The sequence below is a fragment of the Candidatus Mycalebacterium zealandia genome, assembly GCA_014075295.1.
GTDB lineage: Bacteria > Desulfobacterota_D > UBA1144 > Nemesobacterales > Mycalebacteriaceae > Mycalebacterium > Mycalebacterium zealandia.
Window position 1 is genome coordinate 806391 of sequence record CP046180.1, and the last position, 57671, is coordinate 864061.

At 48.4% G+C, this 57671-nt stretch carries 54 protein-coding genes and 5 tRNA genes (2 of these 59 cut by a window edge); 20 read left to right on the forward strand and 39 right to left on the reverse strand.

Annotated elements, in window-relative coordinates; translation table 11 throughout:
- The 28 genes from rpoC to GKS04_04130 all read right to left on the reverse strand — a co-directional run.
- A protein-coding gene (gene rpoC / locus GKS04_03995) for a DNA-directed RNA polymerase subunit beta' (GenBank protein ID QMU56315.1) crosses the window boundary here: on the reverse strand, positions 1-2069 show its start. Its footprint begins 2917 nt before the window's first position; 2069 of the gene's 4986 nt are visible here — the first part of the coding sequence; the start codon lies at positions 2067-2069; its stop codon lies beyond the left edge, outside the window.
- Entirely contained in the window at positions 2026-6459 is a 4434-nt protein-coding gene (gene rpoB, locus GKS04_04000) for a DNA-directed RNA polymerase subunit beta (GenBank protein ID QMU56697.1), read from the reverse strand. Before rpoB ends, rpoC begins: the two co-directional genes overlap by 44 nt.
- Before the next feature lie 91 nt (positions 6460-6550).
- A complete protein-coding gene (gene rplL, locus GKS04_04005; GenBank protein ID QMU56316.1) occupies positions 6551-6940 on the reverse strand; it encodes a 50S ribosomal protein L7/L12 in 390 nt (129 codons plus the stop codon).
- Positions 6933-7712 (reverse strand): 50S ribosomal protein L10, encoded by a 780-nt coding sequence (gene rplJ / locus GKS04_04010; protein ID QMU56317.1) that lies wholly within the window; start codon positions 7710-7712, stop codon positions 6933-6935. The genes rplL and rplJ overlap by 8 nt, the downstream gene beginning before the upstream one ends.
- On the reverse strand, positions 7712-8437 hold the full coding sequence (locus tag GKS04_04015; protein QMU56318.1) for a 50S ribosomal protein L1: 726 nt from the start codon (positions 8435-8437) through the stop codon (positions 7712-7714). The genes rplJ and GKS04_04015 overlap by 1 nt, the downstream gene beginning before the upstream one ends.
- Positions 8438-8443: 6 nt before the next feature.
- Positions 8444-8860 (reverse strand): 50S ribosomal protein L11, encoded by a 417-nt coding sequence (rplK, locus tag GKS04_04020; protein ID QMU56319.1) that lies wholly within the window; start codon positions 8858-8860, stop codon positions 8444-8446.
- A gap of 1 nt (position 8861) precedes the next feature.
- A complete protein-coding gene (nusG, locus tag GKS04_04025) occupies positions 8862-9428 on the reverse strand; it encodes a transcription termination/antitermination factor NusG (GenBank protein ID QMU56320.1) in 567 nt (188 codons plus the stop codon).
- 22 nt (positions 9429-9450) lie between these two features.
- On the reverse strand, positions 9451-9645 hold the full coding sequence (secE, locus tag GKS04_04030; GenBank protein ID QMU56321.1) for a preprotein translocase subunit SecE: 195 nt from the start codon (positions 9643-9645) through the stop codon (positions 9451-9453).
- 35 nt (positions 9646-9680) lie between these two features.
- A tRNA-Trp gene (locus tag GKS04_04035) sits at positions 9681-9753 on the reverse strand.
- Positions 9754-9766: 13 nt separating this feature from the next.
- Entirely contained in the window at positions 9767-10942 is a 1176-nt protein-coding gene (tuf, locus tag GKS04_04040; GenBank protein ID QMU56322.1) for an elongation factor Tu, read from the reverse strand.
- Positions 10943-10993: 51 nt separating this feature from the next.
- Positions 10994-11066: transfer RNA gene (locus GKS04_04045), tRNA-Thr, on the reverse strand.
- Between the two features lie 13 nt (positions 11067-11079).
- A tRNA-Gly gene (locus tag GKS04_04050) sits at positions 11080-11153 on the reverse strand.
- A 16-nt stretch (positions 11154-11169) separates the two neighbouring features.
- Positions 11170-11252: transfer RNA gene (locus GKS04_04055), tRNA-Tyr, on the reverse strand.
- 50 nt (positions 11253-11302) lie between these two features.
- Positions 11303-11375, reverse strand: a tRNA-Thr gene (locus GKS04_04060).
- Between the two features lie 62 nt (positions 11376-11437).
- Entirely contained in the window at positions 11438-11881 is a 444-nt protein-coding gene (fabZ, locus tag GKS04_04065; GenBank protein QMU56323.1) for a 3-hydroxyacyl-ACP dehydratase FabZ, read from the reverse strand.
- A gap of 3 nt (positions 11882-11884) precedes the next feature.
- On the reverse strand, positions 11885-12442 hold the full coding sequence (locus tag GKS04_04070; GenBank protein ID QMU56324.1) for a hypothetical protein: 558 nt from the start codon (positions 12440-12442) through the stop codon (positions 11885-11887).
- A 26-nt stretch (positions 12443-12468) separates the two neighbouring features.
- Positions 12469-14766, reverse strand: a complete 2298-nt coding sequence (bamA, locus tag GKS04_04075; GenBank protein QMU56325.1) for an outer membrane protein assembly factor BamA — start codon at positions 14764-14766, stop codon at positions 12469-12471.
- The gene (locus tag GKS04_04080; protein QMU56326.1) at positions 14759-15433 is read right to left on the reverse strand and encodes an ATP-binding cassette domain-containing protein; all 675 of its coding nucleotides are present in this window, start codon (positions 15431-15433) and stop codon (positions 14759-14761) included. The genes bamA and GKS04_04080 overlap by 8 nt, the downstream gene beginning before the upstream one ends.
- Positions 15433-16662 (reverse strand): FtsX-like permease family protein, encoded by a 1230-nt coding sequence (locus tag GKS04_04085; GenBank protein ID QMU56327.1) that lies wholly within the window; start codon positions 16660-16662, stop codon positions 15433-15435. Before GKS04_04085 ends, GKS04_04080 begins: the two co-directional genes overlap by 1 nt.
- Positions 16663-16664: 2 nt before the next feature.
- On the reverse strand, positions 16665-18152 hold the full coding sequence (lysS, locus tag GKS04_04090; protein QMU56328.1) for a lysine--tRNA ligase: 1488 nt from the start codon (positions 18150-18152) through the stop codon (positions 16665-16667).
- Positions 18153-18190: 38 nt separating this feature from the next.
- A complete protein-coding gene (locus GKS04_04095; GenBank protein ID QMU56329.1) occupies positions 18191-19375 on the reverse strand; it encodes an MFS transporter in 1185 nt (394 codons plus the stop codon).
- A gap of 4 nt (positions 19376-19379) precedes the next feature.
- Positions 19380-20657, reverse strand: a complete 1278-nt coding sequence (locus GKS04_04100) for an amidohydrolase family protein (GenBank protein QMU56330.1) — start codon at positions 20655-20657, stop codon at positions 19380-19382.
- On the reverse strand, positions 20654-21595 hold the full coding sequence (locus GKS04_04105) for an aspartate carbamoyltransferase catalytic subunit (protein QMU56331.1): 942 nt from the start codon (positions 21593-21595) through the stop codon (positions 20654-20656). Before GKS04_04105 ends, GKS04_04100 begins: the two co-directional genes overlap by 4 nt.
- 3 nt (positions 21596-21598) lie before the next feature.
- Positions 21599-22174, reverse strand: coding sequence for a bifunctional pyr operon transcriptional regulator/uracil phosphoribosyltransferase PyrR (pyrR, locus tag GKS04_04110; GenBank protein QMU56332.1), 576 nt, complete (start codon positions 22172-22174; stop codon positions 21599-21601).
- Positions 22171-22884 carry a signal peptidase I gene (lepB, locus tag GKS04_04115; protein ID QMU56333.1) on the reverse strand — a complete coding sequence of 238 codons (714 nt, stop codon included), beginning with the start codon at positions 22882-22884 and terminating at the stop codon, positions 22171-22173. Before lepB ends, pyrR begins: the two co-directional genes overlap by 4 nt.
- A 47-nt stretch (positions 22885-22931) precedes the next feature.
- Positions 22932-25085, reverse strand: coding sequence for a RelA/SpoT family protein (locus GKS04_04120; GenBank protein QMU56334.1), 2154 nt, complete (start codon positions 25083-25085; stop codon positions 22932-22934).
- Between the two features lie 26 nt (positions 25086-25111).
- Positions 25112-25714: a guanylate kinase gene (locus GKS04_04125; GenBank protein ID QMU56335.1), complete on the reverse strand. Its 603-nt coding sequence runs from the start codon at positions 25712-25714 to the stop codon at positions 25112-25114.
- A gap of 33 nt (positions 25715-25747) precedes the next feature.
- Positions 25748-26425: an HAD-IA family hydrolase gene (locus GKS04_04130; protein ID QMU56336.1), complete on the reverse strand. Its 678-nt coding sequence runs from the start codon at positions 26423-26425 to the stop codon at positions 25748-25750.
- 52 nt (positions 26426-26477) lie between these two features.
- Between GKS04_04130 and GKS04_04135 the strand changes: the two genes are divergently transcribed.
- The 8 genes from GKS04_04135 (at position 26478) to GKS04_04170 (ending at position 33091) form a co-directional block, all read left to right on the forward strand.
- On the forward strand, positions 26478-26813 hold the full coding sequence (locus tag GKS04_04135; protein QMU56337.1) for a 4-carboxymuconolactone decarboxylase: 336 nt from the start codon (positions 26478-26480) through the stop codon (positions 26811-26813).
- Positions 26814-26827: 14 nt separating this feature from the next.
- Entirely contained in the window at positions 26828-27823 is a 996-nt protein-coding gene (locus tag GKS04_04140) for a radical SAM/Cys-rich domain protein (GenBank protein QMU56338.1), read from the forward strand.
- Complete coding sequence (locus GKS04_04145) at positions 27824-28441, forward strand: DUF2064 domain-containing protein (GenBank protein QMU56339.1); 618 nt, start codon at positions 27824-27826, stop codon at positions 28439-28441.
- Positions 28438-29184, forward strand: a complete 747-nt coding sequence (locus GKS04_04150) for a cytochrome c biogenesis protein CcdA (protein ID QMU56340.1) — start codon at positions 28438-28440, stop codon at positions 29182-29184. Before GKS04_04145 ends, GKS04_04150 begins: the two co-directional genes overlap by 4 nt.
- Before the next feature lie 78 nt (positions 29185-29262).
- Positions 29263-29520: a zinc ribbon domain-containing protein gene (locus tag GKS04_04155; protein QMU56341.1), complete on the forward strand. Its 258-nt coding sequence runs from the start codon at positions 29263-29265 to the stop codon at positions 29518-29520.
- A gap of 25 nt (positions 29521-29545) precedes the next feature.
- Entirely contained in the window at positions 29546-30835 is a 1290-nt protein-coding gene (locus GKS04_04160) for a hypothetical protein (protein ID QMU56342.1), read from the forward strand.
- On the forward strand, positions 30832-31479 hold the full coding sequence (locus GKS04_04165) for an HAD-IA family hydrolase (protein QMU56343.1): 648 nt from the start codon (positions 30832-30834) through the stop codon (positions 31477-31479). Before GKS04_04160 ends, GKS04_04165 begins: the two co-directional genes overlap by 4 nt.
- 175 nt (positions 31480-31654) lie before the next feature.
- Positions 31655-33091, forward strand: a complete 1437-nt coding sequence (locus GKS04_04170) for a hypothetical protein (GenBank protein ID QMU56344.1) — start codon at positions 31655-31657, stop codon at positions 33089-33091.
- Positions 33092-33104: 13 nt separating this feature from the next.
- Here GKS04_04170 and GKS04_04175 read toward each other — a convergent pair whose 3' ends face one another.
- Positions 33105-33596, reverse strand: a complete 492-nt coding sequence (locus GKS04_04175) for a hypothetical protein (GenBank protein ID QMU56345.1) — start codon at positions 33594-33596, stop codon at positions 33105-33107.
- Entirely contained in the window at positions 33593-35779 is a 2187-nt protein-coding gene (locus tag GKS04_04180; protein QMU56346.1) for a bifunctional alpha,alpha-trehalose-phosphate synthase (UDP-forming)/trehalose-phosphatase, read from the reverse strand. Before GKS04_04180 ends, GKS04_04175 begins: the two co-directional genes overlap by 4 nt.
- 51 nt (positions 35780-35830) lie before the next feature.
- On the opposite strand from GKS04_04180, the gene GKS04_04185 reads away from it, so the two are divergent.
- From GKS04_04185 to GKS04_04195, 3 genes are read left to right on the forward strand one after another with little or no spacing between them, the layout of a single operon-like run.
- Complete coding sequence (locus tag GKS04_04185; protein QMU56347.1) at positions 35831-36370, forward strand: redoxin domain-containing protein; 540 nt, start codon at positions 35831-35833, stop codon at positions 36368-36370.
- 47 nt (positions 36371-36417) lie between these two features.
- Positions 36418-37899, forward strand: coding sequence for an NADH-quinone oxidoreductase subunit NuoN (gene nuoN, locus GKS04_04190; GenBank protein QMU56348.1), 1482 nt, complete (start codon positions 36418-36420; stop codon positions 37897-37899).
- Entirely contained in the window at positions 37896-40142 is a 2247-nt protein-coding gene (locus GKS04_04195; GenBank protein QMU56349.1) for a DUF87 domain-containing protein, read from the forward strand. The genes nuoN and GKS04_04195 overlap by 4 nt, the downstream gene beginning before the upstream one ends.
- A 4-nt stretch (positions 40143-40146) precedes the next feature.
- Here the strand turns inward: GKS04_04195 and nuoD are convergent, their stop codons facing one another.
- Genes nuoD through GKS04_04215 form a run of 4 tightly spaced genes read right to left on the reverse strand, consistent with a single transcriptional unit; the run spans position 40147 to position 42695 of the window.
- The gene (nuoD, locus tag GKS04_04200; GenBank protein ID QMU56350.1) at positions 40147-41355 is read right to left on the reverse strand and encodes an NADH dehydrogenase (quinone) subunit D; all 1209 of its coding nucleotides are present in this window, start codon (positions 41353-41355) and stop codon (positions 40147-40149) included.
- Position 41356: 1 nt separating this feature from the next.
- On the reverse strand, positions 41357-41866 hold the full coding sequence (locus tag GKS04_04205; GenBank protein ID QMU56351.1) for an NADH-quinone oxidoreductase subunit C: 510 nt from the start codon (positions 41864-41866) through the stop codon (positions 41357-41359).
- Positions 41863-42342 (reverse strand): NADH-quinone oxidoreductase subunit B, encoded by a 480-nt coding sequence (locus GKS04_04210; protein ID QMU56352.1) that lies wholly within the window; start codon positions 42340-42342, stop codon positions 41863-41865. Before GKS04_04210 ends, GKS04_04205 begins: the two co-directional genes overlap by 4 nt.
- Positions 42339-42695 (reverse strand): NADH-quinone oxidoreductase subunit A, encoded by a 357-nt coding sequence (locus GKS04_04215; GenBank protein QMU56353.1) that lies wholly within the window; start codon positions 42693-42695, stop codon positions 42339-42341. Before GKS04_04215 ends, GKS04_04210 begins: the two co-directional genes overlap by 4 nt.
- 78 nt (positions 42696-42773) lie before the next feature.
- Here GKS04_04215 and GKS04_04220 point away from each other — a divergent pair, with 78 nt between their 5' ends.
- Positions 42774-43481, forward strand: a complete 708-nt coding sequence (locus GKS04_04220) for a glycosyltransferase (GenBank protein QMU56354.1) — start codon at positions 42774-42776, stop codon at positions 43479-43481.
- Here GKS04_04220 and pdxA read toward each other — a convergent pair.
- Genes pdxA through GKS04_04240 form a run of 4 tightly spaced genes read right to left on the reverse strand, consistent with a single transcriptional unit; the run spans position 43474 to position 46917 of the window.
- Positions 43474-44421, reverse strand: coding sequence for a 4-hydroxythreonine-4-phosphate dehydrogenase PdxA (pdxA, locus tag GKS04_04225; protein QMU56355.1), 948 nt, complete (start codon positions 44419-44421; stop codon positions 43474-43476). The genes GKS04_04220 and pdxA overlap by 8 nt on opposite strands.
- 4 nt (positions 44422-44425) lie before the next feature.
- A complete protein-coding gene (locus GKS04_04230) occupies positions 44426-45190 on the reverse strand; it encodes a YchF/TatD family DNA exonuclease (protein QMU56356.1) in 765 nt (254 codons plus the stop codon).
- Positions 45191-45193: 3 nt separating this feature from the next.
- Positions 45194-45673, reverse strand: coding sequence for a transcriptional repressor NrdR (gene nrdR / locus GKS04_04235; protein ID QMU56357.1), 480 nt, complete (start codon positions 45671-45673; stop codon positions 45194-45196).
- Entirely contained in the window at positions 45670-46917 is a 1248-nt protein-coding gene (locus GKS04_04240; GenBank protein QMU56358.1) for an aminotransferase class I/II-fold pyridoxal phosphate-dependent enzyme, read from the reverse strand. Before GKS04_04240 ends, nrdR begins: the two co-directional genes overlap by 4 nt.
- 119 nt (positions 46918-47036) lie before the next feature.
- Here GKS04_04240 and uvrA point away from each other — a divergent pair, with 119 nt between their 5' ends.
- From uvrA to GKS04_04270, 6 genes are read left to right on the forward strand one after another with little or no spacing between them, the layout of a single operon-like run.
- Positions 47037-49811 carry an excinuclease ABC subunit A gene (uvrA, locus tag GKS04_04245; GenBank protein QMU56359.1) on the forward strand — a complete coding sequence of 925 codons (2775 nt, stop codon included), beginning with the start codon at positions 47037-47039 and terminating at the stop codon, positions 49809-49811.
- Positions 49808-50644 (forward strand): 4-hydroxybenzoate octaprenyltransferase, encoded by an 837-nt coding sequence (locus GKS04_04250; protein ID QMU56360.1) that lies wholly within the window; start codon positions 49808-49810, stop codon positions 50642-50644. The genes uvrA and GKS04_04250 overlap by 4 nt, the downstream gene beginning before the upstream one ends.
- A 13-nt stretch (positions 50645-50657) precedes the next feature.
- Complete coding sequence (locus GKS04_04255; GenBank protein QMU56361.1) at positions 50658-51209, forward strand: UbiX family flavin prenyltransferase; 552 nt, start codon at positions 50658-50660, stop codon at positions 51207-51209.
- A complete protein-coding gene (locus GKS04_04260; GenBank protein QMU56362.1) occupies positions 51206-52975 on the forward strand; it encodes a menaquinone biosynthesis decarboxylase in 1770 nt (589 codons plus the stop codon). The genes GKS04_04255 and GKS04_04260 overlap by 4 nt, the downstream gene beginning before the upstream one ends.
- Positions 52976-52980: 5 nt before the next feature.
- The gene (gene mqnE / locus GKS04_04265; GenBank protein ID QMU56698.1) at positions 52981-54057 is read left to right on the forward strand and encodes an aminofutalosine synthase MqnE; all 1077 of its coding nucleotides are present in this window, start codon (positions 52981-52983) and stop codon (positions 54055-54057) included.
- Between the two features lie 38 nt (positions 54058-54095).
- Positions 54096-55181, forward strand: coding sequence for an alpha-hydroxy-acid oxidizing protein (locus tag GKS04_04270; GenBank protein ID QMU56363.1), 1086 nt, complete (start codon positions 54096-54098; stop codon positions 55179-55181).
- Here GKS04_04270 and GKS04_04275 read toward each other — a convergent pair whose 3' ends face one another.
- Complete coding sequence (locus tag GKS04_04275; protein ID QMU56364.1) at positions 55182-55529, reverse strand: hypothetical protein; 348 nt, start codon at positions 55527-55529, stop codon at positions 55182-55184.
- Positions 55530-55591: 62 nt separating this feature from the next.
- On the opposite strand from GKS04_04275, the gene mgtE reads away from it, so the two are divergent.
- Together mgtE and recO are read left to right on the forward strand one after the other, a co-directional pair.
- Complete coding sequence (gene mgtE, locus GKS04_04280) at positions 55592-56968, forward strand: magnesium transporter (protein QMU56365.1); 1377 nt, start codon at positions 55592-55594, stop codon at positions 56966-56968.
- On the forward strand, positions 56965-57671 hold the 5' portion of the coding sequence (gene recO, locus GKS04_04285; GenBank protein QMU56366.1) for a DNA repair protein RecO. It continues 4 nt past the right edge of the window; the window shows 707 of its 711 coding nt (coding positions 1-707); it begins with the start codon at positions 56965-56967; the stop codon falls past the right edge of the window. Before mgtE ends, recO begins: the two co-directional genes overlap by 4 nt.

Here is a 57671-nt window from a genome sequence, read left to right on the forward strand (position 1 = left end):
TCATCAAGGGCATCCCATACCACCGGAACACCGGTTTCAACAAATTTCTTTGCTATTTTGATTGTTGGCGCAATGGGGCTGCCGTCTTTGTTTTTGAGTTCCTGCAGTTTCTGATAAATGAACGGCTTGAAAAGCTCAAGCGCCATCTGTTTGGGAAGTCCGCACTGGTGAAGTTTGAGGTTCGGTCCCACCGTAATAACGGAACGCCCTGAATAATCCACCCTTTTTCCGAGAAGGTTCTGGCGGAATCTGCCGCTTTTGCCTTTTATGATGTCGGTCAAACTTTTCAACGGACGATGGTTGTGGCCTAGAACAGGTCTTCCCCTTCTGCCGTTTTCAAACAGTGCATCCACCGCTTCCTGCAACATTCTTTTCTCATTTCTGATGATGATGTCGGGAGCGTCCAGCTCAAGCAACCGTTTCAGGCGGTTATTTCTGTTGATGACCCGTCTGTAGAGAACATTGAGGTCTGAAGTGGCGAAACGCCCTCCGTGTGGAACAAGCGGACGCAAATCCGGCGGTAGAACGGGAATTGTTTTAAGAACCATCCACTCAGGGCGGTTTTTTGACTTGCGGAAAGTTTCGCAAATTTTGCGCCTTTTCGCGATCTTTGCCTTTTTGAGCGAAGAACTTGATTCCTGCATCTCCGTTTTCAACTCCTCGGAAAGTGATTTCAAATCAATGCTTTTGAGCATATCGTAAATGGCTTCGGCGCCCATTCCGTATGTGTAGTCAACCTCAAAACTTTCATCCGCTTCGGTAAGAGTTTTAATTTCCTTTTCGGTAAAGGTCACTTTTCTTATAATTTTGGCGAAGGCGGTCTGAGATTTTTTCAACCCTTCTCTCGCTTTTACGAGTTTTTCATGCGCGTCTTTGAGATGCGGAGGAACTTCCTCTGCATCGGCTTCCACTTTCTTTATGTTTTTCCCGGCTTCCTTATAAAGTTTGCGTAGCGCGGCGTGCTCTTTTCCGGCATCACCTTTCGTAAGGTTGTCGCAGGAAGCGCCGAGGGCTTCTTTGTCCGCTTTTCCGGTTTCAGAAAGCTGTTTGAAAGCGTCCCGAATTTTTTTATCGCTTGAGGGAAGTTCTTCAAGTCCGAGGGTTTGGTAGTGTTTCGCGAACTTTTGCTCAAATTCCTTTTTAATGGACTGAAAACTGTCCCGCGCCTCTTTGAGTTTTCCTCCGGACTCAAGTTCGCCCGACTCGGACACTTTTGCGTCATATGCGGACTGCTCTTTCTTAAGATCCTTTTTCGCGTCCAGAAAAGAGTCTATTAAATGCCGGGCTTCCCGCTCGGAAATGCCTGTTTTTCCCGACATAACACTTTGCAGGGAAAATTTAGTGACCAGTTCCGCGGGCAGAAGGTGTTTATACCAATAGTCTTTGACCAGAGACATGTCTTCTTCGCTAATCAAAAACGCAACGGCGTGGTTTACGTCCTCTTCGGTTTCAATATTAAGGAAAGTGTCTTCTTCCGGACAATTCCTGAGAGAGGCAATCACATATTCCGCCCGCCGCAGTTGCGACAACTCTTCATTCGTGAGTGTCTGCCCCATTTTGAGGGGATGAGCGCCTGGATTGATGACCACATGGGATTCATAGTAAAGAACCCTGTCAATGTCCCTGATGCTCATGTCAAGAATCATTCCTATACGGCTCGGGGTGCTACGCAAAAACCAGATGTGAACAACGGGCGAGGCAAGGTCTATGTGAGCCATTCTTTCCCGTCTCAATTTTGAGGTCGTAACTTCAACGCCGCATTTTTCGCAGACAATCCCTCTGTGTTTTAGCCGTTTGTATTTGCCGCAGGCACATTCGTAATCTTTTACGGGTCCGAAAATTTTGGGGCAGAACAAACCGTTCTTTTCCGGTTTGAACGTTCTGTAATTTATGGTTTCGGGCTTCTTAACCTCCCCGTGAGACCATTCCTTGATGGCTTCAGGAGACGCTATTGATATTTGAACCCCTGAATAGTTATCCGCTTTGGTCGATACTATGTCTTCAAATTCCATTTTTACCTCCCGGTTACTGTTTTGCCGCTCCAGACTGCAATTCTGCCATTTCCTCATCGCTCTCGGAAACCAAATCTATTTGAAGTCCGAGCGATTGAAGTTCTTTCCTGAGAACATTGAAAGATTCCGGAATCCCGGGATCAAGCGCCATTTTGCCTTCAACGATTGACGCGAACATCTTTGTTCTTCCAATCACATCGTCGGACTTGACCGTCAAAAACTCTTGAAGTGTGTGTGCGGCGCCGTATGCCTCAAGAGCCCAGACCTCCATCTCACCGAGCCGTTGCCCACCGAAATGCGCCTTTCCGCCGAGCGGTTGCTGCGTGACAAGTGAGTAAGGCCCTATTGAACGCGCATGAATCTTCTCCTCAACAAGGTGGTGAAGTTTGAGCATATACATAATTCCGACTGTTACTTTCTGGTCAAACGGCTCTCCCGTGCGGCCATCAAACAGGGTTGTTTTTCCATCATCTGAAAGCCCTGCGAGGCTCATAAAACTTTTTATCTCCTCTTCGGTCGCTCCGTCAAAAACCGGAGATGCGACGGGAATACCGTCTTTGATGGCTTTGACAAAATTGTGCGTTTCGTCTTCGTTCATTTTGTCTATAAAAGAAGTGTCCTCGCCCCGGTTTCCATAAGATTCCTTGAGTTTGGCTTTAAGCGCCGCGGCTCCGTAGTGTTGCTCAATATATTCATTGAGCTGCTCTCCGATTTTCCTGCTTGCCCAGCCCAGATGCGTTTCCAGAACCTGCCCGACATTCATTCGGGACGGAACTCCCAGAGGGTTGAGCACCATATCAACCGGCGTGCCGTCCTCCATATAAGGCATATCTTCTTGAGGAAGAATCCGTGAAATCACACCCTTGTTGCCATGCCGTCCCGCCATTTTGTCTCCGACCTGAAGATTCATTTTTACAGCAACATAGACCTTGACGGTTTTGAGAACACCCGGCGCGAGGTCGTCTTTTTGTTCAAGTTTCTTTTTATTATCCTCATACTTCTCTTTGAGGTTGTCTATCTGTCTTAAAACTGCGTCTACCGCCACCTTGACTTGTTCGGAAAGAGCCTTCGGCTCAACTTTTATTTCCCTGATATCTTCAAGATCAAGAAGCGTGAGGTTGTCAGCGGTAAAAGAGTCTCCCTTGGAAATCATCTTTTCGCCTTTACTCTTAATGTCTGAAGACGCCTTCTTGCCTTTCAGCAAAGACGCCATGGTTTCAACCGCGCTCTGTTTCAAAATGCGCGATACGTATTCCATTTCGCCTTTGATTTTCTCAATGTCATCAATTTCAATATTTTTCGCCCTCGGGTCTTTTTCCGAAACCGCGCGCGAAGTCAGCACTTTGACATCTATAACTGTGCCGGGAATGGAGGAATGACTTCTAAGGGAGGTGTCTTTGACATCTCTTGCTTTGTCTCCGAAAATGGCGCGAAGAAGTTTTTCCTCTTGCGACAGACGCATCTCGCCTTTCGGAGAGATTTTGCCCACAAGGATATCTCCCATATTGACAGTTGAGCCAACCCGGACTATGCCGCTTTCATCAAGATTTTTGAGTGCGTCCTCTCCAATATTGGGAATGTCTTGGGTGATTTCCTCGCGCCCCAATTTGGTTTCTCTCGCCTGACATTCAAACTTTTCTATGTGAACGGAAGTGAAAACGTTGTCTTTTACAATTCTTTCACTAATAAGTATCGCATCTTCAAAATTGTATCCGCCCCATGGCATAAACGACACCATAATGTTCTGCCCCAGCGCCAGTTCACCATTTTTGGTTGAGGGACCGTCCGCAATAACCTGCCCTTTAACCACTTTCTGACCCTTGAAAACAATAGGAGTCTGGTTCCAGCAGGTTCCCTGATTGGATTTCCTGAACTTGATCATTTTGTATATTTCCACGCCGGAATCCAAAGAGTCGGCGGATTTTGCCATCTTGCTGTTTTTCACAACAATAATCTCGGAATCCGCGTGAATAACTTCACCATCCTCTTTTGCAATAACCGCAACTCCGGAGTCTTTTGCAACTGAAGACTCAAGCCCCGTTCCCACAAGCGGCGCGACCGCCTTAATTAAAGGAGCCGCCTGCCTCTGCATGTTTGAACCCATAAGAGCCCTGTTCGCGTCATCGTGTTCAAGAAACGGTATCAAAGAAGCGGAGATTGAGACAAGCTGGGACGGCGAAACGTCCATATGGGTAACCTTGTCTTTTTCTGCCATTTTAATGTCGCCCTCGGAGCGGCAGGAAACAAAATCTAGAACAAACCTTCCCTTGTTGTCCAGAGGAGCGTTTGCCTGCGCTATGATGATATTTTTCTCCTCTTCCTCAAGAGCGCTCATCTTTACGATGTCATCTGTTACTTTCCCATTTTTAACAACGCGGTAGGGAGTGCGAATAAATCCGTAATCGTCAATTTCAGCGTAAGTGCTGATGCTTGATATAAGACCGATGTTTGGTCCCTCGGGCGTTTCAACCGGACAAATCCGCCCGTAATGCGATGAGTGAATGTCCCTGACGGCAAATCCCGCTCTTTCGCGCGTAAGCCCCTTTGGACCCAGCGCACTGAGACGCCTTTTATGAGTGATTTCCGAAAGCGGGTTGGTCTGATCCATAAACTGCGACAATTGACCCGTTTTGAAAAAGTCCCTGACTATTGTGTCTACAACCTTCGGCACCACTATCTCTCTGGGCATTTTGTTTTCTATGCTCTGGTATCCAATCCTTTCTTTCACGGAGCGCGAGAACTTTTCAAGCCCGCTGTAGAAAGTGTCTTCTATCAATTCGCCCACGGTTTTAACCCCGCGGTTGCCGAGATGATCTATGTCATCCACCTGCCTGCGACCGCCTTTGAGTTCCAAAAGATATTGCAGGGTTTGGATGATGTCTTCGCGCGTAAGCCTGAGAATTTCCTCGTCAACGTTGTGTTTGAGTTTGTAGTTCAGTTTTTTCCTTCCAACCTGCGAAAGCCGGTATTTGGAGGGGTTGAAAAACATGTCGGAAAAGAAAACTCTTACCGCCTCCGCGCTTGGCGGATTGGTGGGGCGGAATTTTTTGTATATCTCAACAATCGCCCCGTCGCAGAAAACCTCAATCTCGGCGCCAATTTTGGTGAACTTGTTCCGAAGCCCTTCGATTTCGTTCATGGGAAGATTTTCAAAACACACCGTATTTTCATCTTTGGTTTCACCAAGAAAACCGGACAAATTGCCGGTCAGTTTTGAAAACTCTTCCTTTCCGGCTTTGCCCTGTTTAACTTTAAGGGCAAAAGTGTTATTGATTAAGTCTCCGTAAACCCTTTTTTCTTCAATCAAAGTGTCGGCAACCGAAAAAGGAACGGAAATATCGTCCATGTAGTAGAGTGAGATTTTTTCAATTGAATTATCTCTGGCGGCTTGCAGAGTTTCTTCGGTGATTTTTTCTCCAAATCTTGCGATGACTTCACCGTCTTTTGTGAATATGTCTTCGGCGCATATCTTGTCAAACAGTTCCGATTCACTCTCCAGAGAAACGGCGTCTATTTTCAAACTTTTCAATCTTTCAATATTTCTTTGAGTGAACTTCTTGCCTTTTTTGATAATAACTTCGTCGCCTTTCTTGATGTCCTCGGAACTTTTCTGATAAATGATTGTTTCCGGATTTATTTCTTTTGAAAGGCCGCCGTCTTTTCCAAACCGGACAGTTTCCATGCCGTAAAAATGGTTAAGAATCTCTTTCTCCGTATATCCCAGTGCTTTAAGAAAAAGCGTAACAAGAAACCTTTTTCTGCGGTCAATACGGACGTTAAGAAAGTTTTTTGAGTCAAAATCAAAATCAAGCCATCTGCCGTCCTGAGGAATGATTTTCGCGACAAATGACTCAGCTGAAAGCTGGTGCTGATCTCCGAGTTTCGGACCGTCAAAAAGCACGCCGGGGGAACGGTGTATCTGATTAACAATCACCCTTTCCGCGCCGCCTATAATGAAAGAGCCGCTCTCGGTCATTTTGGGGATTTCGCCCAGATAGACATCCTGTTCGGCAACATCCCGGATTTCGTTTCCGTCTTCCTCCCACACTATTAAGCGCAGAGTTACATAAAGCGACACCGTGTAGTCATAGTTCTTTAGCCGGCACTCCATCTCGTCAAATTTCGGCTGCCCATCATAAATCTCATGACCGTTTTTATCTTTGATGGGGTTTCCGTCTTCATCATCAACCCTTTGCCCGAGGCTGTAGTGCACAAAATCAAGAGAAGTTCTCTCCGAGTAGTTTTCTATCGGAAAAATGGCTTTAAAAACAGCATGGAGACCGTGGTCTTTTCTTTCCACCCGGTTTTCCAGATTTATATCTTCCTGTAAAAACCGCTTGTATGACTCGGTCTGAACATTCAAAAGATTAGGAATGTCCTGAATAGGGGGTATTTTAGAAAATGTCTTTCTCAGTTTTGTTTTATCAACCGATTGTGAATTCAATATATCAAAGCCCTCCAAAATCCACACCCGCCCATGGCGTCGTGCGTGCACAAATTAACTAGACTCTCAGTCAAAAAGACTTTCAAGGTAACCGTTAGGCGAGTTCCGCAGTCGCGCCAGATTCCTCAAACTTCTTCTTAAACTCTTCAGCTTCTTCTTTCTTCAGCCCCTCTTTGATAAGTTTGGGAGCACTTTCAACAAGATCTTTGGACTCTTTAAGTCCCAAGCCGGCAATTTCTCTGACGACTTTAATGACCTGAATCTTGTTGGATCCCACATCTTTAAGAGTGATACTGAATTCCGTTTTCTCAGCGGCTCCGGCGTCTTCCGCCGCCGCGTCCGCCGCAGGAGCCGCAGCCACTGCAACCTGAGGAGCCGCTTTAATGTCAAACTTCTCCTCAATCTCCTTGATAAGCTCAGAAATCTCCATCATGCTGGCTTTCTCAAGGTAGGTAAGCACCTCTGCTTTTGTTAAATCAGCCATCGCTGTTTTCCTCCTTTTTGTTTTTGTCTTCAGAAGATTGTTTTTCCGGCGTGTTTTCGGCCGGAGAACTTCCTTTTTCAGATTCAGATTCTTCTTTTTTTGCCTCGGATGTTTCCGTTCCTTCGGCTTTCACTTCAGCATTTCCTCCGGAAGCGCTTTCGCCACTGTCCGCTTGCGGAGCGGCCTCTTCTGTTCTTGCATCCGCCGCTTGAGTTTCTTCAGGTTTGATTTCTGCGGTTTCCTTCGCAGGTTCTTCAGCATCTTTTTTCTGTTTCAAGGATTCAAGGGCGTAGTAAACTCCGGAACGCATGCGGTCAAGAGCGCCGACGAAGTTCGAAAGCGGAGTCGCGAGAGTGGAAGCGAATATGGATATAAGCGTCTGCCTTGAGGGCAGTTTTGCAATCTCTTCAATCTCCTCAAAGCCGCAAACTTTGCCGTCAATAAGACCGCCTTTAACAACAATCTGCTCAAACTGCTTGCGCGCCTGAGTGAAAACTTTTGCGGTCGCCGGGAATTCTTCGCCACATATGGCAATTGCGGTCGGACCCGCAAAAAGGTCCTTGATTTTCTCAACCTCAGTGCCTTCGCATGCCTTGAGAAGAAATTTATTCTTCACAACACGCAGTTCCGCATCCGTATCTTTCACCTGTTCTCTGACAGACTGCATACTATTGACGTTAAGCCCTCTGTATTCAATCACAAAAACTGAAACCGGATTTTTAAAAACTTCCGACAGTTCTTCTATGATTTGTTTTTTCTCTTCCCTCTGCATTAAATTCTTCCCGCAAACGCTTTTATTTCTTCCTTGATACTGACGAGATCAACATTGATGGACGGCCCCATTGTGTTTGATATGCTCACCTTTTTGAAAAAATCACCCTTTGAAGAAGCAGGCTTCATCTTGTTGAGCGAGTAAAGCATAAAAACCAGATTCTCCTTTATCTTGGAGACCTCAAATGAACTTTTCCCGAGCGGAGCATGGACAACGCTGCCTTTGTCATTTTTGAACTCTATTCTTCCGCCTTTTGACTGTTTAACCACTGTGGCAATTTCATTTGTTACGGTGCCCATTTTGGGAGCCGGCATCAAACCTCTCGGACCAAGAAACTTTCCGAGCTTGCCAACTTCCGACATAACATCGGGGGTCGCGATTGCAACATCAAATTCAAGCCAGTTTTCCTTTTCAATTTTTTCCACAAGATCTTCAAAACCGGCATAGTCCGCGCCCGCCTCTTTCGCTTCGGCGGCTTTTGCGTCTTTGGCAAAAACAAGCACTCTGACATTCTTGCCCGTGCCATGAGGCAGAACAAGGGACCCTCTTATCTGCTGGTCCGCGTTTTTAGAGTCAATTCCGAGTTTGACCGCGATGTCCACGGAACCGTCAAACTTCGCCGCGCTTGTTTGAGGAATCAAATCAACCGCCTCTTCAACACTGTAAACGGACTGATTACCAATCTTTTCGCGTAACTCCGCGTATCTTTTACCTCTTTTTGCCATTGCCCCCTACTCCACGTCAATCCCGATGCTTCTCGCACTTCCGAGAATTATGTTTCTCGCCGCCTCAATGTCTTTCGTGTTCAAGTCCTGCATCTTTTTTTCCGCTATTTCATCAACCTGCTTCATCGTAACTGTGCCAACTTTCTCCCTTGGGACATTGGCAGAGCCTTTGTCCACATTCGCTGCTTTTTTGAGAAAATACGAAACCGGCGGCGCCTTAATCTCGAGGGAAAAAGATTTATCCTTGTAAACCGTTATAACAACCGGAAGCAAACCCTCTTTGCCGGCGGTTTGTTCATTAAAAGCCTTACAAAACTCCATTATGTTAATCCCCTTCTGACCAAGCGCAGGGCTTATCTGCGGGGAAGGAGATGCTTTGCCCGCAGGAACAAGTAATTTAAGATATCCGCCTATTTCTTTCATTTTACATTTGCTCTATTTGATTAAAGTCCAACTCTATCGGGGTTGACCTGCCGAAAATACTTACGGAAATAAGAACCTTGCCTTTTTCCGGATTGATTTCCCTAATCACTCCCGAGAGGTTGGCAAAGGGACCTTCCACGACTTGAACGGTCTCGCCCTGCTCAAAAGATATGTTGAGTTTCGGCTTGAGAGTACCCTCTTGAATCTGGCTTTTCAGTTTTACAATCTCTTCGTCTTCAATGGCTGAAACTAACGCAGGGTCTATTCTGCCACTTTTTATCTCCTCGCCAACAAAGCCGTTAACCCTCGGAATTTCTTTGATGAAATGCCAAGTCTGCTCTTTCATTTCCATGTTTACAAGCACGTAGCCCGGGAAAAACATCTTCTCTGAAGTTTTTTCCTTGCTGTCTTTTTTTGACTCAACAAGAGTTTCAATCGGAAGCAGGACCTCACCTATCGGCACACCATCTCCCAAAGCGCGCACTTTTTCCTCGATAAAAGACTTCACTTTCTTCTCATATCCAGTGCTCACCTGAACCACATACCACTTTCTTTTTGACGTTTCCATTTTTTTTCAGCTTCCATCCGCATCAAGACAGTATCAAACCGATCAGTGTTGAGAACAGGTAATCGGCAATCGCAAGAATGACCGTAAACAATACTGAAACGGCAAGCACAATAGCGGTTGCCCTGACAGTGCCGGGACGGTCCGGCCACGATATTTTCCAAAACTCAATCTCAACATCTTTCAGATATTGAACAGCCTTTTTCAAGTAATTCTGCAACTTTCTTACCTACAACCTGACAGACAGCGAAAAAACAGGGCAGGAGGGAATCGAACCCCCAACCTGCGGTTTTGGAGACCGCTGCTCTGCCAATTGAGCTACTGCCCTTCCAACCCCTCAGCTACTCAATAATTCCAGTAACGACGCCGGCGCCGACAGTTTTGCCTCCCTCCCTTATGGCGAAACGCAACTGCTCCTCCATCGCCACAGGCGCTATTAACTCAACTTCCACATTTACACTGTCACCCGGCATCACCATCTCAACACCATCGGGCAACTTCACCGAACCCGTTACATCCGTCGTCCGTAAATAAAACTGAGGCCTGTAACCCGGAAAAAACGGAGTGTGCCTTCCACCCTCCTCCTTCTTCAACACGTACACCTCGGCGGAAAACTTCTTGTGAGGCATAATGCTGCCCACTGCCGACAACACCTGCCCTCTCTCAACAGTCTCCTTGTCCACGCCGCGCAACAACACCCCAACGTTGTCACCCGCAACCGCATCGTCCAGTATCTTGCGGAACATCTCAAGACTCGTCGCAACCGTCTTAACCGTCTCCTTGAATCCCACAATCTCCACCTCGTCACCCGCGTTTATCTTGCCCCTCTCCACTCTGCCCGTAACAACCGTGCCTCTGCCCGATATAGTGAAAACATCCTCAACAGCCATAATGAACGGCTTGTCAACCTCTCTCACGGGCTCAGGTACATAACTGTCCACCGCACTCATCAACTCTTTAATCTGAGCCGCAGAGTCTCCGTCCCCCTCAAGGGCCTTGAGCGCGCTTACCTTCACTATCGGTATGTCGTCCCCGGGAAACTTGTACTCATTCAGCAAATCCCGTATCTCAAGCTCAACCAAATCCAAAAGCTCAGGGTCGTCCAGCATGTCAACCTTGTTCAACGCAACCACTATCGACGGAACCCCCACCTGACGCGCCAACAGGATGTGCTCCCGCGTCTGAGGCATAGGACCATCCGGCGCGCTTACAACCAGTATCGCACCGTCCATCTGCGCAGCCCCCGTTATCATGTTCTTCACATAGTCCGCGTGACCGGGACAGTCAACATGCGCGTAGTGCCGTGACTCCGTCTCGTACTCAACATGCGATATGTTTATCGTTATCCCCCTGTCCTTCTCCTCAGGAGACTTGTCTATGTCCCCAAACTCCACAAACTCCGCCTTGTCCAATACCTTCGTTATCGCAGCCGTAAGGGTCGTCTTGCCATGATCAACATGACCTATCGTCCCTATATTTAAATGTGGCTTGCCCCTCTCAAACTTCTCTTTAGACATCTCTTCTTACCTCCTCAAAATGCCTGCAAATCATAAAAGCCCAATTCCTACAGCCCACGAGCGGACTTGAACCGCTGACCTCATTCTTACCAAGAATGTGCTCTACCGTCTGAGCTACGTGGGCGGGGCAGTTTCTCAGCGGGAGACGGGATTCGAACCCGCGACCCTCAGCTTGGAAGGCTGATGCTCTAGCCAACTGAGCTACTCCCGCAGATTGCCAAGACGCATGGGGAGGGTAGGATTCGAACCCACGTAGGCTTACGCCGGCAGATTTACAGTCTGCTGCTTTTGGCCACTCAGCCACCTCCCCTTTTTTCAAAACAACAGACATAGCAAAACTCCAACCGTAGGCTCTTTGACAGCTGGCGAAGGGATTCGAACCCCCGACCTGCTGATTACAAATCAGCTGCTCTGCCAACTGAGCTACGCCAGCGGTAAAACATATTCACGCAATACTGACCAAGGAAGCCGATTTTATATGGAAAACAAAAAATGTCAAACAAAAGAAGCCGTTATAGAGGCGTCCGCAACTTTTTTGCTGTCCGCAAGAGTGGCAAGCCCTTCAAAAATCATAATTCTGCCACGTTTTTTCGCAAGACTAACGGAAAGTGTTAATTCCTGACCGGGACCCACAGGTGACCTGAAACGGCACTTTTCAAGCCCAATAAGATAAGCGTTGGAAAACCCCTGTTCTTTGATTTCGTCCGCAAAAGAAGCCCCTATGAGAACCCCTCCCGCCTGCGCAAGCGCCTCGGTAATTATAACGCCCGGAACAATGGGATTTCCGGGGAAATGTCCCTGAAAGAAAAACTCATCCGCTCCGAAAGTTTTCAAGGCGTCAATAGAAACCCCTTTTTCAATCTTCATCACAGAGTCAAGAAAAAGAAATGGCTCCCTGTGAGGAATGAATTCTTTTATCTGTTCTTTATCAAAAACCACAGGTCAGTATTTTCTATCATACAGGTCTATGATTTGCTCGGTAACATCAACATTGCCCGTTTTGAAAAGAACTCCCGCGTTGCCGTCCGCGAGAATTAGGGAATATTTCTCGGACTTGCCGAATTCGTTAACAACTTCCTGTATTTCCATCAAAATTTTCCTTTTCATCTCTTCCTGTTTTCTCCGCAGTTCATCTGAAAAGTCTTCGCGCGCACGCAAGAGGTCTTTCTTTCTCTGTTCAATCTCTTTTGCCTTGCGGCTTAATGTTTCTTCGTTCATAACGGCGATATTTTTCGTAATATCCTTTTCCATTTTTTCGTACTGGCGGCTCTTTTCATCCAGAATTTCCTGCTTCGCTCTGAACTCTTTTTCAAAAGAATCACGAACTTTTTTTCCCGCTTTTGAGTGAAGAATTACGCGTTGAACATCAATAGTCGCAACGCGAAAATCAGTTTCCCCGCTCTGAGCCCCCGCCTGATGGAAAGGAATTGCCGGAGAAACCAGCAAAGCGGCGAATAACGCCAAAATTGAAAAACGTAAATAAAAAACCATCTTAATCATTGTGCTTCCCTCCTTGGAAGTACGGGTCAGAATGAAGTACCTATTGAGAAATTAACTTGCCTCTTCTCTTCTCCGGAAAGTCTGTCAATCGGATACCCGAATTCTATTTTAACAAAACCCAAAGGCGAACGCCACCAAAATCCGTAGCCAAAATCTTTTCGCAGGTCTTGGTAGTTTACTGAAAACTGAAACCCTCTTTCAGAATCAAAAACATTTCCTATATCAAAAAACAGAACGCCATATAAACCAAGAGGCTCAAAAAGCGGGACAACGTAATCAGACTTAATATATATCCGCTCCGTTCCGCCGAGCGTGCTGTTTCCGCCAGCCGCGATTTCCCTGTAATCAAAACCTCTGAGATTTGACGACCCGCCTAGGAAAAGCCGTTCGTCAATTGCGTGAGAGGTGGAATTTCCGCGCAGAAAAACTCTATCATAAGCGACTTTCACTGAAAGAAATGAACCCCGGACAATTGGAACCCATGTATTGCTCTCAATAACCAGTTTTCTCAAATCCGTTTCTCCGCCGAAGGGTCCTGAATGTTCATACAAAACCGTTGCCTTGTGTCCGCTTCTTGGAAACTGGAAGTTGTCCCGGCTGTCCCAGGTGAGATCCGCTCCGACGGCGCTGAGAATTCCGCTTGAACTCATAATGCCCGACTGAATGGCCGCTTGCGACGGATTTCTTATTTCAAGGTCTTCCCATCTGTAATAAATATTTCCCCAGAGTTGCCTGTATAAAGACCTTCCAATCCCGATGGTAAAACCGGTGGATTTTCTATCATAGTCAACGTAATCACGCTCCAGACGGAAAAGCGAGGTGTTGAAACTCCAGTTTGTGTCAAGAAAGTTCCTGTCGCCGTAACGGAATGTATATGTGTCAGTGATGTTTCCGAAGTTCGCGTTCGCTTCCAAACTTTTCCCGTAACCGAAAAGGTTTGACTCTTTGATTGAGCCGAAAAAGATAAAATCCTCAACAGAACTCACGCCGGCGCCCAAATTGAACTGAGCAGTTGAACTTTCCTTCACCCTTACCGTAATATCCAACTCATTTGTGGCACCGGTTTCCGCAGGCTGGGTTGAGACCTCAATCTCCTCGGCTCTGAAAAATCCCGTTCGCCCCACGAACGGCCTTATCAAAGCAATATCGGCGGATTTATACAAATCCCCTTCAATGATGGGAATCTGTCTTCTTATAACCCTGTCAATGGTCTTGTCATTGCCGATTACATTGATTCTGTTTATATGGAAAACCTGTCCTTTCTCAACCGAGAAACCCACGCGGACCAAAGGATTCCCGTCAACGGGCTCCTGCTTTTCCACAGACGGACTGACGTTCACATCGGCATAGCCTTTGTTTGTGTAGAATGCCGTAATAAAGTTGATGTCCGAAGTAAGTTTTGTTCTTCCGAACGGCTTGCCCTTTTTGAGTTTCAGGTTGTGAAGAAACTTGTCTTTGTTAAACTCGGGCGGCTCTTCCACTCCTTCAAAAAAGATGTCCGAAACAAAATATCTGTCACCTTCTTCTATATCAAAAACAATTTCATAGGAATTTTTCTGTTTGTTGTGTGTAAGTTGCGGCTGTAAAACCTGCGCCTCAAGATACCCCTCATTCATGTAAGCAAATCTTATGCGCTCGGAGTCTCTCTCAACCTCATCTCTGACGAAAAGCCCCTTCTGGCCCAAACTGTAAAAACGGCGCGGAGAACTGAAAATGACTTTGTTGAGATTTTTGGTTTTGATGTTTTCATTTCCGGAAATTTTTACCTTTGAGATGGTTTCTCTCGGGCCTTCCTTAATTTTGTATAAAACGCTGATTCCACCGGCCGCTTCGGGGTCAACACTGTATGAAACCCGGGCATTGCTGTAGCCCTCTCTGGCGTAAAGATCCATAATGGCAAGTGTTTGCGCGTGTATGTTTACCGTGCCAACTATCGTCCCTTTTTTGATATTCAATATCTCTTCAATATTGTCATCATCAAGGTTTTTATTGCCCTTGAAAGACAGGTCGACAAGCACGGGGTTTTCCTGAAGTTTGTATGTCAGTTTCACCCCCTGTGACGACACTTCCTTCTCAACTCTTACATTGTAGAAATTGCCGGTTGAATGAATTTTCTTTACGTCTCCGGAGATTTCCGATTCTCTATACTCCCGACCGACCCTCTGCGAAATTAGAACTTCCACCGAATCTCTGCCGAACCTCTTCGCTCCCTCAATCACAATTTCAGACACCACAGCCGCTTGCGCCGGCGGCGCTATACTTCCCGCGATAAAGAGTGAAAGAAAAACAAAAACCAGTTTTCCCGACAGGCTCAAACTACGCATCAGCGAGCCTCCCTTCGGAAAGCACAACGGACCTGTCAAACATCGCCGCAAACTCGCGACTGTGAGTGGCAATAACAAGCGTCGTGTTAAATCTGTCTTTGGCGGAAAAAATCATTTCCGCCACCAAACCTGAAGTTTTAGGATCAAGATTACCGGTCGGCTCATCCGCGAAAAGTACTTTGGGCTCCATAACAAGCGCACGCGCTATCGCAACCCTCTGCTGCTCTCCCGCGGACAGCTCATCGGGGAAGCAACCGAATTTATCTCCAAGCCCAACTTGCCCAAGAAGGGTTTCAGCCCTCTCGTATGACTCAGATTTTTTCATTCCGCAAATCAAACAGGGAAAGCTTGCGTTTTCAAGTGCGGTGAAACCTCCGAGCAAATTATGAGATTGAAAAACAAATCCCATTTCGCGCCTGACATCAAAGCCGACCGCGTCCCGTTCGGCGCAAAGTTTTTCACCTTTGAAAAAGACCTCTCCGCCGCTTGGCATTTCCAAAGCTCCAAGCATATTAAGAAGGGTTGTTTTTCCGGAACCGGATTTACCACTGATTGAAACAGTTTCAGCCCGCTTGACAGACAAACTAATCCCGTCAACCGCCATAACCGTCTGGCTGTCCTGAATATATTCTTTCTTCAGTTCTCTGGCTTCAATCAATGGGTTCATCAAACTTTCAACTTCGCCGCAAGGTTTCCCGAACGGACGCAATAAGCCGGATACAAAGAAACCAAAACACACAATAACTGGCTTGATACGCCGATAACAAAGAAATATAAGGGTTCTATCATAACAGGGAATTTTGATATTCCATAAACATCAGGGTCAAACGGAATTAGCCCCGAAACAGTCGTGTTGTTTGAGAGCAGTTGGCACACGGCAAGAGCGGTAGCGGTTCCGAAAAAAGTTCCGGCAAAACCCAAAGCCGCCCCGATAATCACAAAGATGTTTCCGACCTGTTTTCGAGACGCTCCGGCGGCGCGCAAAATAGCGATGTCTCTGCTTTTTTCAATCATAATCATAAGCAGAACGCTCACAACACTAAGCGAAGCGACAAAAACCATAAATCCCAGAAAAATCGTAAGCCCAAGTTTTTCCAGACGAAGAGCGGAAAACAGTTTGCTGTTGGCTTCCTGCCAGCTTTGAGCGACAAACGGAAATCCCAGCGCGTCTTCAATCTCGCGCGCCACGAGCTCCGAACTCATCGGGTCAGCAACCGCGACTTCAAAAGATGAGGGACCCGGTTTTCCGAAAAACGTAAACGCATCCGCCAGTTTTATGTATGAAATGGTTGAATCGTAGTGAGCCGTTCCGTATTTGAAAACTCCCGCCACTTCAAAAGTTTTCATCTTCGGCCTTTTTTTCAAAGCATCTTTTTTGTCAGGAGATGACACAAAGGTTATCTCATCACCCTTCTCAACACCGAGTGAACCCGCAAGCCCGTAGCCAAGAACTATCGGAGGCGCATTAGGATGAAATTTCTCCAGAGCGGAAACCCCGCCGCGGGATTGTGAAAAAAGAGACGGAAAAGCGCTCCGGTGTCGTGAGGGGTTTATGCCGGTTGAAGCCGTGCCGTGAGAGCCGCTCGCGGACACAAGCAGCCCGGTTCCGTAAACAACGGGCGAAACTCCGGTTACCCCCGCGACTTTGACAATTTTCTCCGCCGCGAGAGCGTGCTCGGTAATGGAGCCGTCATAAGCTGAAACAAGAATGTGAGGAGACGCTCCGATAATGGTTTTGCTCAGTTCGGTCTGAAAGCCCAACATCACGGCGAGAACAATGTTAAGGGAAAAAACCCCGATGCTTATTCCAACAACCGAAATCAAGACTGTTGAAAATATGGCGCGGACTTTTTTTTGTAAGCGTAAAAATCTTGACGCGACAAGAAGCTCAAACATTTTCAAGGTCTCATATGCGGAAAAAACAGCACTTCCCGTATGGATACCGTATTCGAAAGAAGCATAATAAGGCGGTCTATGCCTATGCCAGCGCCGGCGGTGGGAGGCATGCCATGCTCAAGAGCGACAAGAAAATCTTCATCGGTCTCGTGCGATTCTTCGTCTCCCTTCTTTTTCATTTCCGCCTGAACGGAAAACCTTTTCTTCTGTTCTTCCGGGTCGTTCAATTCGGAAAAAGCGTTCGCGATTTCCCATCCGTTTACATACAACTCAAACCTGTCCGCGATTTCGGGATTTGTATCAGACGCACGGGCAAGTGGCGAAACATCAAGCGGAAAGCCGAAGACAAAGGTGGGATTTTTCAGTTTTGAAGCGATAGTTTCTTCAAAGATTCCGGTCAGCGCTTTTCCTTTGATTCCATCGTGCCCGACTCCGAGCCCGTCCGCTTCGTTAAACAGAAAAGAGGCATCGGAAAAAATCTTCTCGCCGTATTTTTCCCGCAAAGAGTCGTAAATGCTTATCCTTTTCCACGGACGCGAAAAATCCAGTTCGCTTCCGTCAAACTCCACTTTAGAGCCGTCCGCGACCTGCTGCGCGCAAGAGGACAGCATCTCCTCAATCAGTTCCATCATATCGCCGTAATCGGCGTATGCCTGATAAAATTCAATCATTGTAAACTCGGGATTGTGGCGTGTGGAAACGCCTTCATTTCTAAACACTCTGCCTATTTCATAAACACGGTCCAGCCCGCCTATAACAAGCCGTTTTAAATAAAGTTCAGGCGCGATTCTTAGAAAAAGATCTATGTCAAGTGCGTTGTGGTGGGTCACAAACGGACGCGCCGCCGCACCGCCCGCGATGGGGTGGAGCACCGGAGTTTCAACTTCAAGAAACCCCTGCTCGTCAAGAAAACGCCTTATAAAACTTATGCACTCCGAGCGCAGGCGAAAAATCTCTTTGACTGAAGGATTTACAATCAAATCCAGATAGCGTTTTCTGAATCTCGTCTCAACTTGCTGAAGCCCGTGCCACTTTTCCGGAAGCGGACGCAATGTTTTCGTGAGCAGCGCAATGTTTTCAACCCTGACCGTCAACTCGCCCGTTTTTGTTTTGAAAAGAACACCCTCAACCCCGGCAAAATCACCCGAATCAAGATACTTGCCGACAACTCTAAAATCTTCCTCGGAAGTCTCTTTTTTGTTTGCGTAGCACTGAATTTTTGCCGAAGAGTCCGCGACATCAAAAAACACAGCGCTTCCGAAACTACGTTTTGAAACAACTCTTCCCGCGATTGAAAAACGCGCCACCGTGCCAAGTTCGTCATCAGACACCCCTTCGGCTTGCGATAAAATCTCCGTAATTGAAGAAGACGGCTTAAAGGTATTTGAATACGGATTCAGGCCGCCGTCGCGCAACTGTGAAGCTTTTTCTTTTCTGAGTGTGTATTCGTCGTTTTCATTTTTTTCCGTTTCCGGAGTTTTTTCGCTCATCTTTGGTCTCCGGCTCAACAGAGCCATAAATTTTCATTCTAACTGATTGCCGCTTTGTCCGTAACTCTTAAAGCAATCATAAACGCGAAAAAGCCCGCGAGCGCCATGCACGCGAGAAAAATATACATCGTGAGATAGTCAAACTCATTGGCGACAATGCCAGAAACAAAAGTTCCAAGCATTCCGCCGCTTGTGAAAGACGCATTGCACAGTGCGAACACCTTTGCCTTTGAACGGTTTCCCGACTTTTCCATCGCGAGCAGATAAAGGGACGGATAGGTAAATCCATGCGCTATTCCGAAAAGAGCGCCCGACACGGAAACGGAAAAAGGAGTGCGGGAAAACGCCAGAACCAAAACGGACGCAAACGCAAGAAATAGAAATGGCGGGCAGATACGGCGGATTCCATAGCGGTCCGGTGCCCAACCGAGAAATATGCGGACAAACAAAACCGCCGCCGTGAAGAAGACAAAAAACAGATAAAAATCCTCAATGCCAATGGAACGGGAAGAGAGCGAAACAAAAGAAAATTGAGACATAAAAACCCAGCCCGAAACAAAAAAAGTTCCGACAGCGAGAGCCAGAGGATGCGAAAATGGCGGAAGAAAGCGCGAGCCGTTCCCGTTTTTCCCGGTTCCGGAGTCAGTTGCCATGTCTTTTACAAAGAATGACAGCACCGCGCCCAAAAAACATACTATAGAAATCACTATAAATAATGCTGTGAAACCACTCAAATCAATAATAATTTTGCCACAATACGGCGCAACCGCGTAACCAAGAATTGTGAACATTCCATACAACCCCATTGCCTGCACTCTTTTGCCTTCAGGCGTTATTTCCGTTATCAACGCGCCCGTTGCTGTGAAAAAGAGGGAAAATGCGGCACCCTGCAACATTCTGAGCGCGTAGATTCCCCAGCCGAGATTTTGGAGAAATATAAAACCCGCGCAAGCGAGAAAAAGAGCGAAAAAACCGAGAACAATAAATGGTTTTCTTCCGTATTCGTCTGCGAGAACTCCCGACAACGGAGTGAACAAAAGCATCGTAACACCCGAAACACCCATTATAAAACCGATGTCAGAGGGGCTGCCTCCAAGGTCCTCCACCCTCAACGGAAGAAGCAGAAAAGAGTGAAAAACAAAGAAGAAAAGCGCTCCGGCAAAAGTTGGAACAACAAAATCAGAGGTCAGAAAAAATGACCGCGCGCGATCCTGAGCGCTCATAGTCTTACCGTTGTGAAAACTTTATCCGCCCGTCAACAATTGTGTGTTTTACAACGCCTTTCATTTTCCAGCCTCCGAACGGCGAATTTTTGCTTTTTGAGCGAAAGGCTTTTGTGTCCAGAGTAAACCGCTTGTTCGGGTCAAAGATAACAACATCCGCCGGCGAGCCCATTTTAAGTGTTCCGCCGCCAGTTTTCAGTAGGGACGCAGGAACGGTTGACATTTTCTCTATCATCTCATCAATCGTCAAAACGCCCTCCTCAACAAGGCGCAACGAAAGAGGAAGAGCGGTTTCAAGTCCAACGATACCGAACGGCGCTTTGTCAAACTCAACATTTTTTTCGTCCTCAGAGTGAGGCGCGTGGTCGGTCGCGATGGCATCCAGAGTTCCGTCCGTGAGCCCCTTCCTGACGGCTTTAACGTCTTTTTCCGAGCGCAGAGGCGGATTCATTTTCGCGTTCGTGTCATAACCTTCAACCACTTTGTCTGAAAGAGTGAAATGGTGAGGCGTGGCTTCTGCGGTTACTTTGATGCCGTTCTTCTTCGCCGCTTTTATGACCGCGACCGCACCCGCAGTTGAAACATGCGCTATGTGAAGCGGCGTGCCCGTAAGGCGGCACAAAATTATATCTCTGGCTATCCCTATCTCTTCCGACTCCGGGGGAATTCCCTTCAACCCCATAATATTTGAAACATATCCCTCGTTCATAACACCGCCGTCCGAAAGAGAAAGGTCTTCGGAGTGGGAAATAACCGGTATTCCAAAAGGGCGGGCGTATTCCATCGCGCGCCTCATGATGCCCGAATCCACAACCGGCATTCCGTCATCTGAAATTGCCACACAACCGGATTCGCTCATCTCCCCAATGTTTGCGATTGTTTTGCCCTCTTCATTTCTGGTAATCGCCCCGATGGGGAAAACGCGCGCCGCGCCTTCGGTTCGGGCTTTCATCAGTATGTATTCGGTAACAGTGGCGTTGTCATTGACGGGGTTCGTGTTGGGCATGCACGCGACCGCCGTGAACCCTCCGGCAACCGCGCTTTCCGTGCCGGTCTTAATGGTTTCCTTGTGCTCAAAACCCGGTTCGCGCAGATGAACATGCATATCAACAAGCCCCGGAGCCACAATCATTCCGCGCGCGTCTATCTCCTTTGCGCCGGAAGGTTTTTTCGCACGAGCGGGAAGTTTTGATATTAAGCCGCTTTCAATAAACAGGTCACCTCTTGAGTTTTTCCCTGATGAGGGGTCAATTATTCTTCCACCTTTGATGAGTATCTTCATTCCGGCGCCTCCGTCACTTTTCTTGAGCACAGCAAATACAGTATCGCCATTCTGACCGATATTCCGTTCGCCACCTGATCCAGAACCACCGAGCCGTCTCCGTAGGCAACTTCAGATGTTATTTCAACTCCTCTGTTGATAGGACCCGGATGCATAACCGTCAATCCCGGAGGCGCAAGTTTGACGCGCTCTTTTGTGAGTCCGAAAAATTTGAAATACTCCCTCAAAGACGGAAAGTAACGATTGCTGTCTCTTTCCGTCTGCACTCTGAGCATTATGGCAACGTCCGTGCCGGGCAGAGCATCTTCAATGGAGTTGAAAATCTCAACCCCCATTTCGGCAAAATGCGCGGGAATCATTGAACACGGACCCGCGACCGCGACTTTAGCACCGAGTTTCAAAAGCGCGTGGATGTTTGACCTGGCAACCCGGCTGTTGAGAACATCTCCGACGATTAGAACCCTGACACCTTTTATGCGCCCCCTCGCCTGTTTGATGGTCATAAGGTCAAGAAGAGCCTGACTGGGATGCTCATTGGAACCGTCTCCGGCGTTAACGATTGATATGCCCGTTTGCCGTGCCAGAAGTTGTGGCGCGCCGGACATCGGGTGCCTGATTATTATCACTTCCGCTCCCATCGCTTCAAGATTTTTCACCGTGTCAAGAAGGTTTTCACCCTTCACAACGCTGCTCTGCGACACGGTAAAGTTCAGAACATCGGCGCTGAGCCGTTTTTCAGCGATTTCAAAAGATGCCTTGGTGCGGGTACTGGGTTCAAAAAACAAATTGGCGATTGTGATTCCCTTCAAAACCGGAACCTTTTTGATTTTTCTCCCCGTGGCTTCTTTCATTGAAAAGGCGGTGTCCAGAATCAGATTGATTTCCGCCGCCGTGAGTTCCGCGATTCCCGTTAAATCCTTTCTTTCGAACTTTTCCATAACTTACTTTGCCCTCTTCCGAGCCTCTTTGTTTTCACAAATAAAAACGCCGTTCTCACCCGATTTGTTGCCGCCAATCATAACGGTTACCCTGCGCTTCTTTCCGGGATTGACCTTAACCGAGCAGTAGTCCGGTTGAATGGGAAACTCCCTGTTCCCTCTGTCCGCAATAACCGCAAGCCGTATGCGCGAGGGCCTTCCGTAATCTATTACTGACTCTATCGCCGCGCGTGCGGTTCTGCCGGTGGAAATTACGTCATCAACAATAATCACATCCATCGCGTCAACGCTGAAAGGCATCTCGTTGGCACGCGCCTGAGGCAGATTGCCCCTTCCAATGTCATCGCGGTAAAGAGTTATATCAAGAACGCCCAGAGGCGCGGGTTTGCCGGTTAGTGTGGACAAGAACTCCGCCATTTGCCGCGCGACCGCCTCGCCCATTGTCTTTATACCGACAACGCAAAATCCGCCGCGCCCGGAATTTTTCGCAATCTGTCGCGCCATTTCCTCCACGGCGCTGTTAAGCGCTTGTGAATCCAGAACCGTTTCCAGAATTTTGCCGCCGCGCCGCACCATCATTCAATCTCCGAAAAAATCCTTTCCCATCTGATTTCGGGAATAAATGAGTTTTGAAATTTCCACGACCAGTGAACTGTTACCGCTTTGCCAACAATATCTTTTTCGGCAATCGTTCCCCAGAAACGGCTGTCGCGGCTGTTGTCGCGATTGTCTCCCATGAGAAAAACATGCCCGGCGGGCACGGTGAACGGATAAATGATGTCACCCTTGTGTGTGGAATAACGCTGTTTTTCGTAGATGACGGTAATGTCCTTGTCTCCGAACTTCTGAATATATTCTTCCATCGGCGCAACGTCATACCGCCCCACATACGACTGGGGAATCCTCAATTGGTTGATATAAATGTTTCTGCCCTGTATGCGGACAACATCATTGCCCGTGGCGACAACCCTTTTGATGAAATAAGTCTTTTTTGTTTTGCTCGGACCCTGTGGTTTCTTAAAAACCACAATGTCACCCTTTTTGATTTCACTGCCTTGAAAAACGGTTTTGTCCGTAAATGGAATCCGTGTTCCGTAAGCAAACTTTTTCACTATGATGTAGTCGCCGACCAGAAGAGTGGGCTCCATTGAAGATGACGGAATTTTGAAAGGCTGAACAATAAACGCCCTGACACAAAGCGCTAAGAAAATGGCAAGAAAAACTGATTCAAGGTTCTGTCTTAAAACTGACTTGGGAGTCCCAGATCCGCTGCCGAAAAAGCCGAACATATATAACCGCTTGAAAATCGGCTCATATTATAGACGCGGCGAGAAAACTATTCAAATGCCCTGCCACACCTTTCCACCGAAACAACCCCTTCAAGCATTGAAAGCGAATCAACAATCTCTTCAAGATGCTTTATGTTTTTCACCTTAAAAAGAAAACTGTATTTTATGCCCTCTTTGAATCTTCCCGTCTGCTTCACAACTGTTTTGACACCCAAATCGTCTATGGTTTTGTCAACGGAGGAAAGAACTTCATTGTTGTCCTGACAGGTTAAGAAAATCCCCGTGGTCGCCTTCCCTCTGAAATCTTTGCGCCACTCCACCTCCATGTCAGTTTCACCGGTGCCGTTACACATACCGCATACCGCAGAATGAACAACCACACCGCTGCCGCGCGTTACATGGCCGACAATCGGCTCGCCCGGAACCGGAAGGCAGCAGGTTGAAAAGCGCGTCATCACCTTTTCTTTGCCAACCAGAATCATCTTTCTGCTTTCGGGGTCGGCAACCTTATCAAGAATTCTCTCTATGCGACCCATTTTTTTCGGCGTGATTTCCGAGCCGGGGTCAATAAGTTTCTGCAAATCAGAAGCCGAAACATGCCCAAAACCAACCATTCGGAAAAAATCATCCGGGTTTGAAAAGCCAAGTTTTTCGAGCGGTTTCAAAATCTCACCCAGCTTTATCATTGAGTTCAAATTTTTGCCCGCCGCCGCGAGACGCCTTTCGCATATAGCCCTGCCGATATCCAGAGATTTGTCCCTACGCACCGCGGACAGATGTTTTCGTATCCTGTTTTTAGCCTGCGGCGTAAATACAATGGACAGCCACTTTTCCGACGGACTCGCCTTTGCTGAAACTTTTATTTCAACCACGTCTCCGGTTTTAAGACGTGTGTCCAGAGGAACCGATTTCCTGTTGACAACCGCCTTGTCGCATCTATCTCCGATGTTTGTATGAATGCGGTAGGCGAAATCTATCGGGGTTGAGCCAACCGGAAGCTCAATGAGTTCGGCTTTGGGTGTGTAAACGTAAATCACGCTCGACTCAAGTTCGGCTTTGAGCGAATTCATAAACTCCACCGGACGCGCGTCATTGTCGTCTTCTGCAAGGTCGCCGATTCTTGAAAACTGACGCCGGATTTCAGTTGCCTCTCCGGCAGCCTCATTTTCCTTGTAAATCCAGTGAGCGGCTATTCCCTTTTCTGCAAATTCGTGCATGAGTTGCGTTCGTATCTGAATTTCCATCTTGTCGCCGTCCGATGAAATTACTGTTGTGTGAATTGACTGATAGCCGTTGCTTTTCGGAAGCGCGATGTAGTCCTTAATTCTTCCGGGAACGGGATTCCACAAGCTGTGAACCTCACCGAGAACGGCATAGCAGTCGCTTTTGGACTCCGTTACAACTCTGAAGGCAATGATGTCATAAAGCTCGTTGAACTCCATATTCTGCCACTTCATTTTGCTGTAAATGCTGTAAAAGTTTTTCACTCTGCCCGACACTTCGCATTTCACTCCCTCTTCGTGCAGACGTTTTTCAAGTTTGGCGGTTGTTTCCTTAATTTTGCGAGCGCGGCGTTTGCCGCCTTTTTTGAGTTTCTCTTCAATCTTGGCGTATTCACGCGGATTTAAAAACCTGAACGAAAGATCTTCAATCTCCGAAGCGAGCCACCCTATTCCGAAACGACGAGCGAGCGGAGCGTAAATCTCAAGCGTTTCTTTGGCAATTTTTCTGCGTCTTTCGGTAGGAAGAAACTCAAGAGTCCTCATGTTGTGAAGACGGTCGGCAAGTTTTATCAGAACCACGCGCACGTCTTTGGCGGTCGCGAGAATGAGTTTTCTGAAATTCTCCGCCTGCCTCTCCTGATCACTTGAATAGGAAAGTTTGCTGACCTTTGTCGCGCCGTCCACAAGGCCGGAGATTTTATCGCCGAACATGCGGTTGATGTCTTTTGAGGTCGCGAGCGTATCTTCAACGGTGTCATGCAGAAGCCCGGTCGCGATTGTGTGCGTGTCAAGCCCCAGCTTTGCGAGAATGAGAGAAACCTCAAGCGGATGGCTTAAATACGGCTCGCCCGAAACCCTTTTTTGTCCCGCGTGAACTTTCGCGGAATACACATACGCCTTTTTTATAAGTCCGACGTCCGATTCGGAAAGTGAACCGGACGCGCCAGCTTCATCAAGAATATCGTTAAGTCTTATCATACCGCGCTCCCTTTAAGACACTCTCCCTACTCCAAATAGGCGGCTTTGATATGGTCTATTTTGTCTTTTCGTGTTCTGAACATCTCTATTGCGGTTTCAATTTCTTTCCGCGCCTCGCTGAGTTTGTTGTTCACAATCACGTAGTCATATTGATGGATGAATGAAAGCTCGTCTTTAAGAGAAACAAGCCGTTTGTTTATGCTTGTGTCGGTTTCGGTATTTCTTTTTTCAAGACGCTCTCTGAGCACTTCCATGCTCGGCGGAACAACAAAAAACAGAACCGCTTCGGGAAATCTTTCCTTGATGTTGCGCGCGCCTTTAACATCCACATCAAGAACCACATCCGTCTCCCCGCCCGCCGTGTCGGACGCTTTTTTGATTTGATTCCAAGGAGTTCCGTAGCGGTTGCCGTGAACCTCTTCCCATTCGGCGAAATAGCCGTCTTTTATGCGTTTTTCAAAGGTTTTGTCGTCAATAAAATCGTAATCCTGAGCATCTGACGCATCTTCGGGTCTGCGCGGACGCGTTGTGCAGGAAATTGAAAAATCAACCTCCGACATAACGTCTCTTACATGTTTTACCAGAGTCGTTTTGCCGCTCGCGGACGGTCCTGAAATTACAAATATCATTGCGCCGAAATTATATCTCAAACAGCGCGAAACTTAAAAAGAGGCGATTTTCTCCGCGTCAATTTCACGCAGGGAGAGCGTAATTAAATCCGCGCTCAAAAGCGCTTCGGCAGGGTGCGAATTGGTAACCGCCACACATTTCATTCCCGCCGCTTTTGCCGCTGCGATTCCGTGCGAAGAATCCTCTATGGCAACACACTCCCGCGCAGATGCGGGCGGGGAAAGCGTGCTTGATGAGTTCAATCCTTTAAGAGCGTAAAGAAAAATTTCGGGGGCGGGTTTGCATTTTTCACAATCTTCGGCGCTCGCGATAAAAGAAAAACAGTCGGCAACACCGCCACGGACAAGAACCGACTCAATCTCCTTTCTCAAAGCGCCGGACGCTATGGCGAGAGGAAACCGCGCCTCCGCAAGCGAGTTTATAAGATCAAGAGCGCCTTCAAAAAAAGCGCAGTTTTCAAGCATTTCCGAGGTAACAAGAGATTTCTTTTTTACAAAATCAGCCACCTTTTCAGCGCCCGCGTCCCTGCCGTTTTCCCGAAGCAGTGTTGTGAAAAAGTTCTTGTCATCAAGGGCGAGATATTTTTCAAAATAATCAGCCTCCAAAATCTCAACCCCTTCGGGCGCGAGAATCTTTCTGAAAGCGTCCAGATGGACTTTTTCGGTATCGGCGATAACGCCGTCAAAATCAAATATCACAGCCCTTGCCATTGCGCACCTCTTGCTGTGATACTATAAAGGATATTTTAACCGAGAGGTTTCCATGAGTTATTACAAACCCGAAGACTTAAAAAAATTCGCCGAGGTCGGAGATTTCGCGAAAGATTTGATGGACAAATTTTTTGATTATTACAACGCCGCCACACAAGAAGACGGTTCTTTGACCAAACGCGAAAAAGCGCTCATCGCGCTCGCCGTTGCGCACTCAAAACAGTGTCCATATTGCATAGACGCCTACACGAACAGGTGTATTGAAACCGGTGCGGGTCCCGAGGAAATGACCGAAGCGGTTCACGTGGCGGCTTCAATGGACGCGGGAATTGATTTAATCCACGCCGTTCAGATGCGGAACACGATGAAGAAAAACGGTGCTCTTTAAGAAAAACCTCAAAAATGCGTAAAAACACAGTGAAGAAAAACTTCGAGAGTTTCATCAAAAAAAGAAATATTGACCTCTCCCCGCTTTCACTGAAAACCTTACAAATCAACATAACAAAACTGTGCAATCAGGCTTGCATTCACTGCCACGTTGATGCTTCGCCGAAGAGAACCGAGCAGATGGACCTGAAAACTGTCAACCGCTGTCTTGAAATTCTCGCCGAAAACACGGTGAAAACGCTTGACATCACGGGCGGAGCGCCCGAACTCAATCCGCATTTTGATTACATTGTTGAGCGTGCGGCGGAGATGAAAAAACGCGTGACTGTGCGCCACAACTTGACGGTTACGGTTGACGGAAATCCGGTTACGGGCGAAGGCAAAGATTATCTACCCGATTTTTTTGCGCGGCACGGGGTGGAAGTGATGTCGTCTCTTCCGCACTACGAAGAGTATTTGACGGACAAGCAGAGAGGCAGAGGCGTGTTTGAAAAAAGCGTTCAAGCCGCGCTTATGCTCAATGAGCGGGGATACGGAAAAGACAAGAGCGGACTTGTTCTTGATTTTGTCTATAATCCGCCCGGCGACTACCTTCCGGCAGACCAGAACGACCTTGAAAAAACCTTCAAAGAAAAACTGCGGGCAAAACACGGCATAGAATTCAACAACCTCTACTGTATAACGAATATGCCAATTAACAGGTTTCGCCGATATCTAATCAGGGAGAAAAAATACGTTGGCTATATGGACAAACTCGTATCCGCGTTCAACCCTGCCGCCGCTGAAGGTGTTATGTGCAGAAACATGATAAGCGTTGACCACGAAGGCGCGCTTTACGATTGTGACTTCAACCAGATGCTGAAGATGCGCGTTAAGTGCGAAAACGGAGAGAAAGCGACCGTTTTCAACTCATCGCTCAAAGAGATAGCGGCGCGCGGCATAATATTCGGAAATCACTGCTTCGGTTGCACTGCCGGAGCGGGAAGCAGTTGCGGAGGGGAAACCGCTTGAATGAACACTGTCGCGGTCTTTCTTAAACACCCCACTCCGGGAAAAGTAAAAACCCGAATGGCAAAAGACATCGGAAACGAGCGCGCCGCGGAAATTTACGCGTCTATGGTGGAAAGGGTTATGGAAAACATCGAGGGAAAACATTCGCTTTGCGTATTTTACGACCCACCGGAAATGAAAAATGAAATCGTCCGCTGGCTCGGCGGATGGACGGCGGATTTCGTCGCGCAAAGGGGAAAAACACTCGGAGAAAAAATATCAAACGCGATTAATGACCGCGTGTCGGCAGGGAACCTAAAAGTGGTCGTCATTGGAACCGATTGCGTTGAAATAACGGCGGAAACAATCACGGACTCATTTGAGCGGCTGAACACGGCGGACACGGTAATCGGTCCCTGCGAAGACGGCGGCTACTACCTCATAGGGCTTAAAACAAACCGCGCCGAACTCTTCAACGACATAGATTGGAGCACGGACAGGGTTATGGCTCAAACGCTTGAAAAAGCGCAACAACTGCGCCTTAATGTGAGCGTTATGGAAACCTTGCGCGACATAGATTGCGCGGACGACCTCAATCCACAGGTTTTGGAAAAATTGAACGGGCAGGTGGCAAAATGACCGGAGCATCTCCGCTTGAACCCGCTTTCGCGCTCGCATTTTTGTCGGGAATCGCGTCATTTCTGTCTCCGTGCATTTTCCCACTTGTTCCCGGATACCTGTCCGCGTTGACCATGAGAAACGGCGAAACCGAAATGCCGTCCGGAAAGTTTTCACTGCTTGGCCCAACCATTCTTTTTGTCGCAGGTTTCGCGTTTGTTTTTTCGCTTATGGGAACGTCGGCGTCATTTCTCGGCTCATTCCTGTCTGAAAACAGAACGGTTCTCGCGACCGTGTCAGGCGCGCTGATTATGATTCTGGGGCTGATTACAATGGATATTGTAAAAATCCCGGCGCTCCGGCGTGAAAGAACACTGCGCTTGCAAACTCAAAGAGGCGGACCCGTTTATGTGTTTGTGCTTGGTTGCGCTTTCGCGTTCGGGTGGGTGCCGTGCATAGGACCCATGCTTGCGGCGATTTTATCCTACGCGTCTTCGTATCAAGATCCCGCGCGCGGGTTCGCGCTTCTGCTAGCCTATTCCTGCGGGCTTGGAGTGCCTTTTGTGGCAGCAGGTCTGCTTTTTTCACGGTGGCGCACCGTGTCATTCATCGGAAAAAAATACTACCCCGTTTACAAGTACATCGTGGGCGCGCTTATGGTCGCAGTGGGTTTTCTCATCGCGGCTGACTTTCTGTTCTATGTGAACGTGTATGGGCAGAAACTGTTTGATTTTCTCGGCATTGACTTCTGGACAAAAATTTAAACGGCAACCGCGCTTATTTGACTAAGGTCTTTTCTTGCCATAATATTTGAGAAGTTCTCCGCACCGGAGGTTAGTTTTATGCCTTGTTACGAATACCAGTGCTCAAAATGCGGCGACACTTTTGAGTTTTTACATCTCGGTGGCGACGATGTCGTAAAGTGCGAAAAATGCGGCACAAAAAAAGTCAAACGTCTTCTTTCCTCGTTTGGTTTCGGATTCAAAGGTTTTGGAACATCCCCCGCGGCTCCGGCTGACCCGATTGACTCTGGAGGCGCCGATGAAAAAACGGCTTCGGGAGGCGGATGCAGTTGCTCTTGCTCCTGCTCTTGCGGTTGAAAATTTATTATAAGAGAAAATCAAAATGGCAAAAGAAAAAGATTTAAAAAAAGCCGCGCTTGAATACCACAAACAGGAAAGGAAAGGAAAACTTGAAGTTGTTCCGTCAAAGCCGTGCGCAACTCAGTGGGACTTGTCCCTCGCCTATTCTCCCGGTGTGGCTGAGCCGTGCAGAGAGATAGAAAAAAACCCTGACACCGCTTACGAATACACAAACAAAGGAAACCTTGTCGGCGTGATTTCAAATGGAACCGCTGTTCTTGGGCTCGGAAACATCGGAGCTCTTGCCGGCAAGCCGGTTATGGAAGGCAAAGGCGTTCTTTTCAAAAAATTCGCGGATATTGACGCTTACGACATTGATGTCAACTGCTCCGATGCCGACCAGTTCATTGAGATTGTTGAAAGTCTTGAGCCGACCTTCGGCGGAATTAACCTTGAAGACATCAAAGCTCCTGAGTGTTTCAAGATTGAAACCGAACTCAAAAAGCGGATGGACATTCCGGTTTTTCACGATGACCAGCACGGAACGGCGATTATTTCGGGCGCGGGTCTTTTGAATGCGTGTGAACTCTCGGGCAAGAAACTTGAAGATTTGACGATGGTTTTTAACGGCGCGGGAGCATCCGCGATTGCGTGCGCGGAACTGTTCATCTCTCTGGGCGCGAAAAGGGGAAACATCGTAATGTGCGACAGTCGCGGCGTTATATACAAAGGACGCGGCGAGGGTATGAATCCGCAAAAAGAGATGTTCGCCGTGGACACTAAACACAGAACCGTTGAAGACGCGATGAAGGGAGCGCAGTGCTTTGTGGGGCTTTCAAACGGAGGCGCGGTCAGTCAGGACATGGTTAGAAGCATGGACAGCAACCCCATAATTTTCGCGATGGCAAATCCTGACCCCGAAATTTCCTACGAAGACGCGACAAGTGCCAGAAAAGACGATGTGATTATGGCAACGGGAAGATCGGACTACCCCAATCAGGTTAATAACGTTCTGGGATTTCCGTTCATATTCCGCGGCTCGCTTGACGTAAGAGCGAAGTCAATAAACGAAGAGATGAAAATCGCCGCCGTGCAAGCTCTTGCCGCCCTCGCGAAAGAGCCGGTTCCGAAAAGCGTTATCAAGGCATACGGCGGAGACCCTATTGAGTTCTCGCCTGATTACATTGTGCCCAAGCCGTTTGACCCTCGCGTTTTGCCGTGGGAATCTGCGGCGGTTGCCGAAGCCGCAATTAAAACCGGCGTGGCGCGAATTAAAATAGACATCAAAAAATACAAGCAATCGCTTGAAGATAAAATCCAAGACCAACTTTGAGTTTCCGCGCTGTCATCTTTGACATGGACGGGGTGCTGATAGACAGCGAACCCCTCTGGGAAGAGACGGAAATCAAACTTCTAAAATCAATGGGCGCGGAATACGACCCCGCTTTCAGAGACAATGTTGTGGGTTTGAGTCAGGTTGACTCATCAAAACTGATTATCGCAGAGTTCGGTCTGGACTGTTCGCCCGAAGAGTTGATTGAAAAACGCCTGAATCTTCTCTTGCGCGTCTATGATGAAAAACTGACGATGTTTGACGGTGCGAAACCGCTTATTAACGGTTTGAGAGAGCGGGGAATTAAAACCGCGCTCGCGTCAAGCTCGCCGACGGAGGCGATTTCCTTTGTGCTTGAAAAGTTTTCAATTCGCGATTTGTTTGACGCCGTTATATCGGGTGACTGCATAAAAAATGGCAAACCCGCGCCGGACATCTATCTGCTCGCGGCGGCGGAAATAGGCGTAAAACCGTCCGAATGCGCGGCGATTGAAGACTCGCCCAAAGGCGCGCAATCCGCCGCCGCCGCAGGAATGTTCTGCATTGCCATTCCCGATAAACGCCTCAACGCCGAAGAGTTTGAAATCTGCGATGCGATTTGTGAAAACATCTGTGAAGCCGAAGCGGTAATTCTCCGCGTTTGACTTCAACCCCCTGCTTTAATACAATCCGCCTGTTCACCTTTTTTATCAGAAACCCGCAAAGTCGGGTCTCTGTGAATACAAGACCCTCGCGGGAAATAAACAGAACTTTCAAACCTCTGGTGAAGAAGGTGAACAAGGCCCGGCACCTTGTTTGCAAGTCGGGCTGTGTGTCAAAATGGGCGTTGAACCTTACACACTGTTCACCGGCGATAACCTGCCGATTATGCGGGGAATGGACGATGAGTCCATTGATCTGATTTATTTAGACCCGCCATTTAACAAGAAAAAGATTTTTGAAGCCCCTATTGGAAGCGGAGCGGAAGGTGCAAAGTTTGAAGACACTTGGAAAATGAGCGATGTCAAAAGTGAGGAAATTGCAGAGGTGGAAACGGAAAACAAACCGCTTGCCAATTTAATCAATCTTGCCGGAAACATCGGCGGGAACAGTTATAAAGCGTATTTGATATTTATGGCTTTGCGTCTAATCCAGATGAGACGCATACTGAAAAACACGGGAAGCATCTATCTGCATTGTGACCCCACAATGAGCCATTGGTTGAAGTTGTTAATGGATGCGGTGTTTGGGGTTAAAAACTTCAGAAGTGAAATTACATGGAAGCGGGCAACTTCAACACAAAAAGGATCTCAACACAAAAACAAAAAATGGGGAGACAATGCTGATATCGTTTTGTATTTTGCAAAATCCAATAAAACACCTTTGAACCCATTGAGACAATTAACAGAAGAAGAAATAGAAAAAAAGTTTCCGAAGACTGATGAAAATGGCAGAGCATACAACACCGCAACGCCATTATTCCGTGCCAAAAGTATGGGAGAGCGTCCTAATCTATGCTATGAGTGGCGGGGTTTTCGCAATCCTCACCCTTCAGGGTGGCGGTTGAGCAAAGAAAGACTGGAAGAAGAATACCAAAAAGGCAACATAGTTATTTCTACTAATAAGAAAGGAATGAAGATAGAGAGGAGAGCATATGCAGACTATTACAAAGGGGCGACATTCGGCAATATCTGGGACGACATCAAACCGGTTTCAGGTCAAGAACGCACACACTACCCCACTCAAAAACCTCTTGCTTTGCTTGACCGCATAATCAAAGCATCCAGCAATGAGGGCGACATGGTATTTGACCCGTTTTGCGGTTGTGCTACCACGCCCATTGCGGTAGCAGGGCTTAATCGCAAATGGATAGGAATTGACCTTTCGAAGAAGGCTGTTGAATTGGTTCAAAGCCGAATGAGAAAGGATTTATTTGTGTATTGGGAAAAAGGCAAAACGCCAACGGGCTTTAAGCCAATAGTTATTCATCGTGATGATGTTCCCATTCGGTCTGACAGAGTTAAGCAAAGTCCCAATATAAAACATATGAAATACGGCGAGCAAGAAGGATGTTGTGCTTGCGATGGCAACCATTTTCTTATTCAGAACTTGACCATTGACCATGACATTCCAAGAAGCAAAGGCGGAACTGATGATGACTCAAATCTCGTTCTGCTTTGCGGACTGTGCAACAGCATAAAGGGCGCAGGCCGAACACTCTCCGAAGCAAAAGCACGCTATAAACAGTTGTATCCCAACGAATACAAAGATGTGTAGTTTTTACTTCACCCTAGATAGATTTTGGAAAATCAAAATCAATCAACCTTCCCTTTCCGTTTGCGATATTCGCCCATAAATTGGCGTCCGTTTCAATGTGGACAATTCCGCAAGTGGGAACATTATCAATCGTTTCGCCGGTGAGAAGATTTGCCAAATCGGTAATGGCAAAGTTGTGGCAGAAAACCGCGACCGTCTGAAAATCCTCGTCTATGACAGATTCAACCGCTTTCAGAAGATCTGTGGAATTGAAAGTGTAAAATCTCTCATTCGTCTTGATTTCTTCAGGCGGAAAACCCGCCTTTTCACAAACAAGTTTCGCTGTGGTAAAAGCCCTGTTTGCGGGGCTTGAATAAACGGCGTCAAAAACTACACCCTTCTCTTTCAAACGCCAGCCCATTTTCGGGACATCCGAAAGTCCGCGTTCATTAAGAGGACGCTCCAAATCCGCGACTTTCTGCCGGCGGTCTGACTTTGCGTGCCTGATTAGAAACAGGGTTTTCATTTAATTTTCGCGAGTTTTTCAATAAATTCCCGCGCGTGCCCGACAGACGGAGAGTAAAACTTCGCCTTTGTCATACCGGAACCGATTTTAATTGAATATGCGTCCTCCGGAAGCCCGGAAAACATATCCTCATCCGTCAAATCGTCTCCCATTGCGATAACGCAGTCCCACTTGTCCGCGAACCAACGGCGGATTGACGCGCCTTTGTTTATCGCGAAATCCTTAACCTCTATAACTTTGTTACCCTGCATAACCTTAACGCCCAGATTTTGAACCGTGTTCGCAAGCGCCTCGTTGAGTTCTCCCGTTCTAACCGCCGCGAGAGACGGGTCCACCTTTCTATAGTGCCACGCCACGGAATAGTCTTTCTCCTCCACGAATGAACCCGGAGTTCTGTCCGTAAAAATTTCGAAAATCAGCGAAATCTCTTTTTTCCACTCGGTTTCAACGGGCGCCTCACGCTCCCATTTGCCGCTGTCTTTTATCCACGCCCCATGCTCGGCAACAATCGCGTCCGCGCAGTTTCCAAGCCATTTCGAAAGGGTTTTTCTGTCTCTGCCGCTCACAACCACAAGTTTTGAGCGGGGATTTGAAGCTATTGCCCGTAGGTGTGTTTTGATTTCCGCGTCCGGTTTGGCATCTTCGGGATTTTCCGTGAACGGAACAAGTGTGCCGTCATAATCGGTAAAGATTATGCGCTTACGGCTCGCGGAGAATTTTTTAACAATCTCGCCGGACACTCTTTTTGAAAGCAGTTTTGACGACATCGCGGACTGCCGCCGCTTTTGCGCTCCGAGGCGGTCAAGAAAATCGGTTCTCCAGCGCGCGAGGTCATAGCGCGTAAGCCGCGCCCTCATCGCGTCCATGTTGCGTTTGCGTTCAGCGGCGAGCATTTCAAGCGCGGACAGTAAAGCGTCCGACACTGTTGAAAGGTCATTGGGGTTGACGATAAACGCCTCGCCGAGTTCACGTGAAGTTCCCGCCATTTCACTCAAGATAAGGGCTCCCCGTCCGTCCGGACGCGATGAAACATACTCTTTGGCGATAAGGTTCATTCCGTCCCGCGCGGGCGTTATAAAAAGAACATCGGCGAGCGAATATAGTGAAACCATCCCTTGGAAATTGAACGAACGGTAAAGATATTTCACGGGCTCCCATTTAAGAGTTCCCCATTTGCCGTTGATTTCGCTGACCATACGCTCAATTTTTGAGCGCAGTTGTTCGTAGAGTTCCACTTCGGTGCGTGAAGGAACAGCAACCAGCAAAAGCACCGCCCTGCCACGCCACGAAGGGTTTTTCTTCAAAAAAAGATCGTATGCTTCAAGCCGTTTTTCTATGCCTTTTGTGTAGTCCAGCCTATCTATTGAAAGAATAATGCGGCAGTTGCCGGGGAAAAGATTCTTTTTTCTCTTTACCTTATTTTTGACCGCCGCAGAGCGGCACGCAGTGGAAAACTTGCGCACATCCACACCCATTGGAAACATATCCGCCTTAACAAGACGGTTGCCAACCGGAAAAACACCGAGAGAGTTGTCAATCCTTTTCACCCTTCTCACGGTTTCGGCAAAATTGCGAACATAGTCAAAAGTGTGGAAACCGATTAAATCCGCGCCAAGCAAGCCGTCAAGAATCTCGGAACAGCCCGGAATAAGACGAAAAACATCAGACGCAGGAAACGGCGTGTGCAGAAAAAAACCTATCTCCGCGTCCGGAAGATGCTTCCTTATCAGAAGCGGAAGCAGCATTAAATGGTAGTCATGAACCCATATGGTGTCGCGCGCGCGCGCGACTGAAACAACTGCGCGGGCAAACTTTTCATTCACTTTGCGATAGGTTTCGTAGTCATGACCGCCGTATTCGGCGAACTGCGGAAAATAGTGAAAAAGAGGCCAGATTGTAGAGTTGCAAAAGCCGTTGTAATAACCGTCCGTTTCGCCGTCGCTTAAAAAAACCGGAGATAAATTTTTTTCCGCGAGAGAGCGCTCCAGCCCGCGTTTGCCTTTCGCGTTCAAAAATGATGAATTGCCGGGCCAGCCGACCCAAACTCCCTGTTTTCCAAAACCCGCGCCGCCAAGCCCCGTGGCAACGCCTCCGACATTGCGTTTGAGTGAAAATCCGCCCTTCTCCGCCGGATTGACGGAAACCGGAAGACGGTTTGAAACTGTTATTATCTTTGTGTCCATCAAACAGAAACGGAAGAAACTGTTTAAGTATAATACACCTTCGTAACCGCCATGAGAATAATAAAGAGAACACTCGCCGCCGCTGTTATCGCGATTGTTGCCGTTTTGATTGTCTGGTCTTTCAACAAGCGCTTTTCGCCGGAGCGCGGAAACTGGCCTGAATCGCCGCTTGTCGGGCGCGCCGCGCCGGCTTTTTCACTCACAACGTTTGACGGAAAAACGCTTGAATTGAGCGACTTTGCCGGAAAGCCCGTGGTATTCAATTTCTGGGCTTCGTGGTGTCTTCCGTGCGCGGACGAAGTGGGTGACTTGAACAGAGCCGAAAAAAAATACGGTGGCGAGGTTGTTTTCATAGGAATTAACGTGATGGACGACATTAATGACGCGATAGAGTTCGCGGCAAAGCACAACACCACCTATACAAACGCCTATGACCCTGAAAAAACGGTGCATATAGACTATGGAGTGGCGGGCGTGCCGGAAACTTTCTTTATCAGCCCGGACGGGAAAATATGGAATAAAATCACGGGACCGGCCACTTATCCGGAAATATCAAAAATTCTCGCGTCCATTCCCGCAAAACAAAATTGACATGGCAAGTTTTTCCGTAAAAAATCCTCTCGTCCCTTTCCCTTAAAATGACTTTCAATCAACTGCTTCAAAGCGCGTCGCTGACAATTCCCGAACTTATACTTTGTTCTGTCGGGCTTGTACTGATTGTTCTGGGTCCCGCGCTTAAAAAGACCGCCGAAAAACACCTCTACTCAATACCCGTAAACCTTGTCCGGTTTGCGTGCGTTGCCGCTTTCTACTTCAACCTTGAAAGATTTGACTTCACCGCAAGCGCATTTTCCGGCTCGCTTACGCTTGACACATTCGCGGGCTATTTCAACGGTGTGCTTCTGCTGAACGCCATGGCGGCAACCTTTTTCGCCAAGCCGTACATACGCGACCACGAAAAATTGCGCGAGTTTCTGGCGCTCGCGGTTTTCTGCACGGCGGGAATGATGTTTATGGTTGAATCAGTTGAATTTGTAGCGTTTTTTGTCGCTTTTGAGACAATGTCAATCTGCGTTTACGCGCTTTCGGGGTTTTCGCGAAACATCTTTTCGTCCGCCGAAGCGGGATTGAAATACCTCATAACCGGAGGTTTTGCTTCGGCGGTTATGTTGCTCGGCATCGCGCTTCTCTATGGCGCGGCGGGAACACTTTCCTTCGCGGAAATCGGGGCCGCCTTTTCAGACGCGCCTTCAAACCCAATGCTCATAACCGGAACCGTGCTTGTTCTCGCGGGATTCATTTTCAAAATCGGAGCCGCGCCGCTTCATCAGTGGATTCCTGATGTGTATCAGGGGGCGCCAATGCCAGCTACCACTTTTATGTCAGTGGGCGTGAAGGTTGCGGCTTTTGCCGTTTTTTCCCGCTTCGCCGTTGAAATAGGAAGCTCGGGGCAATGGGGATTTGAGGAAATCATTATCGTTGTCGCGGTTATAACAATGGTTGCTGGCAATGTGTCTGCAATCGCGCAGAAGAACATAAAAAGAATGCTTGCCTATTCAAGTGTCGCGCACGCGGGCTACGCGCTTGTCGGAATCGCCACCTGGCTTTCGGGCGAAAACGCGGACGGATTATCGGGCATTTTCTACTATATGTACGCTTACACAATAATGACTCTGGGCGCGTTCGGGGTTATTTCACTACTCGGCAGAGACGGCGATGAGCGGCAAACTTTCAGTGATATTTCGGGGCTTTGGAAAACAAACCCCATGCTCGCGGTCGCGCTCGCGGTCTTTATGTTTTCCCTCGCGGGAATACCTCCCACAATCGGATTTTTTGCCAAGTACAAGGTTTTTGCCGCCGCCGCGTATGAGGGACTTCACTGGCTTGTTATAATCGCGCTGGTAAACAGCGTTGTTTCCGCTTATTACTATTTAAAAGTGCTGGCATTTGCTTTTATGAGACCAATATCCAAACAGCAGACGGGAGAATGGAAACTTGAACCCGAATCGGTTTTTGCCATTGCGTTTCTCTGCGCGGCGGTGTTGCTGATGGGAATTTTTCCCCTCTACCCGACCGCCGGTTTTATTGATGCCGCTACACAGGCTCTGGTTGGAAAATGACAAAAAACAACGGCGGATTTAGAAACCAGGCGGCGGCAATCACACTTTTCCTCATCGGCGCGATTGTCGCCATTAGCCTCGTGATGGGCGGCTCGTTGTCTCCTCTAGGCGGCGGAGCGGTCGGATGGATAGGAAAATTCATATCAAAAATTCTCGGAACTGTTTTTGGAATCAGTTCATATCTTGTTCCGGCGAGTTGCTTCTATTTCGGAGCGCGTTTCCTGCTGTACAAAGTGGACCGTGTGGACGGCGTGCAACGCACGGGCGCTTTTGCCGGACTGCTTGTTTCATCCTCTCTGTTCGCGTCTCTGGCTCTTGAAGGAGTTTTTGTGAACCACCTGACCATTGTCGGTGCGGGAGGAGATTTGGGCGCGCTGGTTCTGAAGTTCACCGATGACGGCATCGGTTCTTTCGGTTCATACATAGTCGCACTTACGGTTATGGCGGGATGCGTGATTTTTCTTTCGGGAACAAATCTGGTCGCGGTCGCGGTCGCGTTTTTCAAAGCGGTGAAGCTACTTGGAGCCGGAGTGATTGAAGTTTTGAAATTCTGCGTTCCGCTACTTATTCGGGCTGTCGGCGCTTCAAAAACCCTGTTTTCTTTCATCGTTAAAACCATAAAAAAACGCAGGGAAAAGGCAAAAACTCCCGCGCGCGAAAAACCGCGCGCGAAAACCGAGCCCTCTCCGGACCTCTACAAACCGCTGGCGCGCGAGGAAGAAACGAATCAAACTCCGCCGAAAATTGTAATAGAAGAACAGGAAAAACCGCCTTTGAAAGTCGTGCCTGGCAAAAGCCCTGAGGAGGAGCAGAAACCGCAAAGGAGTTTTAATCTGCCCCCGATTGACCTTCTTGATAAACCCGATGGCGTTCAAGCCGACATTGATCAGGAAGCCGCATACGCAAACGCGCGCCTGATTGAGGAAAAACTGCAAGGGTTTGGCATTGAAGGCAAAGTGACGGAAATCAAACCGGGTCCGGTAATTACCATGTTTGAATACAAACCCGCTCCCAACGTCAGGGTCGGTAAAATCGCATCGCTCAGTAACGATTTGGCAATGAGCTTGAGCGCTCTCAAAGTGAGAATCATATCTCCCATTCCGGGCAGAGATGTGGTCGGTATTGAGGTTCCAAATCAGGTGAGGGAAACGGTCTGCCTCAGAGAGTTAATTGAAAATCAGAAATTTTCCAAAAGCGGTCCGCTGGCAATTGCGGTTGGAAAAGACATATCGGGCGCGCCCTATTACGCCGACCTTGCCACCGCGCCGCACCTGATGATAGCGGGAACAACCGGTTCGGGGAAAAGCGTTCTTATGAACTCCCTGCTCGCAAGCATGTTCTATAAAACCGGTCCGGACCGTCTGCGTCTTCTTATGATAGACCCTAAAATGCTTGAATTTTCAATATACGAAGGCATACCGCACCTGCTTCACCCGATTGTAACCGAGCCGCGAAAAGCGTCCGCCGCGCTCAAATGGGCGGTTGGAGAAATGGAAAACAGGTACTCGCTTCTGTCCGAGAAAGGTGTGAGAAGCATAGATTCCTACAACGCGAAAATAGAAAGTGAGGAAGGCGCGGACTCGGCAAAAATTCTGCCCTACATCGTCATTGTGATAGACGAACTCGGCGATTTGGTAATGTCCGGCACGAACGACACTCAGGGGGCAATAATCAGAATTGCCCAGAAGGCGCGCGCGGCGGGCATTCACCTTGTGGTTGCAACTCAGCGCCCGTCCGCCGATGTGGTTTCGGGGCTTTTAAAAGCGAACATACCGGCGAGAATCTCCTTTCTCGTTTCCTCAAGGGTGAATTCAAACATAGTGCTTGATGCACCCGGAGCGGAAAGTTTGCTCGGCAAGGGAGACATGCTTTTCCTCAAGCCCGGAGCCACTTCGCTTGAAAGAATTCAGGGTGCACTGATAACGGACGACGAAAGGGAAAAAATAGTTGAGTTTTTGAAATCGCAAGGCAATCCCGTGTTTGATGAAAAAATCACCGAAGTCATCAACAAGCCCGAACAGTCGGAAGGAGACGGAGACGGAGAGCGGGACGATATGTATGAACAGGCACTTGAAGTGGTCAGAGCAGAAGGACAGGTTTCAATCTCAATGCTTCAACGCCGCCTGAAAATTGGCTACAACCGTGCCGCGACAATCGTTGAACAGATGGAAAGAGAGGGAATTATCGGCGAACATCAGGGAGCGGGAAAAGCGAGACAGGTAAATTTGCCTGAGCAAGAGTAAACTCTCACCTGTCCACCTCGCCAAGCACAATATCTATACTTCCGAGCGCGGAAACCACATCGCCAAGCATCGCGCCTTCCAGCATAGGACCCAGCGCCTGAAGATTTACAAACGAAGGGGGACGGACGCGCATGCGGTACGGCTGTTTAGTGCCGTCGCTCACAAGATGGTATCCGAGCTCGCCTTTGGGGTTTTCAACCGCGTGATATGCCTCGCCCTGCGGTGGGGAAAAACCATCGTAAACAAGAACAAAATGGCGGATTAGCGATTCCATTTTTGTGTAAACATCCTCTTTTTCGGGAAGAACAATCTCTGGCAAATCGGCTATGTAACGGCCGTCCGGCAGGTTTTCCACCGCCTGTTTTATAATTCTCACGCTCTGGCGGCACTCCTCCATCCTACAAAGATAACGAGAATAAGAATCCCCCTCTTCGCCGATTGGAATGTCAAAATCGTAGTTTTCATAGCCGAGATACGGTTTTGATTTGCGCAAATCAAACGCGACTCCGCTGCCTCTCAAAGTCGGTCCTGAAAGCCCCAGATCAATCGCGTCTTCGGCGCTTATAAAACCAACACCCTTTGTTCTCTGTAACCAAATGGCGTTTTTTGTCAGAAGTTTGTCAACATCATCCAGAGTTTTCGGAAATTCGGCGGTGAAATTATTCACGGCTTTCTCAAAACCATCCGGCAAATCTTTCGGAAGTCCGCCGACTCTCGGATACGAAGTTGTCAATCTCGCGCCGCAAACCATTTCAAGAATGTCGTAAATTTTCTCCCGTTCCTTGAAGCAATACATAAAAACACTGAACGCGCCCAAATCCAGCGCGCCGGTGCCGATACCTACCATGTGGGACTCTATTCTGCCAAGTTCAAACATAATGACCTCGGCAACTTTTGCCCTTTCGGGAATTTCGTCCTCAATGCCGAGCAGTTTTTCCACAGTAAGAACAAACCCTATGTTGTTGCAAATCGCCGCGATGTAATCCATTCTGTCGGTATAGGGAAGGCACTGCTGATAGGTAATATTTTCGCAAAGTTTTTCTATACCCCTGTGTAAATAGCCGATGTGCGGAGTCGCTTTTTTGATGACTTCACCTTCAAGGCTCAGAACAATACGCAGAACTCCGTGCGTGGCGGGGTGCTGAGGCCCCATGTTCAAAATCATCTCTTTGTCGTCTGGGTGGTCACCCGAAACAAATTGAACACGCTCCATTTCAGAAGTTGCCTTCCTTAAGCGCTTTTTCAAAAGACCGTTTCGCCGGTTCTCTGTTTCTCACATCAAAATCCTTGCGCAAGGGAAACCCGTCAAAATCTTCAGGCAGAAGAATTCTTCGCAGGTCGGGGTGCCCCCCAAATCTTATCCCAAACATGTCAAAAATCTCTCTCTCAAGCCAGTCCGCCGCCTTCCACACAGGTGTTACGGACGCAATGACGGGCGGGTCATCAAGGGCGGCTTTGAGGAAAACCCGCGCTTCCTCATTGTATTCGGAGTCAAATTGGACGATGTTGTAAATCACCTCAAAGCGCGCTCCCGCCCTCTCTCCGAGCCAGTCCACGGCTGTTATGTCCGACAGATAGACAAACCTCAACTCATTTTTGAGTTTCAGACATGCCTCTTTGATTGAATCGGAGCGTATGAGAAAAAACGGCTCCCCTCCCTTCATTTCACCCGACGACAGGGAAAAATCCGAAAGCACTTTTTCAACCGAATTGGCAATGCTCATTTAAGAGGCGCGCCTTCATTGTTGATTTTTTCCTGTATCTTGATAATCGCATCTATCAGAGCTTCCGGGCGCGGCGGGCATCCGCCCACGTAAACATCAACCGGAAGAAACTCGTCTATACCCTGAACCACCGCGTAACTGTCAAAGGGACCGCCGCCGCAAGTGCATGAGCCCATTGCTATCACCCATTTCGGCTCCGGCATCTGATCATAAATTTTCCTGCAAACTGAAGCCATTTTGTAAGTGATTGTTCCCGAAACTATCATAAGATCCGCCTGACGCGGAGAGAACCTCGCAACTTCCGCTCCGAAGCGCGAAACATCATAACGCGAAGCAAAAGCACCCATCATTTCAATCGCGCAACAAGCCGTACCCAAAGGCATGGGCCACAAGCTGTTTTTTCTTGACCAGTCCACCAAAGCTGAGACTTTTGTTGAAATAAATCCGTCTCCGCCCAAGAGTTCGCCGCTGTTCATCGCCAATTGAGAGCCCCTTTGAACAAAACATAAAAATATCCCGCGACTATAACAAGCAGAAACACGGCCGCCTCAACCGCCGCGACAACTCCAAGATCACGCGCGGCAACTGCCCACGCGATAAGAAAAACCGCTTCTATGTCAAAAAGAAGAAAAAGCGCGCCGATAATATAGTATTTTACGGGGAACTTTGCGCTTGCTTCGCCAACCGGGGTTATGCCTGATTCATACGGCGAGGATTTTTCTTTCCCCGGTTTTTTTCTGCCGAGAAAAACTGAAAGAAAAAGCAATACGGCCGCGAGTCCCATTATCAGCGTCCAAACAATAATTATCGGAGCGTAGCCTTGTTCCATTGCGGCGAAAATGTAAGTTACGAGCAAAGATTGTCAAGAAGCAGTATAATTGTTTATCTGCGCACGACGCGAAAACAAATGACTTCCCCTCAAACAGAACTCAATATTTTCATAGCCTGTATGCGAGAGGAAGAAAATCTGAAAATCCTTCTGCCGCGTCTTACAAAAATTCTGGAAGAATACGGAATCACACACAAAATACTTGTTGTGGACACGGTTGTTCCGAAGGACGGAACCCCGGATTTGTGCCGCGAGTTTGAAAATGTGGTTTATTTGCCGACCGAGGGTGGAACGGACGGATACGGCAGAGCCGTGCGCACGGGAATAAACAACGTGAACTCTCAATACGCGATACTGATGGACGGAGACCTTTCCCATCCACCCGAAATAATTCCCACCATGCTTGACCTGCGAAAAACTAACGACATGGTAATCTCTTCGCGCTATACGGAAGGCGGACATTCGGACGACTCCACAATCAACCGCACAATGTCGCGCATACTAAACATCGCGTGTTCAGTCATACTGGGAATTGACTGCAAAGACTGGTCAACAAGCTTCAAACTTTATAAAAGCGCTCAACTCAAAGCCCTTTCCCTGACCTGCGAACACTTTGACATTCTTCAGGAAATTATGTGCAAACTCCATAAAAACCACCCCGATTTCACCTTCTCGGAAATTCCGATGTCATTTTCAAAACGCGTTCACGGCTCCTCCACACGCAGAATCATCTACGGTTATTCAATCGCAAAAACCATTCTGAAACTGCGGCTGGGAATTATCTGACAAGGCGGACGGCGGTTTTGACCGCTTCCTGCATACTGCGTGGGTCCGCCACTCCGCTCCACGCTATGTCAAACGCGGTTCCGTGGTCGGGAGAAGTTCTGACAATCGGAAGCCCGAGCGTTATGTTCACGCCCCTGTAAAAAGACAGCATCTTGAACGGGGCAAGCCCCTGGTCGTGATACATCGCGATAACGGCGTCCCATCTGCCCTCAACCGCTCCGTAAAAAACCGAATCCGCAGGAAGCGGTCCGGAAATATCCACCCCCGCAGCGGACGCCCTCACCACCGCGGGCGCAATATGCTCAATCTCTTCCGAACCGAACTCGCCGTTTTCCCCGGCGTGGGGGTTGAGCCCGCAAACCACAAACTTCGGAGATTCTATGCCGAACCTGTCTTCGAGCGCGGAGGCGCAGACGCTTACAGTATTAAAAACGGAATCTTCCGTTACGAGCGAGGGCACGTCTTTGAGCGCGCAATGAACCGTAACAAGCGCGACCCTGAAATCCCCGCTTTCAAACATCATTACCGCGTTTTCAGCGCCCGTCAGATCTCTGAGCATCTCCGTGTGTCCCGGATACGGGGAACCGGCAAGCTGAATGGCTTTTTTATTAATTGGAGCCGTAACCACGGCGTCCACACGCCCGGAATTCGCGTATTCAACCGCTTTCTCTATCGCCAAGAGCGACTGCCGCCCCGCCTCGGAATCAATTTCGCCGGGGTGTAGATCGTCAAAACTCGGACCTTCACAGTCCACAACTTCAATTCCATTCTTTCTTGCGGAGACAAGTTCGCACGCCTTTGAAAAAATCTCTTCGCCGCCAAAAACAACCGGTTCGCATATCCGCCTTGTCTCTTCGGAGGAAACAACCTTCGCGACAATTTCGGGACTAATTCCGCACGGGTCTCCAAGGGTTACGGCTATTTTCGGTTTATCGGACATGGAATTAGTTCAGGCGTGGGAAAAGTTCGAGAGTGTTGCGAAAAAGCAACTGTCGCATCTCTTCGCGCGGAGTCTCTCTGACTTCCGCGAGCGTCTCAAACACATGCTTTACAAAAGCGGGCTCATTGTCCTTTCCTCTCATCGGAACAGGCGCGAGATACGGGGAATCGGTCTCAATCAGAATCCTGTCGGACGGGATTTTTTTCGCCGCCTCCCTCACTTCGGGCGCATTTTTGAAAGTCAAAATCCCCGAAAAAGAGATGAAAAAATCCATATCAAGAAATCTCTTTGCGGTTTCGTAGGTTCCGGAAAAGCAGTGTATAACGCCCGGTTTGTCGCCGCAGTTAGCATTTTTCAAAATCTCCGCAACATCGTCTTCGGAATCCCGCACATGGACAACAAATGGCAACTCCAATCGCCCCGCCATCTCAACATGCGCCTCAAATGATTCAATCTGAATTTCACGCGGTGATTTTATATAGTGATAATCAAGCCCCGTTTCCCCTATGGCGACAACTTTTTTGTTTGAAGCCATTTCGGAAAAAGTCTTTATCGTGCCGGACTGAAAAGTTGAAGCCGAATGGGGATGAATTCCCACTCCCGCGTAAACTGAATCAAACTTTTGCGCGATTTCAACCGTTCGCAACGCAGTCTCGTATTTTGTCGAAACGGAAACAATTTTGCCCACGCCCGCAGATTTGGCGCGCTCAACCGCCTGCGCCGCGCCGTCTCCCAGCATTTCCAAATGAGCGTGTGTGTCTATCAGCAAAGGTCAGCCGTCTCCGTCATTTTTTTTGCCCGTGCCACCGCCGGCAATCTCTTTGACCTCGTCAAGAAACTGATTTATGTCGTCAAAAGATTTATAGACCGAGGCAAAACGCAAATACGCAACCTTGTCCAGAGAGCGTAGGTTTTTCATAATCTGCTCACCAATCTGGTGAGCGGGAATTTCACGCTCGCCCTTGCTCGCGAGTTCCCCCTCTATTTTCAACACAAAGTTTTCTATTTCTTCGGGCGCGATGCCGCGATTCACGCATGCCTTGTTTACGCCGTCAACAATTTTCCCCCTGCGGAAAGGCTCTTTATGTCCGTCTTTTTTTACAACTGAAATCCGCACTTCCGGACGCTCGTAAGTGGTAAATCTTTTTCCGCACGACCCGCACTCCCTTCTGCGCCGTATGGACGCCGTTTCTTCATTACTGCGTGAATCCAAAACGCTTGTATTGCCTTCCATGCAGAAAACGCACTTCAAATCTTCATCCCCTTGTAAACAGGAAATTTACCGCACAGCTCCGCCGACTCCCCCGCTATGGACTTGAGTTTCCCTTCATCGCCGGAGTTTTGCAAAGCCCTGTCAATCAAGTCAGCGATTGTTTCCATTTCAACTTCTTTCATTCCGCGTGTTGTAACCGCGGGAGAGCCGATTCTTATGCCGCTCGCAACCGCCGGCGGAAGATTGTCAAAAGGAATCGCGTTTTTGTTGACCGTAAGCCCCGCTTTCTCAAGAGCGTCTTCGGCGTCTTTGCCGGTGATGTTTTTGTTCGTGAGGTCAATGAGAATTAGATGGTTGTCCGTTCCTTCTGAAAGCAGTTTGAAACCGCGCGCCATAAGACTCTCCGCCATCGCGCGCGAGTTCGCGAGTGTCTGCTTCTGATAGTCCTTGAAATCAGGTCTCAAAGCTTCGGCGAAAGCCACCGCCTTGGCGGCAATAACGTGCATAAGCGGTCCGCCCTGAACTCCGGGAAAAACCCTGCCGTTCATGATTTTTTCATGCTCGCTTTTTGCCATAATTACACCGCCTCTGGGTCCTCTGAGGGTCTTATGTGTGGTAGTCGTAACAAAATCGCAATAAGGAACGGGGTCGGGATATATTCCGGTCGCCACAAGCCCGGCGGGATGAGCAATATCCGCCATAAGCATTGAGCCCGCCTCGTCCGCTATCTCGCGGAATTTTTTGAAATCAAGCTGCCTCGGATACGCGCTGAACCCGGCGACAATTAACTTCGGTTTGTGTTTAAGGGCAAGATCTCTGACTTCATCATAGTCTATCAGGAAGGTTTCGGGGCTCACGCCGTAGGAAACCGCATTGTAGTACCGCCCTGAAAAATTGACTTTGCTGCCGTGCGTAAGATGGCCGCCATGCGCCAAATCCATTCCGAGAAAGGTATCGCCGGGGGTCATGCAGGAAAAGAAAACCGCCATGTTCGCCTGCGCGCCCGAATGCGGCTGAACATTGGCGCAGTCCGCGCCGAAAAGCTTTTTAATTCTGTCGCGCGCGAGGTTTTCGGCAATGTCAACAAACTCGCATCCGCCGTAATATCTCTTGCCCGGGAGCCCTTCGGCATATTTGTTTGTCATAACACACCCGAGCGCTTCAAGAACCGCCTCGCTAACATAGTTTTCAGACGCGATAAGCTCAATTTTGACTTCCTGACGCTCTAACTCGTATCTGATGGCGTCCGCTATTTCAGGGTCTGTTTTTTCAATAATTGACAAGGTTTTATGTCTCCTTAAATTCCTACAACGCTAACAAAATTGAGGGGCTTTCGCAAATGCGTAGTTTTGCAACACGGCAAATTGAAACTTATATTTAATCTACGGAAGCATTAACGGATATGGCAAAAACTTCAAAACCGCCTCTGGTTGTAAAAGGCGCACGGGAAAACAACCTCAAAAACATCAATGTTGAGATTCCTACGGGCAGTTTCACGGTTGTAACGGGACTCAGCGGTTCAGGCAAATCGTCTCTCGCTGTGGACACAATCCATTCCGAAAGCATGAGGAAATACATTCAATGCCTTTCCACATACACACGGCAGTTTCTTGACCGCGCCGCCCGTCCCGATGTTGATGCGATTGAAAACCTCCCGCCGTCAATCTCCATAGAGAACAGAAACCGGATTCAGAACAACCGCTCCACGCTCGGCACAACAACGGAGATTTATGACTACCTACGCCTGCTGTTCTCAAGCGTTGGCAAAGTGTTCTGCCCCGACTGCGGGGAAGAAGCGAATAAACATTCGCCCGAATCAATAGCGAAAACACTTTTGTTATCCGGCAAGGATGAGAACGCACTGATATTTTTCGCGCCTTCCAAAGACGAAACCGCGCAGCGACTTCTTAAACGGGGATTTTTGAGACTGTTCACGGAAAAGGAAGACGTCTTCAAAATTGATAAAAACACCGAACTTCCACCCGAGTACGGTGTTGTTGTTGACAGAATAAAAATCACAAAAAAATCGCGGGCGCGAATGATTGAATCTTTGGAAACCGCTTTTAGGGAAAGCGAAACCATTTGCGTTCGCACCGGAAACGGCAAACCTCTTTCCTTCACACAGGATCTTTCGTGTGCAAAGTGCGGGCAGGTTTTTTCAAAGCCGTATCCGTCAATGTTTTCATTCAACAGCCCTAATGGCGCATGTGGAAATTGCAACGGTTTCGGAAACACTCTGGAAATTGACCGCTCGCTCGTAATTCCGGACGATTCAAAAAGTTTGCGAGGAGGCGCTGTTGAGCCATTTGCGCGTCTTTCTTTTGGATTTGCGCGCAGAAAACTGGTTGAACTCGCGGAAAAAAACGAAGTTGACCCCGACACTCCTTTTTCAAAACTGAAACAAAAGGAAAAGGATTTGGTTTTTCAAGGAGACGGCTCGGTTGGAGTCGCGCGCGGCGGAGTTGAGGGGTTTTTCAAAAAAATCGCGCAAAAAATCTACAAGGTACAGAACCGTGTTTTTCTTTCACGCTACCGCTCGGCAAGGGTTTGCGATGAATGCGGTGGAAAAAGGATACGCCCCTTTGCGGCGGCGGTAAAAATCGGCGGGCACGGAATAAGCGAGTTGTGCGAAATGCCGGTTGGGGAACTGGTTGAATTTTTCTCGGAAAAATCGCTTTCAAAAATTCTGTCAAAAAATGAAATAAAACTCGCCGCGGACGCGCTGAAAGAAGTTCAAGACCGCTGCCGTTTTTTGGACGATGTGGGTCTGGAATATCTAACCCTTTCGCGCCTCACGCGCACGCTTTCCGGAGGAGAATCCCAGAGAGCCGCGCTTGCGTGCCAGATTGGTTCGGGACTTACCGAAACCCTCTACATTCTTGACGAGCCGTCCGTTGGACTGCACCCGCGCGACACACGCAACATGGTTTCAATAATTAAACGGATAAAAGAAAAGGGAAATACTCTAATAGTCGTTGAGCACGATCCGGACATAATAAAAGAGTCTGATTACATAGTTGAACTTGGCAGGGAAACTGGGGAAAACGGGGGAAAGATTGTCTATCAGGGCGCGGCGGGAAAACTTGTCTCGTGCGCGCGAGACTCATACACGGGACTTTATCTTTCCGGTGAAAAATCCATCAGCGCTCCACGGAGAAACAAAAAGAAAGGCGCAGGGAAAATAACCGTAATCGGCGCCGCTGAAAACAACCTGAAAAATATGGACGTTTCCATCCCTCTGGAAACACTTGTCTGCGTAACCGGAGTTTCCGGGTCGGGCAAAAGTTCTCTTATAAAAGACGTTCTTCACAACAATCTGGCAAACGCGCTCTATGGAGAAAACTTCACCGCCGGCAAATGCGAAAAAATCATCGGCTCCGAAACCGTCCGCGATGTCGTAATGCTTGACCAGTTGCCTATCGGGAAAAATTCCCGTTCGAACCCCGTTACATACATAAAAGCGTATGACTCAATACGCAAACTGATGGCTTCAAGCGCGGGCGCGAAGGAAAACGGCCTTACGCAATCGGATTTCTCCTTCAATATCGCGGGCGGCAGATGCGATGCTTGCGAAGGCGAGGGAATTCAGAAAATAGAGATGCTTTTTCTCGCCGATGTTTCGGTTGTATGCCCAGAATGCGAGGGAAAAAGATTTAAGACAGCAGTTCTGGAAACAAAATTTCGGGATAAAAACATAGATGATGTTCTGAATATGACCGTAAGCGAAGCGGCGGGGTTCTTTTCGGATTCATCTCCGGTTGTGAAAAAACTTAACGGACTGCTTGATGTCGGTCTGGGTTATCTGCGTCTGGGGCAGCCCGCGACAACCCTTTCAGGCGGAGAAGCGCAAAGAATAAAAATAGTCCGGGAACTTTCAAGAAAAGACGGGAAAAACATTCTTTACATCCTTGATGAGCCGTCCATCGGGTTACATATGGAAGACGTAAGAAAACTGCTTTCCGTGCTTGAAGAACTAATTTCCGCGGGAAATTCAGTTGTGGTGATTGAACACAATCCGGAAATAATAAAAACCGCAGAACACATAATAGACCTCGGTCCCGGAGGCGGGGAAAACGGCGGGAAAATAGTTGCTGAGGGAACTCCCGAACAGGTGGCGGAAAATAAAAAGTCCGAAACCGGCAAATTTTTGAAGCTGCTTCTTGAAAAACCGCAATGAAAAAATATCTCTCGTTTGTAAAATTTGAGCACACGCTTTTTTCCCTGCCGATGGTGTTCGCGGGCGCGTTTCTTGCCGCTCACTCGGTTCCTGGCACGCGAACGATTTTGCTTATTCTATGTGCGGCTACGGGAGCCAGAACCGCCGCTATGGCGATTAACAGAATTGTTGACGCTCAAATTGACGCGAAAAATCCGAGGACAAAAAACAGGGCGATTCCGACCGGAACAATAAGTGGAACCGAAGCATACGCGGTTACCGGCGGCGGGCTCGCAGTCTATTTTGCGTCCGCTTACATGATATGCCCGCTTGTTTTTCTTCTTTCACCCATCCCCGTAGCCGTGTTCGCCACCTACCCTTATTTGAAAAGGGTAACGCCCCTGTGCCATTTTGGAGTCGGCGCCGCGCTTGCGCTCGCTCCGGCGGGCGGATGGATGGCGGTTCGTTGCTCTTTTGATGACATTTTTGTCCCTCTAATGCTTGGTATTTTCACCGTTTTCTGGGTTGCGGGATTTGACATTATTTATTCAATGGCGGACGAGGAGTTTGACAAACAAAACGGACTGCGCTCAGTTGTTCAGTCTCTCGGAAGGGAAAAAGCGCTGTCAGTTTCAACTGCTCTTCATGTCCTTTCAGTTTTCCCCTTAATTGCCCTGCAAACGCGCGAATTCGGAATGAATCTGTTTTCACTCGCGGCGCTTGGCGCGCTTTGCGCCATTTTCGCGCTTGAGCACGTAAAGGCGTCAGACACAAACTTTGCTTTTTTTAAACTTAACGCAGGCGCGGGCGCGCTTGTTTTAGTTTTCACTCTTTGCGGGATATACTTTTCATGAGGTTAGCGGATTTTTGAGAACAATAGTGGGAATAACAGGTGCTTCGGGCGCGGTTTACGCCGTTGATTTTCTGCGTCGGTGCGAAGGCGACAAATACCTGATTGCAAGCAAATGGGGCAAGGCGGTTTTAAATGAGGAACTTAACGTCAAGGTTGAAGAACTTGGGCAATGGGTGAAAAAAACCTTTAACGATTCCGACCTCGCTTCCCCTTTTTCTTCGGGAAGCAACCACTTTGACTCAATGGTAATAGTACCATGCTCGGTTTCCACTCTTGCGAAAATAGCAAACGGCATAGCGGACACTCTCATAACAAGAACCGCTCAGGTTGCGCTTAAAGAAAAAAGAAAACTTATAATAGCCCTCAGGGAAACTCCTCTCAGCACTGTCGCCCTTGAAAACGCCGCCCGGTTATCGGGATACGGAGCAATCATAATGCCCATCAGTCCTCCTCATTATTCAGGCGCGAAAACCGCCGGAGAACTGGTAGGCGGCTTTGCGGACAAACTTCTATCCGTTGTTTCCGGCGAGCATCCAAATGGCTGGCGCAGCGGAGATCTTGAGTGAGCAAAAGCTTCCGCAACCTGCGCGAATACGTATCGCATCTTGAAAAAAAAGGCGATTTGAAGCGAATTAAAACCGCCGTTGACCCCGAACTTGAAATCACTGAAATCGCCGCCCGCGAGATGAAAAACGGTGGTCCCGCACTTTTGTTTGAAAATGTGAACGGATCGCCGTTTCCGCTCGCCATCAACCTTTTCGCTTCGGAGGAAAGAATTAAAACTGCTCTGGGAGGCAATCCGCGTGATGTCGGCGAGGAGCTTGTGGAAATCTTTGAAAAAATAAACCCGCCTTCCGCGCGGGGAATTTTCTCCGCGCTACCGAAGATGACGCGCGCGCTGTCAATGAGAACGGCAAATTCCTGGGGCGGCGCGCGCGTTCAAAAAAATGAAATCACGCCCGACCTTGAGAAACTTCCGGCGATAAAATGCTGGCCCCAAGACGGCGGAAGGTTCATCACCTTCGGACTTGTGATAACTCACAGCCCGGTTTCAGGCGGAAGAAACATGGGGCTTTACCGTCTGCAAATATACGATTCAAAAACCACCGGAATGCACTGGCACGCGCATAAAGGAGGCGCGGCGCACTACGACGAGGCAGAAAAACTCGGGCGCGACCTTGAAGCGGCAATTGTGCTCGGCGGCGACCCGACTTTGATATTCAGCGCCATCGCCCCTCTGCCTGAAGGGGTTGATGAAGTCGCGTTCTCAGGCTATCTGCGGCGCAGAGCGGTGGCAATGACAAAAGGCAAAAGCGTGTCAATGAAGATTCCCTCCGAAGCGGAAATGATAATTGAGGGAATCGTCCCGAAAAATATCAGACGAACCGAAGGACCGTTCGGCGATCATTTCGGTCACTACTCAATGCAGGCGGATTTTCCGGTTTTTCAGGCATCTCGAATGACTTTCGCGGACGACGCGATTTTCCCCGCCACGGTTGTCGGAAAACCGCCTCAAGAGGACATGTATTTGGGAATCGCGGCGGGCGAAATGTTCTCACCCCTAATAAGAATTATCCATCCTGAAATAAAGGATATGTGGGCATGTCCCGAAGCGGGATTTCACAACCTTCTTTTTGTCAAAGTGGACGAGAGGTATCCGAAAAACGCCGTTAAATCCATGCTCGCGCTGTGGGGCACGGGACAACTCGCGCTGACAAAATGCATGATAACAGTTTCGGGAGACGTCAACTTGCGAGATTTTTCCGCGATACTTGAAGAGGTCGGAAAAAACTTTGACCCTTGCGATGATTTTCTGCTTATCCCCACTGCGCCGCTTGACACACTTGATTTCACAAGCGGAAGTTTCAATGTTGGAAGTAAAATGGGAATCAACGCAGTCAAAAAACCGGGCAAACCGCCCCTTGAATACTGCTCTTCGGTTCCCGACCCGCGTGAAAAACATCCGGAAGTAAAAGACTGGCGCTTACTCGCGGGCGGATTTTTTGTGGCTCAAATAGAAGGCAGTCCCAAAGGACTGATACGGCGCATTTTTGAAACTCCGGGTTTTGAAAAAATCAGAATCGCGGTTCTCGTGAGCGCCGATATTGACATACATGACGACACCGAACTGATATGGGGAATATTCACACGGTTTGACCCGCGCCTTGATGTGGAGTTTGAAGAAATGAACCGCTTCGGGTCCGATATGAAACGTGAGGGGCGAATGGGAATAGACGCCACAAAAAAGGAGTGGTATCCTGAAGTCACCGAAATGACGCCTGAAATCAAGGCGAAAGTGTCTGAAAAGTGGAACAGTTACCGGAACTCATAGAAAAACTGTGCGTTGACAAATCCCTGCTTCCCATTTTGAAGAAAGTGGAATCCGGAGAGCGTATTTCGTTTGATGACGGCGTCCGCTTGCTTGAAACCGACGATATGCACACGGTCGGAATGATGGCGGATTTTGAAAAACGCAGAAGAAGCGGCGACAAAGTCTATTTTGTTGTCAACCGGCACATCAACCCTTCAAACATCTGTGCCATTTCGTGCAAGTTCTGCGCTTTTGGAAAAACAAAAAAAGCGGCGGATGCGTATGAGATGTCCATACCGCAGATTGTTGGCATGCTGCACGAGGATTTGAGGGAGGTTCACATAGTCGGCGGGCTTCATCCCGATTGGGAGTTTGACCACTATCTCGACATTGTGCGGGCGATTAAAGAGGCGCAGCCCGACTGCCATATTAAAGCGTTCACGGCGGTTGAAATTGACTGGTTCTCCGAAATAAGCGGCAAACCGCTTGAACGCGTACTTGAGGATTTGACAGGCGCCGGAGTGAACGCGCTCACGGGCGGCGGCGCGGAAATTCTGCATCCTGAAATCAGGAAAAAAATCTGCGCGCCGAAAACAGTGGCAACTAGATGGGAGGAAATTCACAAACTCGCCCACGGTATGAACATTCCCACAAACGCCACCATTCTTTACGGCCATCTGGAAAAGCCGTTTCACGTCATAGACCACTTTGAACGGCTCAGAAATCTTGAGGACGAAGCGCCGGGCTTTTTCGCGTTTATTCCTGTTCTGTTTCAGCCTGAAAACACTGGGCTGAGCAACATACCGCCCTTCCCCGCTTCATACGATATGAAAATTCATGCCGCCGCGCGTCTGTTTCTGGACAACATTCCGCACATCAAAGCGTATTGGATAACACTCGGCGAAAAAGCCGCGCAAGTCGCGCTTCATTACGGCGCAAGCGACGCGGATGGAACGATTATGCGCGAAAAAATCATCCACGACGCCGGAGCGCCGTCCGAACTGGGACACAGTAGGGATTTTATGGTTAATATGATCAAAAACGCCGGATATGTTCCCGTGGAAAGGGACGCGCTCTACAATGAACTGAGAGTGTATAACTGAGAAATAAAGAGTTAATCAATGTATAAGCGGATAAAGAAATGACTTCCAAAAAACTCATTAATATCAGTGATTTTCACCGCAAAGCGAAAGAAAAACTTCCACAAATGTTTTATGACTATTACGCTTCCGGAGCGCATGATGAAATTACCCTCACGGACAATCGGGAGGCGTATAGTCGCATAAAACTGCGTTACAGGGTTATGGTGGACGTTTCAGAGCGGGATATGTCCGTTGATGTTCTCGGGAGTAAGGCGTCAATGCCAATTTTGGTTGCGCCAACCGCTTTTCATGGACTTGCTTCTCCCGAAGCGGAATGTGCTACGGCGAGAGCAACGGACAGAGCAGAAACGCTGATGATTCTTAGCACACTGTCAAACACCGCTCTTGAGGACGTGAAAAAAGAGACGTCCACACCGCTTTTTTTCCAGCTCTACGTTTACAGAGACCGTAACGCAACAGAGGAACTTGTGCGAAGAGCCGAAGCGGCGGACTACAAAGCCATTGTTGTTACCGTTGACGCGCCAATTCTGGGAACGCGTGAGCGCGATGTGCGCAACGACTTCCGCCTGCCCGAAGATTTGACCATAAAAAATATGAGCGCCGCGCAGATGGAGAAAATGAGCAAGGAAACCGGTTCGGGACTTGGAAACTATTTTGCCTCCTCCATAGACCCTTCCCTTTCGTGGAAAGACATAGGGTGGCTCGGCGGCATAACAAAACTGCCCGTTCTGGTCAAAGGAGTCGTCCACCCTGAAGACGCGAAACTCGCGCTTGAAAACGGCGCGGCGGGCGTTGTAGTTTCCAATCACGGAGGCAGACAGTTGGACACAAGTCTGGCGACAATAGACGCCCTGCCCGACATCGCCGAAGCGATGAACGGAAAGGGAACCCTGCTTGTGGACGGCGGAGTGCAACGCGGAACCGATGTTTTTAAAGCGCTCGCGCTCGGAGCGGATGCGGTTTTAATTGGAAGACCCGTTCTGTGGGGGCTTGCCGCGGACGGCGAGCAAGGCGTCCATCAGGTTCTTGAAATCCTCCGCACGGAGTTTGACAAAACTATGATGCTCTGCGGTTTTTGTTCAGTTGACGAGATTAAAAAGAAAGGGAAAACAATTCTTTTCTAATCAAAGCAAGTTGTAAATCAACATAAAGATGTAGCGCATATTCGGGCTTTTTTTCTGCGCGTTAAGTCTGGGTTGCAGGTTGTTTATGCCCCCGAAGAGGGTTTGGTTGTAAGCGCCGGCAACAATGCTGAATTCACCAAAACCAATAAGTGGCTCGGATGGGTCCGAAAGCGGACGGACGTTTCTTTCAGCGGCGGTAATCCTTATGCCGTCTCCGTCAACTTTTGCGAGAAACCACCTCTGGGAGTCAGGCAGCATATACTCAATACCGTCTCCGATTTTCTCTTTAAGAAGATTCCACTCATTTTGCGGCGGATCTCCGAAATCAATTCTTCTGTCTCTGAGCATTTTGTGCCACCTCCCGTGTTTGGCTTGGATTTAATATAACTGAACTATACAATTAGCCCTAAATGGAAGGAACCCGGCAACAACTCGTCGAACAGATTGAACAACTTATTGAACAAGATTCCCACGCCGAAATTTCAAGCACACTAGCCGGGGTTCACCCTTCAAAAATAGCTGAAATCATTGACCAGATGGACCGTAACGCGCAAGTGTTTGTGCTTTTGTCTCTGGGTAATCATATCACGTCTGAAGTGCTTCCCGAACTGCACGAAAGTTTGCGCGAGGAACTGCTTTCCATTCTTGACGAAAAACAGATAGCCGACATTGCCGAAGAGATGGATTCCGATGACGCCGCCGACCTGATTCACAAACTTCCCGAAGAAAAAGCCGAAGATGTGCTTGCCAAAATAGATCCCGAAGAGCGCATGGAAGTTGAGCCGCTGCTCAAATATCCCGATGACTCTGCGGGTGGCATTATGCAAACCGAAGTCCTGAAAGGGTTGCCTGAGTCGCCTGCCGGACAAACCATTGAAAAAATAAGAAAATTGTCTCAATCAAACCAGATTGAGGAATATCACAGAATCTATGTCGTTGATAAAAACAACAAACTCGTGGGCACGGTTTCACTTGGAAAACTTGTAATCTCCGATGAAACCACTCCGCTGTGGAGCGTTATGGAGTCTATCTCGCCCGAAACGACTCTTTCCCCTATGACGGACCAGGAGGAAGTCGCGCTTCTGTTCAGAAAATATGACTTGATATCCGCGCCGGTTGTGGATGAAGATGGCGAACTTCTCGGCAGAATCACCGGTGATGACATAATGGACGTCATAGCAAAGGAATCCGAAGAAGACCTTTTGAAAGCGGCGGGAGTTGGTGGAGACCACCTGCACCCCATACACACTCCCACTTTTGAAAAAATCAAAGTGAGAACACCTTGGATTGTTTTTACGCTTCTGGGAGAGCTTCTCATAGCGTTTGTGGTTCTGCATAACTTTCAGGTTACGCTTGAGCAGTTCGCCATACTCGCCGCTTTTATGCCCGCAATTATGGCGGCGGGCGGAAACGTCGGGGTTCAAACAAACACCGTGGTTATAAGATCTCTCGGTATGGGAACCATCAGCAGCGGGCAAGTCGTGTCCATACTTTTCGCGGAAATGAAGGTGGGGCTGATACTCGGTCTGCTTTGCGGAATTATGGGGGCGTTCACGGTAGAGTTTATAAACACCGGACATCCAAGCAACATAATGGTCGGCTACGCGGTGTTCATAGCGATGATTTCCGCAACTCTGGCAACATCCTCAATCGGCGTCGTGCTTCCGATGCTGCTTAAAAAATTCAACATAGACCCCGCCGCCTCATCGGGCCCGTTCCTTATGATGTTCAATGACATTCTCGGCTCCATTTTCTATCTGTTTGTGGGAACAATACTGTTGTTTTGAAAGGACACGAGATACAAACCTGCGAGGCGCTTCTCATTAAAAAAACTCCAATTGGAGAGTCCGATATTCTGGCAACATTGTTCACAAGGGAGTCCGGCAAAATAAAAGCGATTGCCAAAGGCGCCACTTCAAGCAGAAAACGTTTCGGCGGCGGATTTGAATTATTCGCCGTTCTGAAAATTGAAATAGGCGCGACTCGTTCAGGCGGAAAAATTCTCCAAAATTCGGTCGTTTCAAGCAGTTTCAGGCGCGTGGCGGAAAACATGGGTGTTTTCCTCAAAGCGAACTGCCTGATTGATTTCATAGACGCCGCTTTTCCCGAAGAACAGATTCCGAATGAAACCGTTTTCAACGAAGCCGTAAAAGCTCTCTCCGCCATGAATGCGGGAGACGGAATTTGTGCAATGTTCGGATTTCAGACCGCCGTGCTTGAAAGTCTGGGATACTCGGTTGACCTTTCGCGTTGCGGAGAGTGCGGAGGGCAAACCTTTGAGAACGGGCATCTGATTTTCCCGTCCGGTGTTTTTCTGTGTGGGTCCTGCGCCCGTAAATCGGAAGGAAAACCCGCGCGGAAGATAAGCCGCACGGTGGAGGCGGGGCGCGGAGCGGCGCTTCGGGACGTTAACTGCCTTAACGCTTTCTTTCAGTATCAAACGGGCGCGGTATTGAAATCCGCTAAAGTTCTGGAGAATATGCTGTCCGG

What these genes read in the sequence shown, in the direction of transcription:
- nusG (QMU56320.1), bottom strand. Translation starts at nt 9,428, where the DNA reads ATGGAAACGTCAAAAAGAAAGTGGTATGTGGTTCAGGTGAGCACTGGA.
- nuoN (QMU56348.1), top strand. Translation starts at nt 36,418, where the DNA reads ATGACTTTCAATCAACTGCTTCAAAGCGCGTCGCTGACAATTCCCGAA.
- GKS04_04120 (QMU56334.1), bottom strand. Translation starts at nt 25,085, where the DNA reads ATGATAAGACTTAACGATATTCTTGATGAAGCTGGCGCGTCCGGTTCA.
- GKS04_04100 (QMU56330.1), bottom strand. Translation starts at nt 20,657, where the DNA reads ATGAAGATACTCATCAAAGGTGGAAGAATAATTGACCCCTCATCAGGG.
- GKS04_04155 (QMU56341.1), top strand. Translation starts at nt 29,263, where the DNA reads ATGCCTTGTTACGAATACCAGTGCTCAAAATGCGGCGACACTTTTGAG.
- GKS04_04210 (QMU56352.1), bottom strand. Translation starts at nt 42,342, where the DNA reads ATGAACAGCGGCGAACTCTTGGGCGGAGACGGATTTATTTCAACAAAA.
- GKS04_04205 (QMU56351.1), bottom strand. Translation starts at nt 41,866, where the DNA reads ATGAGCATTGCCAATTCGGTTGAAAAAGTGCTTTCGGATTTTTCCCTG.
- GKS04_04070 (QMU56324.1), bottom strand. Translation starts at nt 12,442, where the DNA reads ATGATTAAGATGGTTTTTTATTTACGTTTTTCAATTTTGGCGTTATTC.
- GKS04_04185 (QMU56347.1), top strand. Translation starts at nt 35,831, where the DNA reads ATGAGAATAATAAAGAGAACACTCGCCGCCGCTGTTATCGCGATTGTT.
- GKS04_04275 (QMU56364.1), bottom strand. Translation starts at nt 55,529, where the DNA reads ATGCTCAGAGACAGAAGAATTGATTTCGGAGATCCGCCGCAAAATGAG.
- nuoD (QMU56350.1), bottom strand. Translation starts at nt 41,355, where the DNA reads ATGGAGCGTGTTCAATTTGTTTCGGGTGACCACCCAGACGACAAAGAG.
- GKS04_04215 (QMU56353.1), bottom strand. Translation starts at nt 42,695, where the DNA reads ATGGAACAAGGCTACGCTCCGATAATTATTGTTTGGACGCTGATAATG.
- GKS04_04220 (QMU56354.1), top strand. Translation starts at nt 42,774, where the DNA reads ATGACTTCCCCTCAAACAGAACTCAATATTTTCATAGCCTGTATGCGA.
- GKS04_04170 (QMU56344.1), top strand. Translation starts at nt 31,655, where the DNA reads ATGGGCGTTGAACCTTACACACTGTTCACCGGCGATAACCTGCCGATT.
- GKS04_04180 (QMU56346.1), bottom strand. Translation starts at nt 35,779, where the DNA reads ATGGACACAAAGATAATAACAGTTTCAAACCGTCTTCCGGTTTCCGTC.
- rplL (QMU56316.1), bottom strand. Translation starts at nt 6,940, where the DNA reads ATGGCTGATTTAACAAAAGCAGAGGTGCTTACCTACCTTGAGAAAGCC.
- pdxA (QMU56355.1), bottom strand. Translation starts at nt 44,421, where the DNA reads ATGTCCGATAAACCGAAAATAGCCGTAACCCTTGGAGACCCGTGCGGA.
- tuf (QMU56322.1), bottom strand. Translation starts at nt 10,942, where the DNA reads ATGTCTAAAGAGAAGTTTGAGAGGGGCAAGCCACATTTAAATATAGGG.
- GKS04_04130 (QMU56336.1), bottom strand. Translation starts at nt 26,425, where the DNA reads ATGGCAAGGGCTGTGATATTTGATTTTGACGGCGTTATCGCCGATACC.
- uvrA (QMU56359.1), top strand. Translation starts at nt 47,037, where the DNA reads ATGGCAAAAACTTCAAAACCGCCTCTGGTTGTAAAAGGCGCACGGGAA.
- rplJ (QMU56317.1), bottom strand. Translation starts at nt 7,712, where the DNA reads ATGCAGAGGGAAGAGAAAAAACAAATCATAGAAGAACTGTCGGAAGTT.
- GKS04_04150 (QMU56340.1), top strand. Translation starts at nt 28,438, where the DNA reads ATGACCGGAGCATCTCCGCTTGAACCCGCTTTCGCGCTCGCATTTTTG.
- pyrR (QMU56332.1), bottom strand. Translation starts at nt 22,174, where the DNA reads ATGATGGTGCGGCGCGGCGGCAAAATTCTGGAAACGGTTCTGGATTCA.
- GKS04_04250 (QMU56360.1), top strand. Translation starts at nt 49,808, where the DNA reads ATGAAAAAATATCTCTCGTTTGTAAAATTTGAGCACACGCTTTTTTCC.
- bamA (QMU56325.1), bottom strand. Translation starts at nt 14,766, where the DNA reads ATGCGTAGTTTGAGCCTGTCGGGAAAACTGGTTTTTGTTTTTCTTTCA.
- mgtE (QMU56365.1), top strand. Translation starts at nt 55,592, where the DNA reads ATGGAAGGAACCCGGCAACAACTCGTCGAACAGATTGAACAACTTATT.
- GKS04_04080 (QMU56326.1), bottom strand. Translation starts at nt 15,433, where the DNA reads ATGAACCCATTGATTGAAGCCAGAGAACTGAAGAAAGAATATATTCAG.
- GKS04_04195 (QMU56349.1), top strand. Translation starts at nt 37,896, where the DNA reads ATGACAAAAAACAACGGCGGATTTAGAAACCAGGCGGCGGCAATCACA.
- GKS04_04135 (QMU56337.1), top strand. Translation starts at nt 26,478, where the DNA reads ATGAGTTATTACAAACCCGAAGACTTAAAAAAATTCGCCGAGGTCGGA.
- GKS04_04175 (QMU56345.1), bottom strand. Translation starts at nt 33,596, where the DNA reads ATGAAAACCCTGTTTCTAATCAGGCACGCAAAGTCAGACCGCCGGCAG.
- GKS04_04160 (QMU56342.1), top strand. Translation starts at nt 29,546, where the DNA reads ATGGCAAAAGAAAAAGATTTAAAAAAAGCCGCGCTTGAATACCACAAA.
- GKS04_04085 (QMU56327.1), bottom strand. Translation starts at nt 16,662, where the DNA reads ATGTTTGAGCTTCTTGTCGCGTCAAGATTTTTACGCTTACAAAAAAAA.
- GKS04_04105 (QMU56331.1), bottom strand. Translation starts at nt 21,595, where the DNA reads ATGGAAAAGTTCGAAAGAAAGGATTTAACGGGAATCGCGGAACTCACG.
- GKS04_04145 (QMU56339.1), top strand. Translation starts at nt 27,824, where the DNA reads ATGAACACTGTCGCGGTCTTTCTTAAACACCCCACTCCGGGAAAAGTA.
- lepB (QMU56333.1), bottom strand. Translation starts at nt 22,884, where the DNA reads ATGTTCGGCTTTTTCGGCAGCGGATCTGGGACTCCCAAGTCAGTTTTA.
- GKS04_04015 (QMU56318.1), bottom strand. Translation starts at nt 8,437, where the DNA reads ATGGCAAAAAGAGGTAAAAGATACGCGGAGTTACGCGAAAAGATTGGT.
- GKS04_04270 (QMU56363.1), top strand. Translation starts at nt 54,096, where the DNA reads ATGACTTCCAAAAAACTCATTAATATCAGTGATTTTCACCGCAAAGCG.
- GKS04_04125 (QMU56335.1), bottom strand. Translation starts at nt 25,714, where the DNA reads ATGATATTTGTAATTTCAGGACCGTCCGCGAGCGGCAAAACGACTCTG.
- GKS04_04095 (QMU56329.1), bottom strand. Translation starts at nt 19,375, where the DNA reads ATGAGCGCTCAGGATCGCGCGCGGTCATTTTTTCTGACCTCTGATTTT.
- lysS (QMU56328.1), bottom strand. Translation starts at nt 18,152, where the DNA reads ATGAGCGAAAAAACTCCGGAAACGGAAAAAAATGAAAACGACGAATAC.
- rplK (QMU56319.1), bottom strand. Translation starts at nt 8,860, where the DNA reads ATGAAAGAAATAGGCGGATATCTTAAATTACTTGTTCCTGCGGGCAAA.
- GKS04_04140 (QMU56338.1), top strand. Translation starts at nt 26,828, where the DNA reads ATGCGTAAAAACACAGTGAAGAAAAACTTCGAGAGTTTCATCAAAAAA.